At 65.2% G+C, this 55749-nt stretch carries 50 protein-coding genes and 3 tRNA genes (1 of these 53 only partly in view); 21 read left to right on the forward strand and 32 right to left on the reverse strand.

Going from position 1 to position 55749, the window contains the following annotated elements; all coding sequences use genetic code 11:
• Positions 1-439 precede the first annotated feature (439 nt).
• Positions 440-1126 (forward strand): DUF4386 domain-containing protein, encoded by a 687-nt coding sequence (locus ABJO18_RS13965; RefSeq protein ID WP_348515975.1) that lies wholly within the window; start codon positions 440-442, stop codon positions 1124-1126.
• Positions 1127-1487: 361 nt separating this feature from the next.
• On the opposite strand, the gene ABJO18_RS13970 is transcribed toward ABJO18_RS13965, so the two are convergent.
• From ABJO18_RS13970 to ABJO18_RS13990, 5 genes are all read right to left on the reverse strand, one after another.
• Positions 1488-2552 carry an efflux RND transporter periplasmic adaptor subunit gene (locus ABJO18_RS13970; RefSeq protein WP_348508248.1) on the reverse strand — a complete coding sequence of 355 codons (1065 nt, stop codon included), beginning with the start codon at positions 2550-2552 and terminating at the stop codon, positions 1488-1490.
• A gap of 14 nt (positions 2553-2566) precedes the next feature.
• Positions 2567-5650 (reverse strand): efflux RND transporter permease subunit, encoded by a 3084-nt coding sequence (locus ABJO18_RS13975; RefSeq protein ID WP_348508247.1) that lies wholly within the window; start codon positions 5648-5650, stop codon positions 2567-2569.
• A 135-nt stretch (positions 5651-5785) separates the two neighbouring features.
• Complete coding sequence (locus tag ABJO18_RS13980; RefSeq protein ID WP_348509280.1) at positions 5786-6445, reverse strand: CoA transferase subunit B; 660 nt, start codon at positions 6443-6445, stop codon at positions 5786-5788.
• Entirely contained in the window at positions 6445-7149 is a 705-nt protein-coding gene (locus ABJO18_RS13985) for a CoA transferase subunit A (protein WP_348509279.1), read from the reverse strand. Before ABJO18_RS13985 ends, ABJO18_RS13980 begins: the two co-directional genes overlap by 1 nt.
• Before the next feature lie 78 nt (positions 7150-7227).
• Positions 7228-8127 carry a YihY/virulence factor BrkB family protein gene (locus ABJO18_RS13990; protein WP_348509278.1) on the reverse strand — a complete coding sequence of 300 codons (900 nt, stop codon included), beginning with the start codon at positions 8125-8127 and terminating at the stop codon, positions 7228-7230.
• Positions 8128-8214: 87 nt separating this feature from the next.
• On the opposite strand from ABJO18_RS13990, the gene ABJO18_RS13995 reads away from it, so the two are divergent.
• Positions 8215-9207: a WYL domain-containing protein gene (locus tag ABJO18_RS13995; RefSeq protein ID WP_348509277.1), complete on the forward strand. Its 993-nt coding sequence runs from the start codon at positions 8215-8217 to the stop codon at positions 9205-9207.
• A 163-nt stretch (positions 9208-9370) separates the two neighbouring features.
• Here the strand turns inward: ABJO18_RS13995 and ABJO18_RS14000 are convergent, their stop codons facing one another.
• The gene (locus ABJO18_RS14000) at positions 9371-9622 is read right to left on the reverse strand and encodes a hypothetical protein (protein ID WP_348509276.1); all 252 of its coding nucleotides are present in this window, start codon (positions 9620-9622) and stop codon (positions 9371-9373) included.
• A gap of 340 nt (positions 9623-9962) precedes the next feature.
• Here ABJO18_RS14000 and ABJO18_RS14005 point away from each other — a divergent pair, with 340 nt between their 5' ends.
• Complete coding sequence (locus ABJO18_RS14005; protein ID WP_348509275.1) at positions 9963-11183, forward strand: pentapeptide repeat-containing protein; 1221 nt, start codon at positions 9963-9965, stop codon at positions 11181-11183.
• Between the two features lie 4 nt (positions 11184-11187).
• On the opposite strand, the gene ABJO18_RS14010 is transcribed toward ABJO18_RS14005, so the two are convergent.
• Positions 11188-12276, reverse strand: a complete 1089-nt coding sequence (locus ABJO18_RS14010; RefSeq protein WP_348509274.1) for a CaiB/BaiF CoA-transferase family protein — start codon at positions 12274-12276, stop codon at positions 11188-11190.
• A 93-nt stretch (positions 12277-12369) separates the two neighbouring features.
• On the opposite strand from ABJO18_RS14010, the gene ABJO18_RS14015 reads away from it, so the two are divergent.
• Complete coding sequence (locus tag ABJO18_RS14015; RefSeq protein ID WP_348509273.1) at positions 12370-13686, forward strand: diguanylate cyclase; 1317 nt, start codon at positions 12370-12372, stop codon at positions 13684-13686.
• Here the strand turns inward: ABJO18_RS14015 and ABJO18_RS14020 are convergent.
• Positions 13677-13994: a hypothetical protein gene (locus ABJO18_RS14020; protein WP_348509272.1), complete on the reverse strand. Its 318-nt coding sequence runs from the start codon at positions 13992-13994 to the stop codon at positions 13677-13679. The two genes, ABJO18_RS14015 and ABJO18_RS14020, sit on opposite strands and share 10 nt — an antisense overlap.
• A 234-nt stretch (positions 13995-14228) precedes the next feature.
• Here ABJO18_RS14020 and ABJO18_RS14025 point away from each other — a divergent pair, with 234 nt between their 5' ends.
• A complete protein-coding gene (locus ABJO18_RS14025; RefSeq protein WP_348509271.1) occupies positions 14229-14927 on the forward strand; it encodes a helix-turn-helix transcriptional regulator in 699 nt (232 codons plus the stop codon).
• 161 nt (positions 14928-15088) lie between these two features.
• Here ABJO18_RS14025 and mfd read toward each other — a convergent pair whose 3' ends face one another.
• Positions 15089-18589: a transcription-repair coupling factor gene (gene mfd, locus ABJO18_RS14030; protein ID WP_348515976.1), complete on the reverse strand. Its 3501-nt coding sequence runs from the start codon at positions 18587-18589 to the stop codon at positions 15089-15091.
• 21 nt (positions 18590-18610) lie between these two features.
• A complete protein-coding gene (locus ABJO18_RS14035; RefSeq protein ID WP_271186582.1) occupies positions 18611-18904 on the reverse strand; it encodes a succinate dehydrogenase assembly factor 2 in 294 nt (97 codons plus the stop codon).
• Between the two features lie 77 nt (positions 18905-18981).
• Between ABJO18_RS14035 and recG the strand changes: the two genes are divergently transcribed.
• The gene (gene recG, locus ABJO18_RS14040; RefSeq protein WP_348507384.1) at positions 18982-21066 is read left to right on the forward strand and encodes an ATP-dependent DNA helicase RecG; all 2085 of its coding nucleotides are present in this window, start codon (positions 18982-18984) and stop codon (positions 21064-21066) included.
• Here recG and ABJO18_RS14045 read toward each other — a convergent pair.
• A complete protein-coding gene (locus tag ABJO18_RS14045) occupies positions 21053-21715 on the reverse strand; it encodes a DUF502 domain-containing protein (protein ID WP_271186580.1) in 663 nt (220 codons plus the stop codon). The two genes, recG and ABJO18_RS14045, sit on opposite strands and share 14 nt — an antisense overlap.
• Positions 21716-21856: 141 nt before the next feature.
• Here ABJO18_RS14045 and ABJO18_RS14050 point away from each other — a divergent pair, with 141 nt between their 5' ends.
• Complete coding sequence (locus ABJO18_RS14050) at positions 21857-23062, forward strand: DUF3089 domain-containing protein (RefSeq protein WP_348507385.1); 1206 nt, start codon at positions 21857-21859, stop codon at positions 23060-23062.
• On the opposite strand, the gene kdsA is transcribed toward ABJO18_RS14050, so the two are convergent.
• Positions 23059-23907, reverse strand: coding sequence for a 3-deoxy-8-phosphooctulonate synthase (gene kdsA / locus ABJO18_RS14055; protein ID WP_348507386.1), 849 nt, complete (start codon positions 23905-23907; stop codon positions 23059-23061). The two genes, ABJO18_RS14050 and kdsA, sit on opposite strands and share 4 nt — an antisense overlap.
• A gap of 123 nt (positions 23908-24030) precedes the next feature.
• On the opposite strand from kdsA, the gene ABJO18_RS14060 reads away from it, so the two are divergent.
• The gene (locus ABJO18_RS14060; RefSeq protein WP_348507387.1) at positions 24031-25500 is read left to right on the forward strand and encodes a deoxyribodipyrimidine photo-lyase; all 1470 of its coding nucleotides are present in this window, start codon (positions 24031-24033) and stop codon (positions 25498-25500) included.
• Here ABJO18_RS14060 and ABJO18_RS14065 read toward each other — a convergent pair.
• The gene (locus ABJO18_RS14065) at positions 25497-26102 is read right to left on the reverse strand and encodes a DUF6134 family protein (RefSeq protein WP_348507388.1); all 606 of its coding nucleotides are present in this window, start codon (positions 26100-26102) and stop codon (positions 25497-25499) included. The genes ABJO18_RS14060 and ABJO18_RS14065 overlap by 4 nt on opposite strands.
• 114 nt (positions 26103-26216) lie before the next feature.
• On the opposite strand from ABJO18_RS14065, the gene ABJO18_RS14070 reads away from it, so the two are divergent.
• Genes ABJO18_RS14070 through ABJO18_RS14085 form a run of 4 tightly spaced genes read left to right on the forward strand, consistent with a single transcriptional unit; the run spans position 26217 to position 29398 of the window.
• Positions 26217-27221, forward strand: coding sequence for a cysteine synthase A (locus tag ABJO18_RS14070; RefSeq protein ID WP_348507389.1), 1005 nt, complete (start codon positions 26217-26219; stop codon positions 27219-27221).
• The gene (locus tag ABJO18_RS14075) at positions 27218-28042 is read left to right on the forward strand and encodes a sulfurtransferase (RefSeq protein ID WP_348507390.1); all 825 of its coding nucleotides are present in this window, start codon (positions 27218-27220) and stop codon (positions 28040-28042) included. Before ABJO18_RS14070 ends, ABJO18_RS14075 begins: the two co-directional genes overlap by 4 nt.
• A gap of 19 nt (positions 28043-28061) precedes the next feature.
• The gene (gene metC / locus ABJO18_RS14080) at positions 28062-29210 is read left to right on the forward strand and encodes a cystathionine beta-lyase (protein ID WP_348507391.1); all 1149 of its coding nucleotides are present in this window, start codon (positions 28062-28064) and stop codon (positions 29208-29210) included.
• 23 nt (positions 29211-29233) lie between these two features.
• Positions 29234-29398, forward strand: a complete 165-nt coding sequence (locus ABJO18_RS14085; protein ID WP_271186572.1) for a hypothetical protein — start codon at positions 29234-29236, stop codon at positions 29396-29398.
• Positions 29399-29414: 16 nt separating this feature from the next.
• Here the strand turns inward: ABJO18_RS14085 and ABJO18_RS14090 are convergent, their stop codons facing one another.
• Entirely contained in the window at positions 29415-31697 is a 2283-nt protein-coding gene (locus ABJO18_RS14090) for a hypothetical protein (protein WP_348507392.1), read from the reverse strand.
• Positions 31698-31781: 84 nt separating this feature from the next.
• Positions 31782-32129: an EF-hand domain-containing protein gene (locus ABJO18_RS14095; protein ID WP_348507393.1), complete on the reverse strand. Its 348-nt coding sequence runs from the start codon at positions 32127-32129 to the stop codon at positions 31782-31784.
• Between the two features lie 97 nt (positions 32130-32226).
• Between ABJO18_RS14095 and ABJO18_RS14100 the strand changes: the two genes are divergently transcribed.
• From ABJO18_RS14100 to ABJO18_RS14110, 3 genes are all read left to right on the forward strand, one after another.
• The gene (locus tag ABJO18_RS14100) at positions 32227-32409 is read left to right on the forward strand and encodes a hypothetical protein (protein ID WP_348507394.1); all 183 of its coding nucleotides are present in this window, start codon (positions 32227-32229) and stop codon (positions 32407-32409) included.
• Between the two features lie 134 nt (positions 32410-32543).
• Positions 32544-33827: an HlyD family efflux transporter periplasmic adaptor subunit gene (locus ABJO18_RS14105; RefSeq protein ID WP_348507395.1), complete on the forward strand. Its 1284-nt coding sequence runs from the start codon at positions 32544-32546 to the stop codon at positions 33825-33827.
• Positions 33820-34494 (forward strand): ABC transporter ATP-binding protein, encoded by a 675-nt coding sequence (locus ABJO18_RS14110; RefSeq protein WP_348507396.1) that lies wholly within the window; start codon positions 33820-33822, stop codon positions 34492-34494. Before ABJO18_RS14105 ends, ABJO18_RS14110 begins: the two co-directional genes overlap by 8 nt.
• Positions 34495-34697: 203 nt before the next feature.
• Here the strand turns inward: ABJO18_RS14110 and ABJO18_RS14115 are convergent.
• The 10 genes from ABJO18_RS14115 to ABJO18_RS14160 all read right to left on the reverse strand — a co-directional run bounded on the left by ABJO18_RS14115 (position 34698) and on the right by ABJO18_RS14160 (position 40773).
• Positions 34698-34774, reverse strand: a tRNA-Arg gene (locus tag ABJO18_RS14115).
• 14 nt (positions 34775-34788) lie between these two features.
• A complete protein-coding gene (locus ABJO18_RS14120) occupies positions 34789-35094 on the reverse strand; it encodes an ETC complex I subunit (RefSeq protein WP_348507397.1) in 306 nt (101 codons plus the stop codon).
• Positions 35095-35139: 45 nt separating this feature from the next.
• Positions 35140-35216, reverse strand: a tRNA-Pro gene (locus ABJO18_RS14125).
• Positions 35217-35256: 40 nt separating this feature from the next.
• Complete coding sequence (locus ABJO18_RS14130) at positions 35257-35895, reverse strand: DUF192 domain-containing protein (protein WP_348507398.1); 639 nt, start codon at positions 35893-35895, stop codon at positions 35257-35259.
• Positions 35896-35994: 99 nt separating this feature from the next.
• Positions 35995-36519, reverse strand: coding sequence for a cold shock domain-containing protein (locus ABJO18_RS14135; protein ID WP_348507399.1), 525 nt, complete (start codon positions 36517-36519; stop codon positions 35995-35997).
• 337 nt (positions 36520-36856) lie between these two features.
• On the reverse strand, positions 36857-37360 hold the full coding sequence (locus tag ABJO18_RS14140; protein WP_271186565.1) for a 6-carboxytetrahydropterin synthase: 504 nt from the start codon (positions 37358-37360) through the stop codon (positions 36857-36859).
• 110 nt (positions 37361-37470) lie between these two features.
• Positions 37471-37545, reverse strand: a tRNA-Glu gene (locus ABJO18_RS14145).
• A gap of 66 nt (positions 37546-37611) precedes the next feature.
• Complete coding sequence (recJ, locus tag ABJO18_RS14150) at positions 37612-39417, reverse strand: single-stranded-DNA-specific exonuclease RecJ (protein ID WP_348507400.1); 1806 nt, start codon at positions 39415-39417, stop codon at positions 37612-37614.
• 12 nt (positions 39418-39429) lie between these two features.
• Positions 39430-40386 (reverse strand): class II fructose-bisphosphatase, encoded by a 957-nt coding sequence (gene glpX / locus ABJO18_RS14155; RefSeq protein WP_348507401.1) that lies wholly within the window; start codon positions 40384-40386, stop codon positions 39430-39432.
• Between the two features lie 48 nt (positions 40387-40434).
• The gene (locus tag ABJO18_RS14160; protein WP_348507402.1) at positions 40435-40773 is read right to left on the reverse strand and encodes a hypothetical protein; all 339 of its coding nucleotides are present in this window, start codon (positions 40771-40773) and stop codon (positions 40435-40437) included.
• A gap of 83 nt (positions 40774-40856) precedes the next feature.
• Here ABJO18_RS14160 and phaC point away from each other — a divergent pair, with 83 nt between their 5' ends.
• The 3 genes from phaC (at position 40857) to ABJO18_RS14175 (ending at position 44836) form a co-directional block, all read left to right on the forward strand.
• Positions 40857-42734, forward strand: coding sequence for a class I poly(R)-hydroxyalkanoic acid synthase (phaC, locus tag ABJO18_RS14165; RefSeq protein ID WP_348507403.1), 1878 nt, complete (start codon positions 40857-40859; stop codon positions 42732-42734).
• Between the two features lie 119 nt (positions 42735-42853).
• The gene (locus tag ABJO18_RS14170; protein ID WP_348507404.1) at positions 42854-43558 is read left to right on the forward strand and encodes an SET domain-containing protein; all 705 of its coding nucleotides are present in this window, start codon (positions 42854-42856) and stop codon (positions 43556-43558) included.
• A gap of 96 nt (positions 43559-43654) precedes the next feature.
• Complete coding sequence (locus tag ABJO18_RS14175; RefSeq protein WP_348507405.1) at positions 43655-44836, forward strand: GGDEF domain-containing protein; 1182 nt, start codon at positions 43655-43657, stop codon at positions 44834-44836.
• On the opposite strand, the gene ABJO18_RS14180 is transcribed toward ABJO18_RS14175, so the two are convergent.
• The 4 genes from ABJO18_RS14180 to ABJO18_RS14195 all read right to left on the reverse strand — a co-directional run bounded on the left by ABJO18_RS14180 (position 44833) and on the right by ABJO18_RS14195 (position 50024).
• Positions 44833-45342 (reverse strand): DUF6702 family protein, encoded by a 510-nt coding sequence (locus tag ABJO18_RS14180; RefSeq protein WP_348507406.1) that lies wholly within the window; start codon positions 45340-45342, stop codon positions 44833-44835. The genes ABJO18_RS14175 and ABJO18_RS14180 overlap by 4 nt on opposite strands.
• A 15-nt stretch (positions 45343-45357) precedes the next feature.
• Positions 45358-47793, reverse strand: coding sequence for a M1 family metallopeptidase (locus ABJO18_RS14185; protein ID WP_348507407.1), 2436 nt, complete (start codon positions 47791-47793; stop codon positions 45358-45360).
• A gap of 70 nt (positions 47794-47863) precedes the next feature.
• Entirely contained in the window at positions 47864-49186 is a 1323-nt protein-coding gene (locus tag ABJO18_RS14190) for a hypothetical protein (RefSeq protein WP_348507408.1), read from the reverse strand.
• Between the two features lie 67 nt (positions 49187-49253).
• Positions 49254-50024, reverse strand: coding sequence for a hypothetical protein (locus ABJO18_RS14195; protein ID WP_348507409.1), 771 nt, complete (start codon positions 50022-50024; stop codon positions 49254-49256).
• Positions 50025-50294: 270 nt separating this feature from the next.
• Between ABJO18_RS14195 and ABJO18_RS14200 the strand changes: the two genes are divergently transcribed.
• A complete protein-coding gene (locus tag ABJO18_RS14200; protein ID WP_348507410.1) occupies positions 50295-51950 on the forward strand; it encodes an AMP-binding protein in 1656 nt (551 codons plus the stop codon).
• Between the two features lie 4 nt (positions 51951-51954).
• On the opposite strand, the gene ABJO18_RS14205 is transcribed toward ABJO18_RS14200, so the two are convergent.
• The 3 genes from ABJO18_RS14205 to ABJO18_RS14215 all read right to left on the reverse strand — a co-directional run bounded on the left by ABJO18_RS14205 (position 51955) and on the right by ABJO18_RS14215 (position 54550).
• Entirely contained in the window at positions 51955-52614 is a 660-nt protein-coding gene (locus ABJO18_RS14205) for a hypothetical protein (protein WP_348507411.1), read from the reverse strand.
• 62 nt (positions 52615-52676) lie between these two features.
• The gene (lpdA, locus tag ABJO18_RS14210) at positions 52677-54077 is read right to left on the reverse strand and encodes a dihydrolipoyl dehydrogenase (protein ID WP_348507412.1); all 1401 of its coding nucleotides are present in this window, start codon (positions 54075-54077) and stop codon (positions 52677-52679) included.
• A 101-nt stretch (positions 54078-54178) separates the two neighbouring features.
• On the reverse strand, positions 54179-54550 hold the full coding sequence (locus tag ABJO18_RS14215) for a cupin domain-containing protein (RefSeq protein ID WP_348507413.1): 372 nt from the start codon (positions 54548-54550) through the stop codon (positions 54179-54181).
• A gap of 74 nt (positions 54551-54624) precedes the next feature.
• Between ABJO18_RS14215 and ABJO18_RS14220 the strand changes: the two genes are divergently transcribed.
• Together ABJO18_RS14220 and ABJO18_RS14225 are read left to right on the forward strand one after the other, a co-directional pair.
• Positions 54625-55035 (forward strand): ACT domain-containing protein, encoded by a 411-nt coding sequence (locus tag ABJO18_RS14220; RefSeq protein WP_348507414.1) that lies wholly within the window; start codon positions 54625-54627, stop codon positions 55033-55035.
• 55 nt (positions 55036-55090) lie between these two features.
• On the forward strand, positions 55091-55749 hold the 5' portion of the coding sequence (locus tag ABJO18_RS14225) for a 2OG-Fe(II) oxygenase (protein ID WP_348507415.1). Its footprint extends 16 nt past the window's final position; only the first 659 of its 675 coding nucleotides appear in the window; the start codon lies at positions 55091-55093; its stop codon lies beyond the right edge, outside the window.

Consider the following 55749-nt stretch of genomic DNA (forward strand, 5'->3'; position numbering starts at 1 on the left):
CGCCCTCATCACCCGCCTCGCCATGAGCCTCCTGCAGCGCATCGACGACCCCAAAACATCCATACGAAGACGCATGAAACGTTGCGCCTGGGAAAACGACTACCTCCTCAACGCCATCGCCCATATGCGATAGCCCTGCCCTGGGAGAGGGAGGAATGGGTTCAGCGCTTACCGCACTTTCTTCCCCTCACCGTTTTCCCCGGCCCTGTGCCGGGGCCTGGCATGCGCAGCCTGATTTCACCGGCTCAGGAGCGCGTACCCGCAGATATCCCCGGGCCCCGGCACAGGGCCGGGGGAAGCGGGTCGGTGTTTCCGGGCGGGCTTTCCTGCCCGATTTCGCCAATCGACATGGCCGATTTTCAAATCGGCCAGACGGCAGGCACGCCCCGGTCAAGGCTGGACGCTGACAGTGTCCAACCCCTTGAACCGGAGCGTATTGATGACCCTTCGACTATCCGACGGCAGACTGGCCGGCCTGCTGTATCTCCTGCTCGTCCTGACCGGGATTTTCAGCCTGATCTATGTGCCATCGCAGGTGATCGACATGAACGATCCCGAGCGGATGCTGGCGCTGATCGGTGACAATCGCAGCCTGTTTGCCGCCGGCATCTGCGTCGGACTGGCCGCCTATGTGATCTATCTCGCCCTGCCGGTCGTGCTCTACCGCATCCTGGCGCCCCATGGTGCGACCGCTGCGCGGCTGATGGTGCTGTTTGCCCTGGCGAGTGTGCCGATGACCTTCCTGGCACTGGGCGAGAAGCTGGCTTTGCTCGATCTGGCGGGCGTCGACGGCGCCCTGGCTGCCGATGCGGGCGCGCAGGCGCTGGCGCGGATGGAGACCTATTTCCGCTACACGAATCTCGCCTCGATCTTCTGGGGGCTGTGGCTCTTCCCGCTGGGCTGGCTGGGCTGGCGCTCGGGCCTGCTGCCGCACGTTCTCGGCTTCCTGTTGATGATCAGCTGTATCGGTTTCCTGGTCGAGTTTGCCGGCCCGCTCTTCATGAGCGGCTATTCCGGCAGCCTCCTCAGCACGATTGCCGGCACGCCGTCCTCCTTCGCCGAGATCGGCACCTGCCTGTGGCTGTTGATCATGGGCGAACCGAAGGCGTGGCGGAATAGACCCTAGCGCTCTGCTGACGCGGCGGCGCTCCCCTTCTCCCTCGGGGAGAAGGTGCCGCCGCAGGGGCGGATGAGGGGGAAAGCCGGGTGCTGGCGTTTCAATCGCGAAGGCCGGTGTCTTCCCCCTCTCCCTCGATCCCTCTCCCTAGGGAGAGGGAGGAAAGGGTTCAGCGCTTGCCGTTCTTTCTTCCCCACATCGTGGGGAAGTGGCCCCTTCTTCGCCTTGGCGAAGGAGGGGTCGAAGGGGTGGCGCGCAGCGCCAGAAAGCAGCAGAGCCAGGCTCCACCATTCCGCCGCTGACGCGGCGGCCCCTCCCCCGTTTCACGGGTCCCCCTCCCCATGAAATGGGGAGGAAATGGACAGGCCCCCTAAGCGTCCTCGCCGAGTTCCTGGACCGGGCGGCCGTCGCTCAACGTCTCCGCGCCGGAGACGACGACGCGCTGGCCGGCTTCCACATCGCCGTCGATGGCGACATAGCCGCCTTCGCGCACGCCCGCCACCACAGCGACCTGATGAGCGATGTGTTCGTCATCGACGACGAAGACATGGCTGCCGCTGGAGCGCAGCACCACCGCGTCATAGGGCGCAGCGGCCTGCAGACGCGGGGTTTCGGCCGGGAAAGCCGCGCGGGCGGCCGAGCCGACAATCCAGTCGGAACCGGTCAGATCGATCCGTACCTCGAAGGTACGCGAGACGGCGTCGCCGACCGGGATGATCGCGCGGATCGGGGCGCGCTGGCTGGTGCCGTTGGCGAGCGACAGCGTGACCTCCTGGCCCACTTCCAGGAAGGGCGCGATGGCGACCGGCACCTGGGCGACGGCCTCCTTGTGTTCGATATCCACCAGACGGACGATCTCGCGTCCCGGCGCGGAGATTTCCCCGGCCTGGATCAGGCGTTCCGCGACCCGGCCCGGAAACGGTGCAACGATCTGCGTGCGCTCCAGTTCCAGCTCGGCGCGCATCACGGCAGCCCGGGCCTCGCGCAGGTCCTGGTCGGCCAGATCGCGGGCCAGTTCGACCTCGCGCAGCCGGTTGGCCGGCACGGTGCCGTTGGCGGCGAGGCCTTCATAACGGTCGGCTTCCGCATTCTGGTAACTGGCGTTCGAGTTTGCACGGGCCAGGCGGGCGCGGGCCTCGTCGAGCTGGATGCGGGCCTGGCGGTCGTCCAGCTGGGCGATCAGCCCGCCGGTCTCGATCATGTCGCCCGGTTCGGCCACGAAGGTGACCCGGCCGGAGGCTTCCGCGGCGATGCGGGCATCATTGCGCGCCATGACGCTGGCCGGTGTCATCACCGTGCGGGCCATGTCGCGCTCGACGATCTCGGCAGTGCGCACCACGGCCGGCGGCGGACCGTCCTGGGCCAGCACCGCGGCGGGTGCGGTGACCAGGAGCGCGGCGGAGCCGGCAGCGAGGCAGATGAAGGATCGCAACATGTCGGGGCTCCGGTTTATTCGGCCGGCATCGTAGCCGGATCTGCCACCGTGCGGGACTGGCGCAATTCGCCCAGGCGCAGGAGGCAGGGAATGAGAACGAGGGTGAAGACGAGGCTGACGCTCATACCGCCCACAATCGCGGCTGCCAGTCCGCGATAGATGGTCGAGCCGACGCCGGGCACCAGCAGCAGGGGCAGCATGCCCAGGAGGCTGGTCATGGTCGACATGAAGATCGGCCGCAGGCGCACGCGCAGGGCCTGGTCGACCGCTTCGCGCCGGGCCAGGCCTTCGCGCTCGCCCTGGCGGGTCTGGTCGACCAGCAGGATGGCGTTGTTGATCACCAGGCCCAAAAGGATGACGAAGCCCATCATGGTGAGAAGATCGAGCGGCTGGGAGACGAACAGGTTCAGCACCTGCAGCATCACCACACCGCCCACCCCGGCCAGCGGGATGGAGACCAGCACCAGCAGCGCGTCGCGCAGCGAGCGGAACATGCCGGCCAGGATCAGGAAGAGGATCACCATCGCCATGCCCATATTCATCAGCATGGTGTTGATGGCCCGGTTCAGGCTGTCGGCGCTGCCGCCATAGACGATCGAGCCGTCGGCCGGCAGTTCGGCGCGCATGGCCGGTTCGATCTCGGTACGCACGGTCTCCAGGATCTCTTCCAGCGAGACGTTTTCCGGCTGGTTGATATTGATGGTGACGGTGCGGCGGCGGTTGAGACGCTGGATGGCGCCCGCCCCCACTTCCTCGCGGATTTCCACCAGATCGCCCAGCGGCACGACGGCACCGGACGGGGTCGCCACCGGCATGCCGGTCAGCTCGTCCGGCGTCTCCCACGGGGTGGAGCGCAGGATCATGTTCATGCGCGTCTCGCCGTCGAAATACTCGCCGATGAACTGGCCGTCGCCCAGCATGGCGATCATGCCCGCCACATTGCGGCGCGCCCATCCGGCCTCCTGGATACGCCGGTCGTCCGGCACCAGGGTCAGGCGCGGCTGGGTCGCCTGGGGCGGCGGATTGGCATTGATGTTCACGCCCGGAAAGCGCTCGCGCAGCATGGTCAGGCCGACCTGGGTCGCCCGGGCCCGCGCCTCGGCATCGGCGGACTGGATATTCACCTGGATATTGCCGCCCTGGGAAAAGCCGCCGAACAGATCGCCCTGCTGGGCAAAACCGAACACGTCGGGAATGCCGGTGATGATCTCCTCGCGGACAATGCGCTCCAGCTCGCCGACCTGTGACTGGTCCTGCACGCGGATACCGGCCGTCGCCCCGGTGCCGCCGGGGAAAGTGCCGAAATAATAGTTTCGCAGCGCCGGTTCCCGCTCGCCGCTCATATAGGGCTCTAGGCGTTCGATGACGGTGGCGGCGACCTCGTCCTCGATCCAGTCGAGATTGGAGCCCGGCGGGAAGATCAGGAAAGCGTCCACCGCATCGCGCTTCACCGGCGGCAGATAGTCCAGATCCGGCCGCAGGAACCAGGTCAGGGCCAGCGGGATGGCGATCAGCGTGCCGGCCAGCGCCAGGCGCCGGCGCGGACTGTCGCTCAGCATCATCACGCCCGAGGCGATCCGGTTGAGCATGGGCTGGCGCGTCCGGGTCGCGCGGTCGCGCACCCAGTATTTCGCCGCCACCGGCAGGATGGTCACGGCAACGATCATCGACACGGCGACGCCCACCGCGATGGTGATGGCGAGATCGGCGAAGATCTGGCCCTCGGCATTGCGGGTGAAGATGATCGGCAGGAAGATGGCAACGGTCGTGGTCGTGGAGGCCAGCAGCGCGCCCCACACCTCGCCGGCACCGCGTTCGGACGCGGTGTGCGCATCCTCGCCGCCCTCGCGCCGCCGGATGACGTTCTCCAGCACAATGATCGCCGCATCCATCACCATGCCGGTGGCAAAGGCCAGGCCCGCCAGCGAGATCACGTTGAGCGAGCGGCCCAGCAGGAAGAGCACGATCAGGGTGGAGAGCAGCGAGACCGGGATGGCGAGCGAGATGATCAGCGTCGCCCGCGCCCGGCGCAGGAAGAGCCAGAGCCCGAAAATCGCCAGCGCCACCCCCAGAAGCAGATTGGTGCGCAAGAGGTCGATGGCGCGCATGATGAAGACTGAGGCATCAAAGGACGGCGCCATCACCAGCTGGCGTTCAGCGAGCAGCGTCTCGTTGATCGTCGCGACTTCCGCCTTCACCGCGTCCAGCGCGGCGAGCACATTGGCACCCTGCTGGCGGCGCACCTCGATGCCCATCGCCGGATTGCCGTTCTGATAGGTGAAGTTCGTGCGCTCGCCATAGGTCACCTCGACCGTGGCAACATCGGACAGGCGCACCGGCGTTCCGTCGCGCCAGACAATCACCAGATCGCCCATCTCGGACGGTTCGAATTCACCCTCGAAACGCATCTGGTAGGAGCGGCGGCCGATCTCGGCATTGCCGCCGGACACGTCCTGGTTATTGGCGATGGCGCCGGAAATCTGCGGCAGGGTCACGCCCAGCGCTGCGGCGCGGTAGGGATCGACCGTGATCAGTAATTCCTCGGGCCGCTGGCCCCAGCCGATATTGACGCTGGCCACGCCCCGGATCGCCTCGAGGCGCGGCACCACCGTGTCCTCGATGAAGCTGGTATAGTCGTGGATCTCCATCGGATTGCCCGGCAAGGCCTGGACGAAGAACCAGATCAGGCTCTGCTGGGCGTCGCCGCCGAACCCGCCGACATTGGGACCCACCGCATCGCGCGGCAGCGGCGGCAATTGCGACAGGCGATTCGATATCTCGATCGCCGTCTGCGTCATGTCGGTTTCAAGCGCGAAGGTGAGGTTGATGAAGGCCGCGCCCTCATTGGTGAAGACGCGCATCTCCTCCAGCCCGGGCAGTCCGGTGAGGAGCTGTTCCTGCGGCTCGACGATTTCCGATTCCATTTCCAGCGGCGAGGCCGAGCGCCAGAACGTGGCGATATTGACCTGCGGACGCTCGGTGTCCGGGAAGAGCTGAACAGGCAGGCGTGTGAAGGCAAGAATGCCCATCAGCACGATCAGGGCAATTCCGACGCACACGGCGGCCGGATTGCTCAATGACAATCGGGTGAGCGGCATGTTTTCCTCCCTCGCCCGGCTTTCATAGCACTGCGGTGCGGGGGCAGGATTAAACCTTGCTAAGGCGGCTCACGCTTTGGTGAGCCGCCTTGCAGGTCAGTAAGTTAGCACTGATTACTTTTGCGTCAGGTCAGGTCAGGCTGTCGCGTGCTCTTTCAGCTGCGGTGAGACCGTGTAGCTGGCTTCGGTCTTCGACTTGATCTCGTCCAGCGTGACGTCGGGGGCCAGCTCGATCAGTTCGAGATGATCGCCCTTCACGTCGAACACGCCCAGCGTGGTGATGATGCGGTCGACACAGGCCTGGCCGGTCAGCGGCAGGGTGCAGGCCTTCAGCAGCTTGGGCTCGCCGGCCTTGTTGGCGTGGTCCATGATCACCACGACGCGCTTGACGCCGGCGACCAGGTCCATGGCACCGCCCATCCCCTTCACCAGCTTGCCCGGGATCATCCAGTTGGCGATATCGCCCGTCTCAGACACTTCCATCGCGCCCAGGATCGAGATGTCGATATGGCCGCCGCGGATCATCGCGAAACTGTCGGCGGAGGAGAAATACGAGGTGCGGCGCAGCTCGGTGATGGTCTGCTTGCCGGCATTGATCAGGTCGGGATCGACCTCGTCCTCGTAAGGGAAAGGACCCATGCCCAGCATGCCGTTCTCCGACTGCAGTGTGACGTCGATATCGTCGGCAATATGGTTGGCGACCAGGGTCGGGATGCCGATGCCGAGATTGACGTAGAAACCGTCTTCCAGTTCCTGGGCGGCGCGGGCCGCCATTTCATCGCGTGTCCAGGCCATTATGCGCTCTCCCTTTCGCGGATCGTGCGCTGTTCGATGCGCTTTTCGAATTCGCCCTTGAACAGGCGCTGCACGAAGATGCCGGGCGTGTGGATATGGTCCGGATCGAGCGCGCCCAGTTCGACGATTTCCTCGACCTCGGCGATGGTCACCTTGCCGGCCGTCGCCATCATCGGGTTGAAATTGCGGGCGGTCTTGCGGAAGACCAGATTGCCTTCCGGGTCGGCCTTCCAGGCTTTCACGATGGAGACATCGGCGGTCAGGCCGGTTTCCATGATGTAGGTCTCGCCGTTGAATTCGCGGTGTTCCTTGCCTTCCGCGATCATCGTGCCGACGCCGGTCTTGGTGAAGAAGCCCGGAATGCCGGCACCGCCGGCGCGGATGCGCTCGGCCAGCGTGCCCTGCGGATTGAATTCCAGCTCCAGCTCGCCGGACAGGAATTGCCGCTCGAATTCCTTGTTCTCGCCGACATAGGACGAGACCATCTTCTTGATCTGCTTGGCGTCGAGCAGGACGCCCAGACCGAAACCGTCGACCCCGCAATTGTTCGAGATCACGGTGAGATCCTTCACGCCGGCTGCGTGCAGGGCCGCAATGGCGTTTTCCGGGATGCCGCACAGGCCGAACCCGCCCGCCATCAACGTCATGCCATCGAAGACGAGGCCGTCCAGGGCCGCCTTGGCGTCAGGATATACCTTTTTCATGCAGACCTCTGCGTCAAAGTTGATAACTGGTTCATGTTTATATCGCGGGCGCAGCAGAAATCCAGCCGCCTCGCCTGCCTAGCCTGCGATCCGGTCCCGGCGCGTGCCGTAACGGGCGTCGATCTCGATCGCCAGCGCGCCGCCGAAGAATACCGCATAGGCCGACCAATAAATCCACAGAAGGAAGACGACAAGGGCGCCCAGTGACCCGTAGACGCCAAAATCGATCACCTGGCCGACATAGAGCGAAAAACCTTTCGACAGCCCCAGCCAGAGACCGGTCGACACCAGGGCCGCGACGGTCGAGGCCCGCCAGCTGACAGCTTCGGAGCGGCGGCGCATCGTCATGCGGTAGAGCAGTTCCAGCGCCACGAACATCACCAGGGCGGCGGCCGTCCACTCATTCACCAGCCCGCCGAAATCGAGCGGTTCCAGCCCGAGAAGCACGAACACCTTGCGCAGAAGGACCGGGATGGCCAACACGGCCAGATTGGCCAGGGTCAGCATCATCCCGCCGATCAGCACGGAGCCCATCGCCAGGATGTTGAAATGGATCACATTGCGGATGTCCTGGTCTTCCGCGAGATGGTTGAGCCCGGCGATCACCGCCTTCACCCCGCGCGAGGCGGCAAACAGGGCGATGGCCAGAGCAATGGCACCGTTTACCGACAGCGCCGAGATCGGCGCCACGGCAAGCCGTGCCATCTGGTTCAGCACGAAATCCTGGGCGCCCTGCGGCATGATGCCGGCAAAGCGCGCGATCTGCGCTTCCACATCGGAGACGTCATTGGTCAGGCCGTAGATCGACATCGCCAGCGCCATGGCAGGAAACAGGGCCAGCATGCCGAAATAGGAGGCGCCGCCGGCGAACAGCATCACGTCGCGCGCCATCGACCGGCTCACGGCCTTGATGATGATCATCAGCACGTCGATCACCGGATGCGAGTCCGGTATGTGTTTGCGAATGGACTTGAACATTGCCTGCCAAACGGGCCCTCTGCCGCACGAAAACGGAATCAGTCGTGTCCAGGCTGCCCCGCTTGCCCGTGAAACTAGGATAACCCGATGGCGTTTTCCAAGGCCGTGGAACTGTTGCAGCTGGCGCGCATGGCCAGCGGCTATGCCGGCGTCTCGCTGAACGAGATCGAGGCGGAGTTCGATTGTGTGCGCCGCACCGCCCAGCGGATGACCGACGCGCTGGTGCGCGTCTTCCCCGACACCGAGGATTATGTCGATGCCGAGGGCCACAAGCGCTGGCGCGTGCCGCGCCGCCGGGTGGCGGAATTCTTTGCGCCGACGGCCGACGAGGTCGCCGCGCTGGAACTGGCCGGCACGACGCTGGACCGCCAGGGCCTGACCCGCGAGGCCGGACAGCTGCGCACGCTGCGCGAAACCATCAAGATCCTGATGCCCGACAAGCGGCGTCCGGGGCTGGAAGCCGATGAGGAGGCGCTGCTGGAAGCCATGGGCCATGCCGCCCGTCCCGGCCCGCAACCGGCCTCGGATCCCCGCATCGACAGCGCCATTGCCGAGGCGCTGAAAGGCCCCTTCGTGCTGGAGATCGCCTATCGCGGACGTCAGGACAGCGCGGCCAAGACCCGCCGGGTGGAACCCTATGGCCTGCTGCTGGGCGCGCGGCGCTATCTGGTCGGCCGCGACCGGGCGCGCGGCGACACGGTGATGCGTCACTACCGGGTGGAAGATATCGAAAGCGCCGTGGTGACGGAGGACTGGTTTGCCCGCGACGAGGCCTTCGACCTGGAAGCCTATGCCAACCGCTCCTTCGGCGTGTTCCAGAACGAGGCCGAGTTCGGCGATGTCGTCTGGAAATTCACCCCCGCCGCCGCGCCCCACGCCCTGCGCTACCGTTTCCACCCGCTGCAATCGACCGAAACGCTCGAGGACGGTTCGGTGATCGTGCGCTTTCGCGCCAGCGGCCTGCTGGAAATGTGCTGGCACCTCTATGCCTGGGGCGACCAGGTCGAGGTGCTGGAGCCGAAAGCGCTGGCCGACATGGTCGCCGGCCATCGCCGCGGGGACTTTCCGGGACTGCCGTAGGGCGTTAGCGCCTCCGGCACCGGGATATCCCCCTCATCCGCCCTGCGGGCACCTTCTCCCCGCGGGAGAAGGGGTTTTCTTTCATCGCACGCTCCGCCCGAACTCCCTCTCCCTGGGGAGAGGGCTGGGGAGCGGGGGAAAGCACCGCTGGGAAAAATGGGTCTCACCGAACCGCGATGCGGACCATTTCGGCCGGCTGCCAGGACGGCATGGCGTGGCCGTCGGCCGAGCTCATGGCGAGCTGGTAGCCCTTGTTGAGATAGCGGCACACCGAGCGCAGGTCTTCCACGTGCAGGCAGTCGATCTCGTCGCCGGGACGCTGCATGCGGAAGAAACCGTCGCGGAAACGGTGCGGGACCATGTTGCGCAGAACGCCGCCTGCACCTTCGACATAGGCATTGATCGCGATGGCCATTGGGGCTCTCCATCCGTGTTCATCTTCGATGGAGATCACTCTGACAGGCCGCCAGGACAAAACCTGTCACCCCTCTTTTGCCCTGCTGAAATAAAGAAGCGCCGACTGTTGGGGGCAGCCGGCGCTTCGGTTCTATCTAAGCGATATCGAGACCAGAAAACGAGCGAGGGACTACAGGGTGTTCGCCGGTCTCGAGACGGACATTGCCAAAGGCCCGCTGAACCCGACATGAACGCCATTCATCATTCATGTCCGTCGCGCCCGGCAGCGCCGCTTGCCAGCATGGAAGGGCTTGGGTATCGCAGTTGCACAAAATGTCTCAGGCCGCACGGACGAACCTTTGACCGCACATGCATCCCGCAGCTGGGACCGGGCCGGCATCGAAAACGCACTCCGGTCGCACACCGCTTACCTGAAAGGCGATCCGGGCGGACAGCGTGCCGTCTTCCGCGGCGGCTCCCTGGCCGGCCAGGATTTCAGCGGCTGCGATCTCACCGATGCGGACTTTTCCGATAGCGACCTCTCCGACGCACGATTGGACGGGGCGGACTGCCGCGGCGCCCGTTTCCAGGGGGCCGTGATGCGCGAAGCCAGCCTGGTCGGCGCCCGGCTCGACGGTGCCGATCTGCGCGGCTGCGATCTCACGGGGGCCCGGCTTGTCGCGGCGCGCTGTGCCGGCGCGGATTTCCGCGAACGTCCCCTGCCCGGCCCTGACGGCAAGCCGGCCACGGTGCAGGCCAGCACGCTCGACGATGCGGACTTTTCCGGGGCCTCGCTGGCCGGGGCCCGGCTGGGCGGCGTTTCGGCGCGCGGGGCCCGGTTCGAGGATGCCAATCTGTCGGGTGCCCGCCTGTGCCGCGCTGACCTGGACGGCGCACGTTTCGCGCTCGCGCTGGTCGCCGGAGCGGATTTTTCCAGTGCTTCGCTGAAAGCCGCCGATCTGCGCGGCTGCGACATGGACAATGCCCGGCTCGACATGGCGACGACGCGCGACATGCAGACCGGCGCCCATCCCGACCGTCCCATCCCGGAACCGGCCGGCGTGCTGACAGCGCGTGAGGCCGAGACGCGGCTGACCGAACATATCCAGCAGGTGCGCGGCAGCGCCAGTGGCCAGCCGGTCGATTTCACCGGCCTCGACCTGCGTCCTGCCGGCTCGCTCGCCGGGCGGGCCCTGACCGCGCTGCGCGCACCGCGGGCCTGTCTGGCCGGGCTGGACCTTAGCGGCTGCGAACTGCAGGGCGCCCGCCTCGCCGGAGCCGATCTGCGCGGCTGCAAACTTGCCGGTGCCGATCTGCGCGGCGCCGATCTCAGCGGCGCCTGGCTCACCCATGCCGATCTGACCGGTGCCCGCCTGACCCCGCTCACCCTGGGCGGCGGACGCGTCCTGCCCGTCCAGCTGGACAAGGCACAATGCCGCTACAGCGACTGGCGCGGCGCCGATCTAGACCAGGCACGCCTTGCCGGCACCGATCTCGCCTATGCGCGGATGTCCGGTGCACGGCTGTCGCCCGATGCGCTGGCCGGCGCCCTGGGCACCGACCGCCTGCTGGATCGGTAGCTGGCTATACTCCCCAATCCGACAGGATTGCCTCACGATCGGCGCCGGGCACAGGCGCCGGTCCCTGGATGGCGCCGGGTGTACGCGAGAAGCGCGGCGCCGGGGCCGGCTGGCGCACCCCGCCCGGCTCGGCATAGCTGCCGCGCTCGCGCATGTGGGGATGGGCGGCGGATTCCTCGTAGTTAAGGACCGGCGCAAAACACACATCCGTGCCTTCCAGCAGTTCGCACCATTCATCGCGGGTCTTCTGGCGGAAGAGACCGGCAAAGACCGGCCTGGCCGCCTCCCAGTTGCGGCCCGACCAGTCCGCCGGCAGAACCTGGGCATCGACACCCAGTTTTTCGCACAGGAGCGCGTAGAATTCCGGCTCCAGCGGGCCGATCGAGACATGGCCGCCATCGGCGCATTCATAGACGGTGTAGAAATGCGCCGCGCCGTCGAGCAGGTTGCGGCCGCGCTCCGGCGACCACAGGCCGACCGCTGCCAGCTGGTGCTGCGAGGCCATCAGCGAGACGGCGCCGTCGACAATGGCAGCATCCACCACCTGCCCCTCCCCGTGGGTGCGGGCATGGTGCAGCGCGGCCAGCACGCCGAAGGCGAGATACATCGCCCCGCCGCCGAAATCACCGACCAGGTTGAGCGGAATGGCCGGCTTTTCCTGGCTGCCGATGGCGCCGAGCGCGCCGGACAGGGCGACATAATTGATGTCATGGCCGGCAGCATGGGCGAGCGGTCCATACTGGCCCCAGCCTGTCATGCGGCCATAGACGAGGGCCGGATTGGCCGCCAGGGCCACGTCGGGGCCAAGGCCCAGACGTTCCATCACGCCGGGGCGATAGCCCTCCAGCAGGATGTCCGCCTTGCCGATGAGATCGCGGCACAGGGCCAGCTCGGCCTCGTCCTTCAGATCCAGCGCAATCGAGCGCCGGCCACGGCCCAGAACATCGGCATATCCCCCGCCCAGCGCGCCTTTCCGGTCGACGCGGATCACGTCTGCGCCCATATCCGAGAGCATCATGGCGCAGAAGGGTGCCGGACCCAGTCCGACAAACTCAATTACCTTAACGCCTTTTAGAGGTCCTTGGGGTTTCATGTCGCCAACCTTTGATTCGTTTGTTCCAGAAGCGTGGCACTTGTGACAAACTCGCGAAATACGGCATCGGCGCTCAAATCGGCAGGGGGACGAATGGGACGCTCGCTCGACGTCCTTATATTCGGACTATCCGGCCGCGTGGACGGACTGGCGGAGCAATTGGGCCGGCTGGCCCTGAACTGCCGCATCGTCCGGGCCGACAGCCCGCCTGCCCGGCGGCACCATTACTGGGCCGGCGGCGTGATCCTCGCCGAATGTGAAAACGATATCGATGACGGGCTGCGCGCCTTTGCGCGCTTTTCCGACCAGGCCCTGCCCGTGCTTGTGGTGGGACCGGCCGGTCTTGCCCCGCGCGATACGGTGGATGCCTGGCTGCGCGATCCGGCACCGGCGGTTCAGATCGCGGCGCGCCTGCGTGCCCTCTTCCGCCTGCACTCGATGGAAATCGTCGCCGCCCGCCGCGCCGAGGTCACCGCGCTCTACGGTCGCGGCCGCCCGCAGGTGGAGCGCCAGGACACGCCGCCCAGCGTGCTCTATGTCGGCGATGCCTCGCCGCGCTTCATGGGGCTGCAGCATGTGCTGGAACAGGCCGGCGCCGACGTCGTCGCCGCCTTCTCCTCCTATTCCGCCTTCGACTATCTGCACGAACGCCCCTTCGACGCCGTGGTGCTGAACGCCACCGGCAAGCGCGAGATCGCCTTCACCATCTCCTCGGCCATGCGCCGCAATGCCCGGCTCTATCACACGCCGGTCGTGCTGCTGGCCGACCGCGTCGACGCCCAGACCTCTGACGAGGCCTTCGCGCGCGGCGTGTCCGATATTCTCGAGCCCTCCGCGGGCGATGCCGAGCTGCGCGAGCGTATCCTCACCCTGACCGAGGAGCGCAAGCGCCGGCGCCACGCCAAGGCGGCGCTGGATGCCTGCCGCGATCCGCGGACACTGGATATCGAGACCGGCCTGTTCAATTCCGGTTTCCTGGTGTCACACATCCAGGACCTCTTGAACGTCTCGGCCCGCGACGAGCTGAGCTTTGCACTGATTGCGCTGCAGATCATGCTGCCGGAGGGCCGCGAACGTCCGGACGATACCTCCGCCGAGAAGGCGCGCCGCCAGTTTGCCGCGATGCTGCGTCACCTGCTGCGCACCGAGGACGCTGCCGCGCGCTTCTCCGGCGATGTCTTCATGGCCGTTCTGCCCTTCACCGACGCGCCGGGGATTGACTGTGTCGCCGCCCGGATCGCCGCGATCGCGGAATGCACGGCCTTTGAAAGCGAGGATCCGCTGCATCCTTTCCGTCTGACCGTGCGGGCTGCGCCCGTTCCGGTCCGCACCGGCGAGACGGCGGAAGCCCTGGTCGAGCGGGCGATGCGGGCCCTGCAGAGTCCGGCCCAGATCGTCGCTCAGGCCTGAGGCTTGCCGCCGACCGGCCCGTCGCGCACCAGAAGCACCATCCCGCCACCCATCAGGACAAGGCTGACAAAGAAACATCCGCCGGCCGCGAGCAGCAGGCCGGCCGCGCCGCCGAGCGAGTATTCGCGCCCGGCCTGCGCCAGGATCAGGAAGCCCAGCGGGATCCCCAGCATGGCGAGTTTCAACAGCATGCCGCCGGCACCGCGCAGCACCGCGCGTATCCGCAGCATGACCAGCAGAAACAGCATGAAGCTCAGCCCGGTCAGGATCTGAAAGGCCGGTGTGAGAATTTCCTTCGAGGCGTCCATGGCACATCTCCCCGCTTGATGATGCCCGCAGGCTCGCCGGAATCAGCGTGGCGGTCTCTCCCCCGTTCCGGGGGGCTGGCCGGGGGCGGTCCTGGCCACGAAAGCCGGCAAGACAAGAAATTCCTGCGCTTTCCCGGATAGTCCTTGTTATTCTTCTTCCAGTCGGTTCGGGACTTTCCAAGACTTCCGGAACGAGCCGCGCAGATGCGCTGCGGCCAGACCGTGAGGAAGACCATGAAATTCGGTGATTATCTGCGCCAGAAGCGCGAAGACAGGGGCTGGACCCAGCCCGAGGCCGCCGCAAAGGCGCGCATCGAACAATCCTATCTGTCCAAGCTGGAAACCGGACGATCCTACCCGTCCGACGACGTCTTCGAACGCCTGGTCGAGGTGTTCGGCATCGATACGGCCGAGCTCAGCGAAAGCGTCTCGGCGGCCGAACTCGATCGCTTGCGCGAAATCCGTGAAGTGCGCGCTGCGGTATTGGCCGGACAGGCCGGGCGCCTGCGCCTGACGCGCGGCTGGCTGCTGGCCGGCCTGGCCTTCCTGATGCTGGGTGGCGGCGCGCTGGGCCTGTCCCGCATCGACCTGTCACAGGACAGCCATCTCTACTACTACCGCTCGGAAGGCGTGCTGGCCGTCGATGAGAGCCCGCGCCTGTTCAACGACACTCGCCACACCCTGTCCGCCGAGGATCCCCGCGATGACGAGATCCGGGCCCTGCGCGAGCGGATCGACCAGGTCGATGTGGTGACCGACCGCAATCGCGGCAGCGGCTACTACGAGGAGGTGGAGAACGGCCGGCGCTATTTCGACCTCTATGAGGACGAGGTCGTCACCCTGCCCAACCCGCTGCGCTGGTTCCTGGTGCCCGGGCTGATGCTCCTGCTGGGCAGTCTGGGCTGCTTCTTCATCAGCTTCCGCTGGCGGTAAGCGCCCGGCTCCCCAAGAATCTCGAGACCAACCTGACCAAAACACTTTCCCCGGACCCGTTCCGGGGTCTGGCGGCGCTTCAGGCGCAGGCTCAACCGGGCCCCGGCACAAGGCCGGGGAAAGTAGATCGAGCCCGGGAAAACAGAGTGAGCTGAGCAGGCTCAGGCCGTTCCGGCCTGGGCCTGTTTCGCCCGGGCGGCGATGTCGGCAAGCGGCGCCATGGCCCGCTCGATGGCGCGCAGACGATCCTCCGGTGCATCCCATTCGGCGCGCAGGACCAGCTTGTGGTCCGGGCGCACCTTGAAGAGAGCCGGGTTCTTCGAGATGTGCTCGATCAACGCCGGTGGATCGACGAATTTGTCGCCGCGGAAATGGATGACCGCGCCCTTGGGGCCGGCATCCACCTTCTCGACGCCGGCATGCTTGCACAGCGATTTCACTGCGACGACACGCATCAGCGTCTCGACCTCGCCCGGCAGCGGGCCGAAACGGTCGATCAGCTCGGCGGCAAAGGCCTCGCGCTCGGTCTTGGTGTCCAGCGAGGACAGGCGGCGATAGAGCTGCAGGCGCACATCCAGATCGGGGACGTAGTGGTCCGGGATCAGGACGGCGGCGCCGGCATTGATCTGCGGCGACCATTCGCCCTCATCCTCGGCATCGCCGCCACCGCGCAGCGAGGCGACCGCTTCTTCCAGCATGGACTGGTAGAGCTCGACGCCGACATCCTTGATATGGCCCGACTGTTCCTCGCCCAGCAGATTGCCGCCACCGCGCAGATCGAGATCGTGCGAGGCCAGGGTGAAGCCGGCGCCCAGACTGTCGAGCGACTGCATGACTTTCAGCCGCTTGTCGGCGCCATCGGTGATCTTCTGGCGCATCGGCGTGGTGAGATAGGCGTAGGCGCGCGTCTTGGAGCGCCCCACGCGGCCGCGCAGCTGGTAGAGCTGGGACAGGCCGAACCGGTCGGCCCGGTGCACGATCAGCGTGTTGGCGGTCGGGATATCGATGCCGGATTCCACGATCGTCGTGGACAGGAGCACGTCATAGCGGCCCTCATAGAAGGCCGTCATGATGTCTTCCAGCTGGCTCGCCGCCATCTGGCCATGCGCCGCGACGAAGGACACTTCCGGCACGCTTTCGCGCAGGAAGGTCGCGGTCTCGTCGAGATCGGTGATGCGCGGCACCACGAAGAAGGCCTGGCCCCCGCGATATTTCTCGCGCAACAGCGCCTCGCGCACCGAGACCGGATCGAAGGGCGCGACATAGGTGCGCACGGCCAGACGGTCGACCGGCGGCGTGGCGATGATGGACAGATCGCGGATCCCGGTCAGCGCCAGCTGCAGCGTCCGCGGGATCGGCGTCGCGGTGAGCGTGAGCACATGTACATCGGTGCGCAGCTCTTTCAGGCGCTCCTTGTGCTTCACCCCGAAATGCTGCTCCTCGTCGACGATCAGCAGGCCGAGATCGGAGAATTTCACCGTCTTGGCGAGCAGTGCGTGCGTGCCGACGACGATCTCCACCTTGCCATCGGCCAGTTCGTCGCGCGTGGCCTTGGCTTCCTTGGCACCGACCAGGCGCGACAATTGCCGCACTTTCACCGGCCAGTTGCGGAAGCGTTCCGAGAAAGTCTTGTAGTGCTGGCGGGCCAGCAGGGTCGTGGGGGCCACGACGGCCACCTGGCGGCCGGACATGGCGACGACAAAGGCGGCGCGCAGCGCCACCTCGGTCTTGCCGAAGCCGACATCGCCGCAGATCAGCCGGTCCATGGGCCGGCCGCGCGCCAGATCGCCGAACACGTCCTCGACCGCATTGAGCTGGTCGTCGGTCTCGGCATAGGGAAAAGCCGCGCAGAACTCGTCGAAAATACCGCTGGCCGGTTCGATCGGATCGGCCTTGCGGGCCATGCGCTCGGCCGCGATCTTGATGAGCTGGTCGGCCATGTCGCGCAGGCGCTTCTTGGCCTTGGCCTTGCGCGCCTGCCAGGCGACACCGCCCAGCTTGTCCAGCTGCGCCGTCTCGCTCTCGGCGCCATAGCGCGAGAGAAGTTCTATATTCTCGACCGGCAGGTAGAGCTTGGCCGCGCCGGCATATTCCAGCTCGATGCAATCGTGCGGCGCGTCCTGTACCGGCAGGGTTTTCAGGCCGATGAAACGGCCCAGACCGTGATCGGCATGGATCACCAGATCGCCCGGCGACAGCGAGCCCGCCTCGACAATGATGTCTGCTGACTTGCGTCGCCGCCGCGGCCGCGCCAGACGGTCGCCGAGGATGTCCTGTTCGGAGATGACGGCGAGTTCGTCGGTCTCGAAACCGCGTTCCAGCGGCAGGACGACACGCGCCACGGCGGCGGCCGGCAGGCTCGTCACGTCGGCCCAGCTCTCGCAGGCGCGAATGCCGGAAATCCCGTGATCGCCCAGCACGCTGGCCAGGCGTTCCGATGCGCCGCCGGACCAGGAGGCCAGCACGACGCGCTTGCCGGCCTTGGTGAGGTCACGCACATGGCCGGCCGCTGCGTCGAATACATTGACGTTCTGGGCCGTGCGTTCGGCGGTGAAGGCGCGGCCCTGCTTGCCGCCGGCATCGATGGTCTGCGGGCCCGGCTCGCGGAAGGCGGTAAAGCGGCGCACCGCCCGGCCCTGCAGGGCCTTGGTCCAGTCGCCTTCGGCGAAATACAGCGCTTCCGGTTTCAGCGCCCGGTAGGTCGGCGCCGACAGGCTGCTCTCATGCCGGCTCTCATCGACCGTGGTGCGCGCCTCGTAATAGTCGGCGACCTGTTTGAGCCGCTCGTCCAGCGCATCCTGGGCCAGATGGTCGATACCGATCAGCGTATTGTCCGGCAGATAGTCGAACGGTGTGGCGAGGTGTTCGTAGAACAGCGGCAGCCAGTGCTCGACACCGGCCGGGCGCGCGCCGGCGCTGACCTGTTCATAGACCGGGTCGTCCTTGATCGCGCCGAAGGTCTTGATGAAGCCGGAACGGAAGCGCGACACCGTCTCCTCGTCCAGCAGGACCTCGCTGACCGGGGTGAAGGATATGCCGTCCATCTGGCGGGTCGAGCGCTGGGTTTCCGGATCGAAACCGCGGATCGATTCCAGCGTGTCGCCGAAGAAGTCGAGGCGGACCGGTTCCGGCGCGCCGGGCGGGTAGACGTCGATCACACCGCCGCGCACGGCATAATCGCCCGGCTCCATCACCGTGGCCGTGCGGGCATAGCCGTTGACCGCGAAATGGTGCTTGAGCTCTTCGACATCGACGCTGGCACCGGGGCGGATCGCAATGCCCGCGCCGGTGAGCACCTCGACGGGCGCACAGCGCTGGGTCATCGCATTGATCGTGGTGACCAGGAAAACCGGCTTGCCGCCCAGCCCGCCGGCCAGACGGGCCAGTGTCGCCGCCCGGCGCGCGGCCACACGCGGTGACGGCGAGATGCGGTCATAGGGCTGGCAGTCCCAGGCCGGCAGGCGCAGGATTTCCGCGTCGGGGGCGAAGAAGTCGAGGGCGGAGGCAAAGGCTGCCGCGCGGGAATCGTCGCGTGCGATAAAGACGCTCAGCCCGCCATGCAGACGGCCGGCATCGGCCAGCATCAGCGCATCCAGGCCCTCCGGCGCACCGCAGACAGTGGCCGGGCCCTGGGCGCGGGCGATCATCTCGATATCGGACATGTCTGCGCTGCCTCGCGAATATCAGGCTTTCGGCCCGTCGCCGAAGGCTGCGTCCGCATCGACGCGGAACGCCTTGAGCCGGTCCATCACCGGCGTGTCGAATTCGGCCGGAACGGGCTCGCGCCCGATGATCCAGCCGTACACATCCTGATCAGACTGGTCGAGCAGGGCCTCGAACGCGTCGAGTCCGGCCTTGTCCAGGCTGTCGATATTGTCGTCGCAGAAGCGGCCGAGGATCAGGTCGGCTTCCTTGAAGCCGCGGCGCCAGGCGCGGATCCGCAATTTCTTGCGTTGGGTGTCGAGCGTATCGGTCATGATGGGCGCATATAGTCCCGTTGAAAGGCCGCGTCGACCGGTGGCAGCCGCGCAACTTGCCGATAAAGTAGATAAGGATGCGCCCAGAGATTCTCTTCCCCCTGTTCCAGGACGTCACCGCCCTGCCCGGTATCGGCCCCCGGCTGGCCACGCTGGTCGCCAAGGTGGCGGGGCCGCGGGTGAAGGATGTGGTGTTTCTCAAACCGGCCAGCATCGTCGACCGGTCGCGCCAGGTCAGTGTGATCGATGCGCCGGAAGACCAGATCGTCACCCTCACCGCCACGGTCGAGGAACATGTGCCCGGCCGCCGCCAGGGCCAGCCCTACAAGGTGCGCATGTATGACGGGACGGGTTTCCTGCATCTCGTCTTCTTCCATGCCCGCCCCGACTATCTGCAGCGCATCCTGCCCGTGGGCGAGAGCCGCATCGTCTCGGGACGTTGCGAGCGCTATGGCTCGGAAATCCAGATGCTGCATCCCGATCTGGTGATGACAGAGGAAGAAGCCGCCGGCACGCCGCTGATCGAGCCGGTCTATCCGCTCACCGCCGGGCTTGTCGGCAAGACGATGCGCAAGGCCGTGTCCGGTGCGGTGGCGATGGTGCCCGCCCTGCCCGAATGGCTGCCGCCGGATATGTGCGGCGAGAAGGGCTGGCCGGATTTCCGCCAGGCCGTGCGCATGTTGCACGCGCCGGAATCCGCAGCCGATCTGGACCCGTCGCATCCGGCACGCGCGCGGCTGGCCTTTGACGAAGTGTTTGCCCGCCAGCTCGCCCTGCAGCTGGTGCGGGCACGCCGCAAGGCCCAGTCCGGCCGGGCGCTCAAGGGAACAGGCGAGAAGGTCCGCGCCATCCTCGACAATGCGCCTTTCGCGCCGACCGGCGCCCAGACACGGGCCTTCGAGGCGATCCGTGCCGACATGGAGTCCGGCGAGCGGATGACCCGGCTGCTGCACGGCGATGTCGGCGCCGGCAAGACGTTCGTCGCGGCCCTCGCTGCGGCCCAGGCCGCCGAGGCCGGCACGCAGGCCGCGATCATGGCGCCGACGGAAATCCTGGCAAGGCAACACGCCAAGACCCTGGCGCAGCTGCTTGAACCGGCGGGGCTTTCCGTGATCGCCCTGACCGGCCGGGACAAGGGCGCCGCGCGCAAGGAGATCCTGGAACGCATGGCCGCCGGCACGGTGGATGTCGTCTGCGGTACTCACGCGCTCTTCCAGGAGGGCATTGAATTCGCCGATCTCGGCCTGGTCGTGATCGACGAACAGCACCGTTTCGGCGTCTCCGACCGGATGCGGCTGACGGCCAAGGGGCACAAGCCGGATACGCTGGTGATGACCGCCACCCCGATCCCGCGCACCCTGTCGCTCGCCGTCTATGGCGATCTCGACGTGTCGCGTCTGGACGAGAAGCCGGCTGGTCGCATCCCGCCGGAAACGCGGCTGGTGTCGATGGAGCGGCTGGACGAGGTGGTGGAGGGCGTGCGCCGGGCCATCGGCCGCGGCGACCGGGTCTACTGGGTGTGTCCGCTGGTCGAGGAATCCGAACAGTCCGAACTCTCCGCCGCCGAGGATCGCTGGCGGCATTTGCGGGCCGCGCTGGGGGATCAGCGCGTCGGCCTGCTGCACGGCCGCATGAAAGCGGCCGAGAAAGAAGCCACCGCCAACGCGTTCCGCAATGGCGAAATGGATGTGCTCGTCGCGACCACCGTGATCGAGGTCGGCGTGGATGCGCCCGACGCCACGGTGATGATCATCGAACACGCCGAACGCTTCGGCCTGGCGCAATTGCACCAGCTGCGCGGACGCGTCGGCCGGGGCGACAAGCCCTCCTCCTGCCTGCTCCTGTACAAGGGCCCGCTGGGCGAGACGGCCCGCTCACGCCTGGAGACCATGCGCGAGACCGATGACGGTTTCCGCATCGCCGAGGAGGACTGGCGTCTGCGCGGCGCCGGCGATCCGCTGGGCCTGCGCCAGAGCGGTCTGCCGGACTTCCGTCTCGCCGACATGGAAGCGCATGGCGAATTGATCGCCGAAGCGAATGACCAGGCCCGCCTGCTGGTCCATCAGGACCCTGAACTGACAGGCGCTCGCGGCGAGGCCCTGCGGGTCCTGCTCTACCTGTTCGAACAGGACCAGGGCGTGCGCATGCTCAGGTCCGGGTGAACATTTCCGGCGGCAGGGTGGCGCGCACATCGCGCGGCAGCTTGTCCGGCGTGACCATGCCGAAGGAAATGATCAGCTTGGCCGCCTCCTCCACAGACATGTCGATCGGGATGGTGTTCTTCTTGGGCGTGTAGAGCAGGAAGCCGGAGGTCGGGTTGGGCGTTGTGGGCACGAACAGGCCGACCACATCGTCGGAAATCTTTTCCTTCAGATTATTGTCGCCATTGGCCGAGACGAAGGCGACCACATAGAGCCCTTTCATCGGATACTCGATCAGCACGACTTCCTTGAAGGAATTGCTCTTTCCGGAAAAAACCGTCTCCATGATCTGCTTCAGCGCGCCATAGACATTGCGCACAAGCGGCACGCCGGCGACGATCCGGTCGCCCAGATTGATCAGCGTCCGGCCGAACACATTTGCGGCGAAGGCGCCGAGCAGGGTGAGGATCACCACCGCGATCAGCACGCCGAGCCCGGGCAGGGTGAAGTCGCCCGGCAGATAGTTTTCCGGATTGTAGCGCGCCGGTATCAGCGGCTTGACGACATTGTCGACGAAGCCGACGAATGCGACGATCAGGTAAAGCGTCACACCCAACGGGGTTGCGATAACGATCCCGGTGAGGAAACTGTTGCGAAGCCAGCGAAACATGGCACTCCCGTGTCCGGACGGCGCAAGGCGCGTGAAAAGAGCTGATTCCCCCGCAGCAAGGGTAGTCTACGTTATGGATTCCGGTGCGCCAATCTCGGCACGCGACGTCTTCCGGCAAGTCTGCAGGGAGACCGTGACCGCATGAAGGCCAATCCTGTCTCGATCGCTCGCTGGATGATGCTGGCCGGCGCGGCCGGCTTCCTGGTCCTGCTCGCACTGACCAGCTGGGCCCTGCGCGACCAGATCTATCAGACCTTCCAGGACCCCGGCGAACCCTTCCAGACCTATACCCCGCCGCGCGGCGCCAATTATGCCAGCGCCGAGGCCTGGTTTGCCCGCGGCACCTTTACCGGGGAGGACGAGCCGGCGGTGTTCTTCGTCCATCCCACGACCTATCCGGGCGGTTCGAACTGGAATGCCGAGCTGGACAAGGAACGCGCCGTCGAGGCGGTGACGCGGACCATGCTGCCCAATTATGCGGCCCCCTTCGCCAATTCCGGCGTGCTCTTTGCGCCGAAATACCGCCAGGCGGCGCTCTATACCTTCATGAACAACCGCGAGGATTCCATCCTGGCGCGGCAGTTTGCCTATGGCGATGTCGAACGTGCCTTCGACGCCTTCCTGATGCAGGTGGGCGATGACCGGCCGATCCTGCTCGCCGGTGTCGGCCAGGGCGGTTTCCACGTGCTGGGCCTGCTGATCGAGCGGATCGCACCCGATCCGGAACTGCGTGAGCGGCTGATCGCCGCCTATATCCTCGAATCGCCGGTGCCGCTGGACCTGTTCAACAATGTGCTCGCCGATATCCCGCCCTGCGAGACACCCGAGGATGTGCGCTGCGTGCTGGCCTATTCCTATGCCCGCCCGGGCGAGGAGGATCGCATCCGCATCCTCACCGAACGCTCGATGACCTGGACGCCGCGCGGCGGTCTGGACTTTGTCGACGGGCGCGGCCTCCTGTGCGTCAATCCGATCCTGTCGGCGCGCACGGCGGAATATGCCTCGGCGCGCCTGCATCGTGGCGGCGTGGCCGCCGAAGGCCTGCCGCCGGACTCAACGCCAGCGCCCGTGCCCGGACAGACCGGCGCCCAGTGCGGCGATGGCATCCTGTTCGTGGAAGAGCCGGACTATGCCGATCTGCGTCGCCCCAACCGCATGGCCGAGGAATACCGGGTCCCGCCCTTCAACCTCTTCTACGAGGATCTGCGGCTGGATGCGGCTCGGCGCAGCCTGAACCTCTCCACCATCCTGCAGGAGGAACGCCGCTGGGCACCGGCACTGGACGGGATTGAGGAAGTCGAGGATGCGCCCGTTGTGCCCATCCCCGACAGACGGGAATTCCGCTAGAGGCCTTTGGCGAGAGCGTCGAACTCGAGCAGGCGTGCGGCCAGGGCTTCGAATTCGCTCAGCGGCACCATGTTGGGGCCGTCCGACGGCGCATTGTCCGGATCCGGATGGGTTTCCATGAAGACGGCGGCGACGCCCACAGCCACGGCCGCACGGGCCAGGGTCGGCACGAATTCGCGCTGACCGCCGGAGGTCGTGCCCTGCCCGCCGGGCTGTTGCACGGAATGGGTCGCATCGAACACGACGGGTGCGCCGAAGCTGGCCATGATCGGCAGTGAACGCATGTCGGAGACGAGCGTGTTGTAGCCGAAGCTGGCGCCGCGTTCGCAGGCCATAACATTCGGATTGCCGGCGTCGGCCACCTTGGCGATGACATTCTTCATGTCCCAGGGCGCCAGGAACTGGCCCTTCTTCACATTCACCGGCTTGCCGGTCTCGGCGGCTGCGATCAGCAGGTCGGTCTGGCGGCACAGGAAAGCCGGGATCTGGATCACGTCGACGGCCTGGGCGGCGAGCTTCGCCTGCTCGGCCGTGTGCACATCGGTCAGCACCGGCAGGCCGGACTTCTCACGGATCTCGGCAAACACCGGCAGCGAGGCTTCCAGCCCCATGCCGCGCGCGCTCGAGAGCGAGGTGCGGTTCGCCTTGTCGTAGGACGTCTTGTAGATCAGGCCGACATCGAGACGGTCGGCGATCTCGCGCAATTGCTGGGAGACTTCCAGCCCGTGTTCGCGGCTTTCCAGCTGGCACGGACCGGCGATGAAGGTGAGCTTGCGGTCATTGCCGATCTCGATCGGATCTCGACCGGGACGGGGGATGGAAATCACGGAATTGACCTGGCTCATTCACGGCCTCCTTCGGGCCTCGTTCTGCTGCCGGCCTGCAGCCGGCGCTGGTGTCGCTCGCCTGATCCGATATCGGGTCGGCGGCGTATTCAGACAAGGCCCTTATCGATCCACAGGACACTCATGGCAACTGCAACCGCCACCGCACCTGCACTCGTCTGGTTCCGGCGCGATCTGCGCCTTGCCGATAATCCGGCACTGCATGCGGCGGTCCAGAGCGGCCGGCCGCTCCTGTTTGTCTATATCCGCGAAGAGGATACGGCGCTGCGCCTGTCGCCGGGCGCCGCAGCCGACTGGTGGCTGCACCACTCGCTGACCGCCCTCGCCGCCGACATCGAACGCCTGGGCGGAACGCTCAGCCTGCGCCAGGGTGCGGCGGCCGATCTCATCCCGCAGATCGTACGCGAGGCCGGCGTGCGCGAGGTTTTCTGGAACCGGGTCGACTGGCCCTGGATCGACGCCCGCGACCGCGATATCGCCGAAGCCTTGCAGGCCGCGGATGTCCGGCCGCGCGCCTTCCGCGCCACGACCCTGATCGACCCGGCCAGCGTGCTGAACGGCTCCGGCAAACCCTATAAGGTGTTCAGCGCCTTCTGGCGGGCCGCACAGAAGGACTTCTCGCCCCGCGCGCCCCTGCCCGCACCGGACCGGCTGAGGCCCGCGGACGCAATTGCCAGCGATGCGCTGGCGGACTGGGGCCTGCTGCCGGTGAAGCCCGACTGGGCGGCCGGTTTCCATGACCGCTGGACGCCCGGCGAAGCCGCGGCCCGCAAACAGCTCGAAACCTTCCTCGGCGAGACGCTGCCCGACTACAAGACCCATCGTGACCGGCCCGACCTGTTCGGCACCTCACGCCTGTCGCCGCATCTGGGCTGGGGCGAGATTTCCGCCCGCTCGGTCTGGCACCGGGTTCAGCTGCACGCGGAGCGCGGCCAGTCCTTCGGGGCGGCCGAGAAATATCTCGCGGAAATCGGCTGGCGCGATTTCGCCTATTATCTCGTCCATCATTTCGGCGATCTGCGGGAAAAGAATTTCGATCCGCGCTTCGATCACTTTCCCTGGCGCGACAATTCCGACGGGCTGAAGGCCTGGCAGCGTGGCCGGACCGGTATTCCGATGGTCGATGCGGCGATGCGCGAGCTCTGGAAGACGGGCTGGATGCATAATCGTCCGCGCATGATCACCGCCTCCTATCTGATCAAGCATATCGGCTGTCACTGGCGTGACGGCATGGCCTGGTTCGAGGACACGCTGGTCGATGCCGATCCGGTGGTGAATGCCGCAAGCTGGCAATGGGTGGCCGGCTCCGGCGCCGATGCAGCGCCCTATTTCCGTGTTTTCAATCCCGCGACGCAGGGCGAGAAATTCGACCCGGACGGTCATTATGTCCGCCGCTGGGTGCCCGAACTCGCCGGACTTTCAACGCGCGACATCCACGCGCCATGGGAGACGTCAGCCGGTCAGCTGGCATCGCAGGGCGTGGAGCTGGGACGCACCTATCCGCGCCCCGTGGTCGATCTGAAAGCCGGCCGCGAGGCTGCCCTTGCGGCCTTCGAGCATATGAAATCGCAGTTTGCTGAAGAGGACGCCTAAACGTCCTGCAGGACGTAGCGGATTGTCTGGCCGCGCGCCTCAAAGGCACACCCGACCCAGCGCCCTTCGGCATCATACCAGAGATCGACCGTCAGCGTGCCGGTCATGCGGATGTGGCGCGCCTCGATCTCGCCGGACGCCGTCTCGATCGTTTCCAGCCCCAGATCCTCGATCTCCACGGGCATGGGAGCGCCGGTTTCGGTATTCAGGATGCGCGTAAGCGCCGGGTCATAGCCCAGCCAGTGGCTGGACGGTATCAGGTCGGCAAGGCCGGCATCGCTGCCGCGTTCGACATCCACTGCGACCCGGTCGCCATCCTTCAGTGTCTCGGCTTCCAGCGAGACCAGCTGTCCGTCGCGCCAGACTTCCTCGGCGGCATGTTCATACCGAAACACGGTGATCGGGCCGAGGCCCGCCCGAAGTTCGATATCGATATCGACCAGAAGCGCGCCATCCTGCCCCTTGTCGAAACGCACTTCATGGCGGCCGAAGGCCTGACCATTGCGCAGCACGTCGAACACGATATCGGCGGGCGGTTCAGCGGGAACGGACGCCGGCGAGGCGAAGGCGGTGTAGAGGAGGGTCAGGACGAGCGTTTTCATACCCTGTCTACGCGCGAAGGTGCGATCCGGATCCCCGGATTTGCGTTTTATGGCTGGAGACTCGACAAGACCGTGCCTATATCGCCCGAACCGTCCGCAAACTGGAGAACGCCCGTGACCCCCGCCAAGTCTGTCGTCGACCTGATCGGAAACACGCCGCTGATCCGGCTCAATGCCGCTTCGGAGGCCACCGGCTGCGAGATTCTGGGCAAGGCGGAATTCCTCAATCCCGGCGGGTCGATCAAGGACCGCGCCGCCCTGGGCATTATCCGCGCCGCGGAGGCTTCAGGCGCGCTGAAACCCGGCGGTACGATCGTGGAAGGCACGGCCGGCAATACCGGGATCGGCCTGGCCATGGTCGGTGCGGCGCTGGGCTACAGGGTGGTGATCGTCTTCCCGCGCACCCAGTCGAAGGAAAAGAAGGACGCGATCCGGCTTCTCGGCGCCGAGCTGATCGAGGTCGATGCCGTCCCCTATTCCAACCCCAATCATTATGCCCGCTATTCCGGCACGCTGGCCGAGGAACTGGCCAGGAGCGAACCCAATGGCGCGATCTGGGCCAACCAGTTCGACAACACCGCCAATCGCGACTTCCACGCGGCCACCACGGCACAGGAAATCTGGGAGCAGACGGACGGCAAGGTGGACGGCTTCATCTGTGCTGTCGGTTCCGGCGGCACGCTGGGCGGCCTGTCGGCCGGGCTGAAGGCGAAAAATCCCGAGGTGCAGATCGGGATCGCGGATCCCGGCGGTGCGGCGCTCTACGGCTATTTCGCCCATGGCGAGCTGAAGGCCGAAGGCACGTCGATCACCGAAGGCATCGGCCAGAGCCGCATCACGGCCAACCTCGTCGATACGAAGGTCGACCGGGCCTATCGCATCTCCGACGAGGAAGCCCTGCCCCTGATCTTCGATCTGATCACGCAGGAAGGCCTGTGCCTGGGCGGATCGTCGGGGGTCAACATCGCCGGCGCCATCCGCATGGCGCGCGATATGGGCCCCGGCCACACCATCGTGACCGTGTTGTGCGATCACGGCTCGCGCTACCAGTCCAAGCTCTACAATCCGGATTTCCTGCGCGAGAAGGGCCTGCCGGTGCCGGCCTGGATGGAGGCATGACCGACCCGGTTATCTCCGTTGCCGAGGCGCTCACCCGGCACGGCGCTGCCGGAACCGTCTTTCTTGATGCGACCTGGACCTTCGAGGGCGGGCCGCAGCCGCGCGTGACGGGTTGTATTCCCGGTGCCCGGCTGATCGATATCGACACGGTGAAGGACGAAACCTCGTCCCTGCCCCACATGCTGCCGCCGCCGGATGTATTCGAACGCCATGCGCGCGCCCTGGGCATCAACCGGGACAGCGAACTGATCGTCTATGACCGCATGGGCCTGTTCAGTGCAGCGCGTGTCTGGTGGATGTTCCGGGCGATGGGACATGAGGCCGTGCGTGTGCTGGACGGTGGCCTTCCGCTCTGGTTGACGGCGGGCGGACCGGTCGAGAACGGCCCGGCCGATGACTGGCCTCAGGGCGATTTCACCGCCGACCTCCAACCCCACCGTCTCGCCGGGCGGGAGCACGTGCTCGATGCGGTCACATCCGGCACGCACCAGATTCTCGATGCGCGGCCAGCCGCCCGCTTTGCCGGAAGCGCGGCGGAACCGCGTCCCGGCATGCGCAGCGGACATATGCCCGGCGCGTTGAGCCTGCCCTTCATCCAGCTGCTGAACGAGCGGGGAGAACTGGCCGGCCAGGCCGATCACTTCCGCGCCGCCGGCCTGCACGACGACAGGCCCGTCATTACCACTTGCGGCTCCGGGGTGACGGCCTGCATCCTTGCGCTCGGACTTGAAAGACTGGGCCGTACGGCCGCCGTCTATGATGGCTCGTGGGCCGAATGGGGCTCGCGCGACGATACACCGATTGAAACCGGCCAAGACTGACAACAGATTGAGGGACTTGATGAAGGACGAAACCCGGCTCACCCGGCTTGGACGGCCGCATGACGAACGCGGACAGGTCAATCCGTCCGTCGCCCGCGGCTCGACCATGCTCGCGCCCTCGGCAGCCGAGCTCTACGACTTCCCGCCGGGGCGCGTGCATTACGGCCGGGTCGGTCTGGAGACCCATCAGGCCCTGCGCGGCGCGCTGACCGAGCTGCAGGGCGGTGCCGGCTGCGCCCTCACCTCCTCCGGCCTGATGGCCAACACGCTGTCGATCCTGGCCTCGGTCGAGGCGGGCGGAACCGTGCTGGCGGCCGACTGCATCTACGGGCCGGTGCGCAACTTCCTTTTGACCACAATGCCGAAATTCGGCGTGAAGACGGAATTCTTCGCGCCCCGCATGGGAGCCGAGATCGCCGATCTCATCACGGACGAGACCCAGGCCATCCTGCTGGAATCGCCCGGCTCCCTGACGATGGAGATGCAGGACATTTCCGCCATAGCCAAAGTGGCGCGCGAGAAGGGCGTCATCACCATTATCGACGACACCTGGAGCGCCGGGCTGACCCTGAAGCCGCTGCAGCTGGGCGTCGACTATGCCGCCCAGGCGCTGACCAAATATGTCGGCGGGCATTCCGATCTTCTGCTGGGCGCCGTGGTGGCGCGCGACGAGGCGCTGTTCGCGCGGCTGCAGGCGACCGAGCGCAGCTTCGGCTTCCACACCGCGCCCGATGATGTCTATCTCGCCCTGCGCGGCCTGCGCTCGATGGCGGTGCGGATGGAGCGCAGCTTTGCCTCCTCCATGGCCATCGCCGACTGGTTGAAGACCCGTCCCGAGACCGGCCGCATCCTGCACCCGGCCCATGCAGACCATCCCGACAACGCCCTGTTCCAGCGCGACTTTACCGGCGGCTGCGGTCTGTTCTCGGTCGAGTTTCCCGGCTGGGATATCCCGAAAAGCGAGCGCTTCCTCGATGCGCTCGGCGTGTTCGGCATGGGCTTTTCCTGGGGCGGATACGAGAGTCTGGCGATCCATTGCGACCCCCAGCTCAAGCGCACCAAAACCGCGCACCGCCATGACGGCGCCCTGATCCGCTTCGCCATCGGCCTGGAAGCGCCGGAAGATCTCATCGCCGATCTGGAACGGGGCTTCGCTGCCGTCTCCTGATCCAGCATGAAAGGGACGTAGACATGTGGCTTTTTCTTCTGTGGTGGCTGGTCGACGATCACATCGCCGCCGCGCTCGATGCACCCGGTGTCGGCGAACTGCCGATCTGGGTCCCCCTGATCATCGGCATCGCCTTCTCGGTGACTTTCTCCGCCAATGGCGGCGGCAAGGGGCGTTGCCGGGACTGAAAATCGACCACTCATCCTAGCTCCCGCGCAACACGGTTGCCGGACTCGTGCGTGAGATCAGCACAAAGCAGATCAACGCGACCAGCAAGACCGGAAGGACACACACTGCCGACGCTTGGCCCATGGCCAGGATGCGGGTCATGGGATCGATCCGGGATAAACCGCCCCAGCTCGACCAGGCACCGTTTATGAAGACTGTCAGGATCGAGGTGCTGACGATACTAGCCACGGCCGACAGGAAAACGGGAAGGAAAATTCCCGGTGCCAACCGGGATGGCCGGGCACCCAATGCCAGCCGGATGGCGATTTGACTGCGCGCCGCTGCGAAGGTCTGCAGGGACAACGCCACGGCAACGAGCAGGAAAACAATCATCAGGACAAGAGAGGCGAGGTTGAGAATGCTCGCCACCCGCCGCTCGCGTTCATAGGCGCGCTGTCCAAGCTCGCCGATCGACAGGATCTGCGAATCCAGTCCGGAAAGAGTTGACGCGTCAAATACATCCGAAGGCACGAGACCGGGTTTCAGGCGCACAAGAAAGCTTAGATATGGATCGCCCTGGGGGTTGAAGGTGGTCGCAAGGTCCACTCCGGTCAGGTGCACCACGGGGTCGCCGTGACTTGCCAGTTTCCCGCGCCGGACCGGCTCGATAACGGCCACGATGCGGCAGGTTTCCACGCGATCCGCCAGTACGAGATTGCGTCCGATCTGCGACCTGTAGCCAAGGGAAGATATCTGATCCGCCGCCGTCGTCTCCAGCACGGCCTCGCAATGCCGCGCTGCACCCCACAGACGTTCTGGCACCGCGCCGGCCACGACGTCTGCGTCGACGAATTGCGGCCAGCTCATTCCTCCTGTCAGAACACTGACCTGGACGAGCGCCCCGCCTTCCAGTGCAACAGGCATGTTCAGACTGCTGTCCAGGAACGGGTACCAGTTCAACACGGTATACCCGTCGACAAACGCAGAGCGCTCAGCGCTTGCGACAAGCCGCCCGATCACAGCCCTGTCATAGCTGCTCATGCGCCATGTCCGGCTGTCCTCAAGACTGAGCACCGCCCCCCGGCGCGCCTCCAGGGAGAATTGTGCCGCAACAAAGCCGAGAGAGGCCGATCCCGTTGACAGGACGGCCAGACCGATGACCAGCGCAAAGGCGGTGTTCCGCCGTCTCGCCTGACCCGATAGAGCCAGCCGGGCCGGCGCTTCAGTCGCCAGCGGCGTCAGGGAGAGACCGGCAAACAGCAATATCAGCACCAGCCCGGACCCGAATGCTGCTGCAATCGGCTGAAGGAGTTTCGTGGGATCCGGCTTGTTCAACGCGCCTAGGACAGGTTCCCCGAACACGACCGAAAGGCTGAAAGCCCCCAACGCAAGAATCGCGCCTGCCAGACCGAGCAACAGGAGTATCCTGAACGCGAGGCGTTTCGGCGCCGCGCCCAGCATCACGCGAATCCCGAGCTTTTGCCTGTTTGTCGCAATCGAACCGGACGTCAGAAGGCCGATCGCCAAGGCTGTACCGCACAGTGCTGACAGCCCGCAAAACAGCGCGACGGCCAGTTCGAGCCCCTGCCCCGTGACAATGAAGTTAGCATCGCCGAGGCCCGGTGCTGCGCTGATCCTCAGTCCCGTAACGGGTTCGAGGCGGGCGGCCAGGAAGGGAAAGCCCACGTCATCCGCGAGAACTGGGGCAAGCTGCCCCTCCACCTCGGCCGGAGAAGACGTTCGGATGTAGATGACGCCGTCCCGTTCCGGGCTGAAGGCGCGTGAAAGCAGGATGGCTTCATACTGCAGGTGCGAACCGGCAGGCGGATCGGCAACCACACCGAGAACGGGATAATAAAGACCGGCAATCTCCACTTCTGCAGGCATGGCGCCTGTTTGTGGCCTCAACCGACCTGCCCCCGATCGAGTAAGCCAGACGCCGCTCTCATCGGACGCCAGGCCGAGCCCGAAAAAGTCGGGAAACCGGGTCGAGCTGGCAATGGTCCTCAGCTGGACGGCACTTTCGGAAGCGCCCACACGGTGCACATGTCCGCTTTCGGCGATCAGCAACGCGTCCTCAACACCCGATATGTCGGAGCGGATACGTTCCAGGGCCTGGGCGCTGAACTGATAGACTCTGAAATCCGGAAGCGTCGTCGAACCCGCAAACTCCGGAGCGAAGCCCGCAGTCAGGCGGTACGTCCTGAGCGCTGCCGGATAGCCCCTATCACCGGTCAAATCCGTCCAGGCACTTGAAAGCAGGACAGCCGAGACACTCAACCCGCCAAGCAGGGTGAATAGACCTGCCATCGCGAGCATGGCGGATTGTAGACGGAACGGCATTGGTCAAGATATTGGCATCAGCGAGCACGCGGGACGACCGGCGTGAAGCGCCAGCGACCGTCATCCTCCTTCCCGACTCTGCGCCTCAAGCTCCAACCCCTTCGCAACATACTCAGGCAAGGTGACTTCGGAGTCAGCATTCACATCGAACATCGCAAACCAGGCGTCGGCTGCCGCTTCGCCGGTCAAAGCCTCGCCCGTGTTGGCATTACTGAAGGACATGGGTATTCCAGCCAGTTCATCTCTCAGAACGGCCCCATCCCCGTTTTTGTCAAGAACACCAAATATATGTTCCATTTGAGCTTCGATCTCTTCCGCGGCCTCCGGCTCATCGTCCGGCGGGTTCGAGCACGCAGCTATGGCAATGCCAAGAAGCAGGGGAAGAGCAACTTTCCAAGCGGCATCCATTTTTTGACCTCAGGTTGTTCTCGTGTTAGGTGCATTACGTCGGGATGCCACCTTAAACCGCGCCAGCGAATAAGTTGGCCAACTGAAGGAAATCGTAATGATCAAACGAAAATATGCAACCTTAGCGTTGATCACCGCAAGCTTGCTGTCTTTTGGTACAGCATCAGCCTATGCCGGTGTCGTATGTCGGCAGACGCAGGTATGCAGCACCACCGGCGGGGTTCAGCACTGCATTTATGGCGTGGTGTGCTGGGAAGAGCAAAACCAAACCATCGAGTAAACCCATTTGCGTTCCTTTCTTGTGATGCGGCTCGAACAACGAGACCGCATCACCTTTTCCCAAGTATTTGTGCCTTGCGATTTCCAGCCGACGCATTACTTTTGGTTGTCTTGAATAAATGACGACTGGCAAGCTTGTCCAATTTCGTGATGACCCCGACCCGTTCCTTGCCCACAGATCGGCGAACACGCGCATTTCCTTGGGTCCTCGCGACAGGCGGTGCCGTCGCCGCCCTGCTCATCATGGTCATATTCCTGATCTGGCGAGCAGGCGTGTTCGTCCCGACGCTCGATGTCGATCGCGTTGTTTTGGGCGATGCCCAAAGCGGACTCTTTGCGCCGGAAGTCACGGTGCCGGGCGTCGTTGTGGACATGGCCACTACGGCCGCGCCATCGCCGGAAGACGGGTCGGTTTTGCAAATCCATTTCCGCAATGGCGATCAGGTGGCGGCCGGGGAAGTCGTCCTGATGCTCCGCAATTCTGCTCTGGAACGCGAAGTTGCTGACAATCTGGTCCGGCTGGGCCGGGAGGCGCTCGCCATCGAGGCGCAAATCGCCGATCTCGATCGCCGGGTAAACGACGCCAGGTCGCAGTTACGGGACATCGCATTCCGCAAACGCCAAGCCGTCATGGAGCTGGAACGGAATCTTGTCCTCGAACAACGCGGCTTCGCCTCCCCCGCCCGCATGGAGCGCCTGAGAGACGAAGTGGCCTTCTTCACGGAAGAAGAAATCAACGCCGACGAGGTCCTGGAAAACACCCGGCAGGACGCAAACCGGCGTTCCGAACGCCTGAATGCGGCGCAGGCGCGCCTTGAACGGCTGTCGCAGAGCATCGCTGATCGGCTGGACGGGCTGACCATACGCGCGCCCGCCGACGGCCAGATATCCGGGCTGACCCTGAGTGTGGGCGAGCCCGTCTCGTCGGGTGAGGTTCTGTTCACCGTCACCCGCGGCCGCCCGGACAGGATATCGGCCCAGGTCATGGAAAGCGCGGCCCAAGACCTGTTTGTTGGGCTGGAGGCCAGGCTGCGCACGCCCCACTCGGGCGATTTGAGTATTGAAGCCATCGACCCCCAGGCCCGCGACGGGGCCGTGGAGGTCCGGCTGTCATTCCTGTCAGAGGTCCCCGACGATCTCCGCGCCGGTCAGATGGTGCAGATCGCCATCCAGACGGACGAGCCCCGGACCGCCGTCAGCGTGCCGTTCGGCGAGCTTGTCGGACCCGATATGATCTGGGTGTACGACGAGCCGAACGGAACCGCGACACCCAGACCCGTCCGGCTGGGCCAGCGCGCGGGCGCCCGGGTCGAAGTGCTCGACGGCTTGTCCGGAAACGAAACGATCCTTGTAAGCGCGCCGCGCCCGATCGATGGTTTTCGCTCCGTGCGTATCCGGGGTGCGCAAAGCAATGAGTGACGCACTCACACTGATCGCGGTCACAAAGCGCTTCCGGACCCGAAAAGTAGAAACCACGGCGCTTGACCAGGTCACCATGAGTATTCCCCGGGGCGAGTTCCTGTCGATTGTGGGGCCCTCGGGATCTGGCAAGTCCACACTCATTGCCATCATGGGGTTGCTGGAAAAGCCGAGCGAGGGACAGGTGGCTTTCTTTGGCGAAGACGTCACCCGGGCTGGGTCCGGACGGCTTGCAGATTTGCGGCGCCATCATGTCGGGTTCGTGTTTCAGTCATTTCATCTCATGAGCGACGAAACTGTCGTAGAAAACGTCATGGCCGGCCTCGACGGGATTGAGCGTTCGAGACGTCTTCGCCGGGAGCGGGCAATGGAAGCGCTCAATGCGCTTGGCATTGAGCACAGGGCGGATCACTTGCCCGCTCAACTGTCCGGCGGCCAGCAGCAACGTGCCGCGATCGCTCGCGCCATGGTTCGCGAACCACGCCTTTTGATATGCGACGAACCGACGGGAAACCTGGACCCGGAGTCCGCTGGCATCGTCATGGGCCATATCGACGCCATCCGGGAGCGCGGCGCCACGGTCGTGCTGGTTACACACGATCATGTCATTGCCGGGCGGGCCGACCGGACCATCGCCCTCGAACACGGACGTATAAAACAGCCTTGAGCGCGTTCCATATGAGCATCGACCCCGGCACCGCAAGCGGCGACAGACTCGGGTCGTGCGGAGCGGGGACAAAGGAGAGATGGCGCCGGCTGATGGGCCGGCCTCAAACCCCGCAGCCCTGAGCGCGTTCCATGTGAGCATCGACCCCGGCACCGCAAGCGGCGACAGGCTCGGGTCGAGCGGAGCGGGAACAGAGGAAAAAGTGGCGCCCCCGGCAGGACTCGAACCTGCAACCATCCGCTTAGAAGGCGGGCGCTCTATCCGGTTGAGCTACGGAGGCCAGACAGGTCCGGTCTAGTGCGACCAGGGCTGTTTGCGATCGGCGGAGAAATTGTCGGCGTAGGACTTCTCGTACCGCTTGGGTTCGTGCGGCTCGACGACCTGGAAAGGGATGCCCTGGCGCTTGGCGTAGGCCACGGCGTCTTCCTGGCTGTCGAACTTCAGGCGGATCTGGCTGCGCATGTCCGAGCTGGACGTCCAGCCCATCAGCGGATCCGGCCTTTTCGCCATCTCCGGCGAAAACTCGAGCACCCACTTCTTCGTCTTGCCGCGGCCCGACTGCATCGCATTGCGGGCCGGACGATAGATCCTCGCGAACATGCGCGTCTCCCATTTCAACCGCATGGACCGGCGAAAACCGGTCAATGGTCGGGGCGGCAGGATTCGAACCTGCGACCCTCTGGTCCCAAACCAGATGCGCTACCAGGCTGCGCCACACCCCGAATATTGCCCTTATGTAAGCGCCCTCGCCTTTAGGCAAGCCTACTGCGCGTCTTCGGGCGTATCCTGTGCAGGCGTATCCGTATCCGGCTCGCCGGCAGTCCCGGCATCCATGTCTTCAGCCGTTTCTTCAGCGGTTTCTTCCGGGGCCGGCGCCGCATCGTCCGCACCCTCGTCCACATTGCCGAAAAAGGCGTGACGGACCGTATCGCCGGGGCGGATACCGAGTTCGAATGTGCGGCCCGCAGCCAGTTCCAGAACGCCGGAAACCACGGCATCCGATGCCAGGCTGCGGCGCGAGCCGGCCTGGGCATGACCGACAATCTTCACGATTTCGCCGTCCGGCGCGATGAAGACGAGGTCGAGATCGATCAGCGTGTTTTCCATCCACATCGCCGTGCGGCGGGGCGGAGAATAGTGGAACAGCATGCCGGCATCGGGATCCAGCGTCTCGCGCCACATCAGGCCGCGTTCCAGCTGTTCCGGCGTGGTCGCCAGCTCGGCCGTGAAGACATGCCGGCCATCGGCGCTGTCGATGACGACCGGCTCGGGCCCGCCAAACGTGATGGCGGACACTTCCGCGGTGGGGTCGGAAACGGTGGCGTCGGGCGTTGCGGCCGCCGGTTCGGCGTCCTGCGCCCAGGCCGGCGCTGAGACGCCGACCAGAAGGGAAAGGATCAAGCTGCGCATGTGCCGGAAGCTAGCGGGCGTCTGCGCGTTGCGCAACGCCGGACAGACGCCGCGAGCCCGTCATCAACAGCCGGAGCGGGTCTGCCCGGATCAAGCGCCCTGGGCAGGCCGGATTTCCGCGGCCAGAGCGCCCTTGGGGCCCTCGATGCAGCGCACTTCCAGCGTATCGCCCGGCGCCACGTCTTCCAGACCGGCGCGGCGCAGGGTGGCGGCATGCAGGAAGACATCGCCCTCCACTTCCGCGCAATTGACGAAGCCATAGCCGCGCAACGGATCGAACCATTTCACCACGGCCTGGCAGAAAGGCGCGCTGGATACGGCATAGGGATGGAAACGCCGCGGCCGCACCTCGGCCTGCGTGTCGCCGCCGCTCATCTCGACCAGTTCTATGGCCTGCCGCCCCTTGTCGCCGCGGACGGCCTTGCAGACCACTTTGGCGTTCGGTAGGGCCGGACCCTGCCCGAAACGGCGCAGACAGCTGGCGTGGAGCAGGATGTCGCCCTCGCCGTCAACCGCGTCAATGAACCCGTACCCGCGCGCGGGATCGTACCACTTAACGCGGCCCTCCAGTTGAAGCACTTCGGTGTCTTCAAAAACATCGTGAGCCAGAACCATGATATCGCTCGCTTAAACAACCCTCGAGTGAAGATTTGTACACAAATTCATGACCGAAGAGAAGACGAATCGGCCGATTGGTTGCGTTTTGCGACTTCGACATCTAGTCGCTGCGAGCGGTTCTCAACGAAATTAACGCAATATGTTGGGGTTGAACTGATTTTCAATCACAACCTGATGCGGATTTCCTGTCTTTCTCGTAAGGTTCATTTTTCTCCTGAGAGGCGAGTTTCTTCGCGCGAATCCGGTTCGGGAATTCGCGCCACGCGTAAAAACCGCCGATCCGGCGATCGGCGGTGGCAGAAAATCGTGGAAAACTCGAAACTTTCCCGGCGTCTCAGCCGAGTTCTTCGTGCAGCCGGTCGCTTTCGGCGAGACGCGCGACGGCGCGCGTAGAGCGATAGATGGCGCTGTTCGAACCGTGTTCGGAACATTCCACCGATTCCACCCAGCAGCGCCCGCCCGTGGCCTCCCGGACGATCTCGTCCGCCTTGTGGAAGGTCATCTCGGCCATCCGCTCGCAGCTCGTCCCCGGCACCACCCGGACGCGGGCAATGCCGCGCTCGCCCAGCGCTTCCAGCGCCGGCCGCTCCGGGTCGTCTTCTGCGACAAGAAGCGAGTGATCGAACATCTCGTGCAGCCAGTCGCGGATCTTGCCGAAACCGCCCTTGCCGAAGTCGAGCACCCAGCCGCGCTTGTCGAGCTGTTCGGCGGCAAACACGAAGCGGAAGCCGAAGGAGTAGCCGTGCAGGAGGCTGCAATCGCTGTCCGCCGCCCATTGCCGCGAGCAACAGGACAGGCCGCGCTCATTGCCATAGGTCTTGGTGGAAAGATGGGCCATTGCCTCACGCTCCCGACATCGCATCCGTGATCAGGGGACAAACCTGCCCCACCCTCGCCGGCATACCCAGCGATCCTACCACGTCTGCACATGAGAAGGAGGAGATCGCGTGGCAGGCCCTAGGGGAATCGAACCCCTCTTTCCAGGTTGAAAACCTGGCGTCCTAACCGATAGACGAAGGGCCCGCGGCGATGAGGGCCGTCGTATAGAAAAGCCTGAGACCGCTTGCAAGCGGGAATTTCGCAAAAACGTCAGTCTTGCGCAGTTGCCAGGTCGTCCAGTTGCAGCTGCACCCGCTTGCGGCCCTGCCAGGCATCGCACTTCACCCGGCCGACTGCATGCCAGAGCCCCTCGCCCGCGCTCAGCAGTGCCTCACCCAGCGGGGTGTCGGCCGTGCGGAAACTGATCCCCTGCACACTGGAACCGCTGAGATCCTGCAGCGAAAAGCGCACATGATCGGTGCCCACCCGCTTGGCAAAACTGACCCGTACCCGGGACAGCGCAAAGCGCGGTTCGGGATTGCCCTGACCGAAGGGGCCGGCGCGCTCAAGCAGCTCCGCCAGTTCCACCGTCACGCCGGAGGCCGCCAGCACACCATCGGCTTTGAGCGCCATGGCATCGCCGGCCTCTGCCAGCTCCGGCGCGAGACGTTCGTCCAGATAGGCGACCAGCGCATTGATCCGGTCGGCTTCCACTGTGAGGCCACCAGCCATGGCATGGCCGCCCCCGGCCAGCAGCAGCCCCTCATGGCGCGCCGCGGCGATGGCGCCGCCGAGATTGACGCCCGGCACCGAGCGCCCGGATCCCTTGCCGATGGCGACCTCGCCCTGGCGATCGATACCGATGACGATGACGGGTTTGGAAAACCGGTCCTTCAGGCGGCCGGCAACAACGCCGATGACACCAGGGTGCCAGCCCTCACCCGACGCCACCAGAATCGCCCTGTCCGCGCCCTGTCGCTCCAGCTGGGCCAGGGCCTCCTCCTGCACTGCCGTCTCGATCGTGCGGCGTTCGGCATTGAGCGCGTCGAGCTCGGCAGCGATCCGTGCGGCCTTCGCCGGATCGTCGGTGGTCAGCAGATGAGCGCCCAGGTCGGAACGGCCGACCCGGCCGCCGGCATTGATTCGCGGCCCGATCAGGAAGCCTGCATGATAGACGCTGGCCTCACCGTCGATACCGGCCGCATCGGCCAGGGCCTTGATACCCGGCTGCTGCCACTGGCTCATCACGCGCAGCCCCTGCGCCACCAGCGCGCGGTTGAGCCCCTCCAGGGCCACGACATCGCAGATCGTGCCCAGGGCAGCGAGATCCATCCATTGCATGATGTCCGGCTCGCCGGCCTCCCCGAAGGCACCGCGCCGGCGTCCCTCGCGATTAAGCGCCGCCAGCAGGACAAAGGTGACCCCGGCCGCCGCCAGATGGCCACACCCGGAGGTGTCGTCCGGCCGGTTCGGATTGACCAGCGCCGCGGCCGGCGGGAAATCGTCATCCATCAGGTGATGGTCGATCACGACAATATCGAGCCCGATCCCCGCACCATGCCGCAGGGCCTCATGCGCCGCGGCCCCGCAATCCAGCGTCACCACCAGTTCGGCGCCGCGCTCGCGCAGGGTCTCGAAGGCCTTGGCAGACGGTCCGTAGCCTTCCTCGATCCGGTCGGGAATGTAGATATCGGCATCCTGGCCCACATGGCGCAGCCAGCGCACCAGCTGGGCGGCGGACGTCGCACCGTCGACATCATAGTCGGCAAAGACCGCGATGCGCCGCCCCGCCGCGACGGCATCCCAGATCAGCCCCGCGGCCTTGTCCATGTCGGCGAGTGCGGAAGGGTCGGGAAACACATCGCGCAGACGCGGCGAGAGATACTGTCCGGCCGCTTCCGGCGGCACGCCGCGCGCAGCAATGACCCGGGCCAGGGCGTCGGGCAGGCCGTGCTGGCGGGCAATCGTGGTCACGGCCGTCTCGTCGGCCTCGCGCAAGCGCCATTTGCGCCCGCTCAGCGAGTTCTCAACGCCCAGAAGCGCGTCAGTGTGCCGTGTCGTGGCGTCCGTGACCATCCTGTGTCCGTGCTAGCCCAGCGGCCGTGCCGACCGGATGCGGCGTACGGAATGGTCGGCCGAGTCGAGCAGGAGTGTGTGCGTGTGAACCTGACCGGCGGACTTGCGGACACCGTCGACCAGGTCGCCATCAGTGACGCCGGTGGCGACGAAGAGGCAATGGCTCGCCGCCAGCTCGGCGACATCATACTTGCGGTCGAGGTCGGTCACGCCAACGCGCGCTGCCCGGGCGCGCTCGTCATCATTGCGGAAGAACAGGCGGGCCTGCATCTGGCCGCCGATGCACCGCAGGGCCGAGGCCGCCAGCACGCCTTCGGGCGCCCCGCCCTGACCGATGTACATATCGACACCGACGCCGAGACCGGCAGCGCCCATCGCGCCGGCCACATCGCCGTCCGGGATCAGACGGACACGGCCGCCGACCGACTTCACGCCGTCGATAATGTGCTGGTGACGTTCGCGTTCCAGGACGCAGACCGTGATGTCGGACGGGGCGACACCCTTGGCCTTGGCCAGGTTCTTCACATTCTCGGCCGCACTGGCGTCCAGGTCGATAACGCCGGAGGGCAGGCCCGGACCGACAGCGATCTTGTCCATATAGGTGTCCGGCGCGTGCAGCAGGCCGCCGCGCAGCGCAAAGGAGACCACAGCCAGCGCATTGGCCTGGCCCTTGGCCGTCAGCGAGGTGCCTTCGAGCGGGTCGAGTGCGATGTCGATCTCCGGCCCCTCGCCGGTCCCGACCTCTTCGCCGATATAGAGCATGGGCGCTTCGTCGCGCTCGCCCTCGCCGATCACGATCCGGCCCTTCATCGGCATGGCATTGAGACCATTGCGCAGGGCGTCGACGGCGGCCTGGTCAGCGGATTCTTTCTCGCCGCGGCCGATCCAGTCAGAGGCCGCAACGGCCGCGGATTCGGCTGCACGCACGGCCTGCAGTGCCAGATTGGTCAGGGCACGGGTATCGCTCATTTACAAAGTCTCCGGTCATCGCCCGGCACGGACCGGGGCGGTCTTGATCTAACGCTGCGGGGTTTGCGGCGGCGTCGTGCGCGCCTGCCCCTCATTGACAAAATCGGATGCGCTGGACGGCGTGTCCTGCCCTTCGCGGTCTTCCGCCTCGGCATTCAGCGCATCACGGCGCTCCAGCAGCCGGCGGGTCTGGGCGTCCATTTCCGCACCTTCTCCGCGCGGAAGCGTGCGATCAGGCACAGTGCGCGGTGCAGCACGATCTTCCACACCGGCTTCCAGGCGCTCCTCGACCCAGTCGGGATGCGTGGCTTCCACAGCCGGCATATCGACCGCTGCGCAGCCTCCCAGAAGGGCGGCAAGCCCTGCGGTCGTAACAAAGCGATGCATGACAACTCCTCGCGCTGGACGCGCGACGCGCTTTCTATACGCTGATCGGTGTCAGAGTCACCTGCCGAAGACAAGGACAATCAATGCCGGGCAAGACGGAAAACGACGCGCAAGACCGCGACTCCAACCCCTGGGCCGGCATGACCGCAGCGGAATGGGAGGCGCTCGACGAGGTGTCGCGCAATCTCATTCAGGCTTCGCTGAAGTCGCAGAAGCTCATGTCCGAAGCGATGCAGAAGGCGCTGGAAGGCGAAGCCGTGCTGCCCAAGGCCGATCCGTTCAACGCTGCGCCCGAATTCGGCGAGGTGTGGAATCACATCGTGCACCAGCCCGAGCTGATGATGCAGGCCCAGGCCGATCTGATGAAGGGCTATCTCGATCTGTGGTCGAACACGACCAGGCACTTCATGGCTGGCGAAGACGATGCCGGCAGCGCGCCGGTCATCGAGCCGGAAAAGGGCGACAAGCGCTGGAAGAGCGAGGACTGGTCCACCAATCCGGTATTCAATGCCATCAAGCAGTCCTATCTGCTCAACCAGCATTTCCTGATGGGGCTGGTCCGTAATGTCGACGGTGTCGATGAGCGCACCCGGCGCAAGGTGGAATTCCTGACGCGGCAGATGACCGACGCCCTGTCACCGACCAATTTCGCCCTGACCAATCCGGATGTGATCCGCGAGACCATGATCTCGCGCGGCGAGAACCTGACGCGCGGCCTGCAGAACCTGATGAATGATCTGGAATCCGGCCATGGACGGCTGGCCCTGCGCCAGACCGATACCGCAGGCTTCCAGGTCGGCAAGGACCTCGCCACGGCGCCCGGTCAGGTGATCTTCCAGAATGATGTGATGGAGCTGATCCAGTACGCCCCGGCGACGGAGACGGTGAAGCAGCGGCCGCTGCTGATCGCGCCGCCCTGGATCAACAAGTTCTACATCATGGATCTGCGGGAAAAGAACTCGATGATCCGCTGGCTCACCGAGCAGGGTTTCACGGTCTTCCTGATTTCCTGGGTCAATCCGGGTCCGGAACTCAAGGACAAGACCTTCTCCGACTACATGCATGAAGGCCTGTTTGCGGCGCTTCACGCCATCGAGGCGGCCACGGGCGAAACATCGGTGAATGCCGTGGGCTATTGCGTCGGCGGCACCCTGCTGGCCAGCGCCCTCGCCTGGCTGGAAGCAGAAGGCCAGGCCGACCGGATCGCGTCGGCGACCTTTTTCGCCGCCCAGACGGATTTCGAGCAGGCCGGCGACCTCCTCCTGTTCATCGACGAGTACTGGCTCAAGGAGATCGAGCGCATCATGGACGCCCAGGGCGGCGTGCTGGACGGGCGCTCCATGGCCGACACTTTCAACCTCTTGCGCTCGAACGATCTGATCTGGTCCTTCGTGGTCAACAACTACCTGCTCGGCCGCCAGCCGCAGGCTTTCGATCTGCTGTTCTGGAATTCCGACCAGACCCGCATGCCCAAGGCGCTGCACCTGTGGTATCTGGACAATCTCTACCGCAATAACCGCCTGTCGCGCGGCGAGCTGGAGCTTGACGGTCACACGCTCGATCTCGGCGCGGTGAAGACACCGGTCTACATGCAGGCCTCGCGCGAGGACCATATCGCGCCCTACCCGTCCGTCTATCGCGGTGCCAAGCGCTTCGGCGGACCGGTCCGTTTCATGCTGGCAGGATCGGGGCATATCGCCGGCGTGATCAATCATCCCGCCGCCGGCAAATACCAGCACTGGACCAATGACAAACTGCCCAAGACCGTCGAGGCCTGGATCAAGGGCGCCAAGGAGCATCCCGGCTCGTGGTGGGCGGACTGGCGCGACTGGCTCTATGAACGCTCCGGCGATGACGTGCCCGCCAGAACGCCAGGCGACGGCAAGCTGAAACCGATCTGTCCGGCCCCGGGCCGCAATGTGCTCGTGCGCAGCGACGCGCCGCAAAAGACCGAGGCCTGACACGGCCTGCATTCCCGCCCGGGGTGAGCGCGCGTTTACGCAAACCCTGGGTTTTTCTTGCGCTGCAGCGTATCCTGGCTAGCCTCGACCGCGTACTGCCGCATAACCGGGAGATCGCCGTGCAGGATGCCGCTGCCAGCCGCGAACGCCACATGCTCGGCTTCTTCGTCGATGCCGGTGGCAAGCGGCGTTTCGACCGCTTTCACCTGCTTGCCCATGGCGACCGGTGGGACGGCGAGATCCTGCGCCTGACACCGGGCCGTTCCGACGCCGTCCCGATCGCTGTCACCGGCCGTGTCAACGGCGCGGAACTGGAACTCGATCTCGACCGCCGCGACCGCCGGCCCGCCGAGGCGCTGCGCGTCCGCGCGGAAACACCGGACATCGATGCCGGCTATATCGGCACGCTGGACATGCAGCAGCCGGGGGATGTCCGCACACGCACGGCCTATGTCCTGGAAGAGGCGCCCGCCGTCCGGCTGGACCCCAGCCCTACGCATGGCTGGGGCACTGTCGCGGTCGCACCATTGACCCAGGGCGCCGAAGTCCTGCCGATCCGCGGCCCGTTCAGTGCTGTGCAGACCCCTTACTCCTTCCGCACCTCCGACGGCCGCCATGTCGAGCCGACCGGCTATGGTCATTTCGTGAACCATGCCTGCGAGCCGAGCTGCGAGATCGTCTACCGGCCGGACGGGCGGCCGGTGCTTGTCGCGCGCCGCGACCTGCCGGCCGGAACCGAAATCACCTTCGACTACACGGCCACCGAGGGCAAACTGGCCAACAGCTTTGCCTGTCTTTGCCCCGCTGACGCGCATAAAATCTGAACAAAATCCTGAGATTGCAGCGCTCGGGCCTTGCCCCCGCCGCACCGCACTGCAAAGACTGCGGCCACACCGTTAACGCCGCGACGAGGACAGGACATGCTCGACACCCGATCGCTTGTCAGCGCCCTTGCGCTCATCCTGACGATCGGGATCCTGCTGCACTTCGTGAACTGGCGCATCCACCGCACCAGCGAGGGTGCGAAGTTCTGGTGTATCGGGCTGAGCGTCCAGACCGTCGGCCTTTTCCTGTCGGCCGCCTTCAATATCGGCCCGGACACCGACCCGGCCTTTCTCTTCTTCATGAACATGATGGTCAGTTCCGGCCATATCCTGATGCTGTTCGGAACCGCCTCCTTTGCCGAACGCCCCTTCCGGCCGTACGTCTATGCCGGCCTCGCCGGTATCATGGCCCTGGGCTATGGCTGGTTCTGCCTGGTCGACACGAATGTCATCGGCCGTGTCCTGACGCTCGCGAGCATCCTGATCGCGACCAACATGCTCAGCCTCACCCGGCTGTGGGCGATCGCACGGCGCGACGGACCGGCCGGCGCCGTGGTGCTCGGCGCCGCCATGGTTGCCACGATCCTGGTCTCGGCCGCCCTGTTCGCCCTGCAGCTGGCCAATGGCGGGGCGGTCCAGAATGTCTATGACGGTGACAACCCGCTCCTGCCCGTCGCCGTGATGACGCTGATCGCCTTCGAAACGACGACGATCTTCGGCTATCTGCTGCTGAGCGCCGGCTATTCCCAGGCCCGGCTTAGCGAGATGGCGCTGACCGACCCGCTGACGGGCCTGGCCAATCGGCGGGCCTTCGACCGGGAAATCGTCCGCCGTCTGGCAACGGCAACCGCGCCGGACCGCCAGATCGCAATGATCCTGTTCGATATCGACCGGTTCAAGCAGGTCAATGACACGCATGGCCATGATGTCGGCGACCGGGTTCTGCAGCATCTTGCCACAATCGCCCGCTCGGTCTCGCGGCGGCGCGATGTACTCGCCCGGATCGGCGGCGAGGAATTCGCGATTATCGTCGATGAACGCGACAGCGAGGCCCTGGAGCCCCTGGCGGGCCGCTTGCGTTCCGCCGTGGAGGCCGCGCCGGCGCGGGTTGAAGGCGTGCACATCCCGGTCACGGTCTCGGCAGGCTGCGCCCGCGCGGTCTGCCGCGATGCGGCCGATGTGGAAAAACTGTTCCGCGCCGCCGACACGGCGCTCTACAGCGCCAAATCAAACGGGCGAAACCGGGTGGAGATGGCCGCTTCCGCCGGACAAGCCTAGCGCTCGAAGCGGACACGCACCGGCGCGCGACGCCCGGGCCCCTGCATCGCCGTGCGGACATGGGACTGGAAGCGCAGATTGGTCATCATCACCTGGTCGTCGAAGGCTTCGGCCAGGAGGTCATTGTCAACGATGAAGCTTCCGGTTTCCGACGGCTGCGGCGCGATGAAATAGATCCAGGCAAACTCGCCATCGACCTCGGCGCCGACATAGTTCAGCTCGAACAGGGCGCCCTCACCGTCCGCCATCCGGAAACGCTCGCCGGCATAGGCGCCGACCGTTTCCAGCCCGGCTTCGGTCTCGAGGAATTGCGCCGCATCCTGTTCGCCGCGATCGAGCGCGGTCAGGAGGTCATGGGCGAAGAGCCGGTGCACGATCTCCATCTCCCCGGTGCGCGGATTGACGGCAATCTCGGTGACACCGGCATGGACGCGATGGGCGCTGGCCGGTGCTGCAACAAGCAGAACACCGGCCAGGCTCGTCAGAAGTGTGCGAAGCCGCAGCATTCGCGCAGGTCCTTCCTATTGCGGACGCGTACGGATCGAGTCGCGCGTCACGCGCTGATCCATGTCGTCCATCATCGTGTCGTTGTCCGAGGACGAACGATAGACTTCCAGCCGGGTCGGCTCGATACGCGGCGGGAAGAAATTGTCGGACCGGTCCGCATCGGCGGTTTCGTGCAGCGGATCGAGTTCCACCGACACGACCTCACGATCGGTCATGTAGGTCCAGGTGACATTCTCCGGATTATAGCGCCAGACCTCAGCCGGGATCCGCACGATCTCGCTGCCGCCATCCGCGAAGGTGAATTCGAGGATGATCGGCATCACCACACCGCCCTGGTTGGTGAAGTCGAGATAGTAGATGCGCTCGTCACTGTCGACGATCGTGGCTTCCCAGTCCTCCAGCTCCTCGCGGAAGCTGTCATAGGCCTCACGTTCGCGATTGGTGACCGTGTGGGCGTCATTGCGCGAGTAGAAGTCGACCACTTCCGGATTGCGCGCTTCGTAGTAGGCGATGCCCGCTTCGCGATTGCCGGCCTGGGTGAGGCTCTCCGGAGCGGCATCATCCTCGGCGCGCTCGCGGGCATTCTCGATCTCCGGATTTTCCGTGTTGAAGGTGCCCTCGATCACCCGGTCGAGCGAGATGTCGACATGGTCGGTCGAGTAGAACCAGCCACGCCAGAACCAATCGAGATCGACACCGGAGACCTCTTCCATCGTGCGGAAGAAGTCATACGGGGTCGGCCGGCGGAAACGCCAGCGGTTGGCATAGGTGCGGAAGGCCTCGTCGAACAGTTCGCGGCCCAGAATCGTCTCACGCAGCACCACCAGCGCCGTCGCCGGCTTGCCATAGGCATTGCTGCCGAACTGCAGCACCGAGTCCGACTGGGTCATGATCGGCATCTGGTTGGTCGACACCATGTAGTCCGCGATCAGGTCCGGATCGCCGCGGCGGGACGGGAAGTCCTCTTCCCACTGACGCTCGGCCTGGAATTGCAGGAAGGTGTTGATGCCCTCATCCATCCAGGTCCACTGACGCTCGTCGGAATTGACCGTCATCGGGAAATAGATGTGGCCGATCTCGTGGATGATCACGCCGATCAGTCCGCGCTTGGCGCTGCGCGAATAGGTCAGATTGCCGTCATCATCGACCACCGGGCGGCCATAGGTGCCGCCATTGAAGGTGATCATCGGATACTCCATCCCGCCCTGCGGGCCGGCGATCGATTGCGCCACCGGATAGGGATAGGGGAAGGAGAAGGAGGAGTAGACGTCCAGCGTGTGCTCGACGGCGCGGGTCGAGAAGGCCGACCACAGCGGCTCGCTCTCATTGGGGTAGAAGGACATCGCCATGACCAGCTCGGGCGCCACGCCCTCACCGTCCTGTTCGACCCCCACCGCATCCCAGATGAATTTGCGCGAACCGGCCCAGGCGAAATCGCGGACATTCTCGGCGCGGAATTCCCAGGTGGCTTCGGACCGCGTGCCCCGGCGCTCATTGGCGCGGGCTTCGGACGGCGTCACGATGAAGACCGGCTCTTCGGAGGTCCGGGCCTCTTCCAGACGATCACGCTGGGCCTGGTTGAGCACCTCTTCGGGGTTCTGCAGCACACCGGTCGCGGAGACGATGAAGTCCTGCGGCACGGTGATGGACACGTCGTAATCGCCGAATTCCAGGGTGAACTCGCCGCGGCCCAGGAAAGCCTTGTTGTGCCAGCCTTCATAGTCCGAGAAGGCCGCCGCACGCGGGAACCATTGCGCGATCTGGTAGATGCAGTCGCCGCCGGTATCCTCGGTTTCCTCGAAGCATTCCCAGCCGGCGCGGCCGCCGATCACGCCGGTCTCGATCAGGCGATAATCCCACTCGATGTTCAGCACCACGCTCTCGCCGGTCTCCAGCGTGTCGTCGAGATCGATCCGCATCAGCGTGTCGACGATGGTAAAATCGACCGGATTGCCGTCGGCATCGGTCACGGCCGTGATGTTGTGACCATAGCCGTCATCGGCGATCTGCTGGCGCCGGCGCACGGCAGAGGCCGAAATCCCTTCCGGATTGGAACCGCCGACCCGGCCGGACGAACGGCCGCCATCGCCGACTGTCTCGGTCATCACGGCGATGGAGTCGGGGCGGAAACGGTTCTGGTCGAGCTGGAACCACAGGAAATCCAGCGGGTCCGGCGCGTTATTGGTGTAGGTGACCGTCTCGGAGCCGTAGAGATGCTTCTCGTCCTCATCGAGACGGATATCGATGTCGTAATCGACGTCCTGCTGCCAGTAGTCCGGCCCCGGCGCGCCGGTGGCGCGGCGTTCGCGGTTCGGCGAGGGCCAATCCTCGTCCTCGAGCTGGCGGAAGGCATCGCGCCAGTTGTTCGTGGTCTGCTGAATCGGCTGAGCGGCCGCAACGTTGAACGTCGCGGCCGCTGTCGCCATGGCAATAAGACTGAAGCTACGCATATCCCAGGTTCCCCATACCCCTAAAACGGGCTCTCTTCGGGGACTCATGTAGCGTCTGCCCGGGACCGCGTCACCCCGCGGTTACGGTTTTGTCATCTTCCGGACTGATTGCCGCAGCCGGAGCCGCATGACCGTTCTCCCGGCCCAGCGACATCAGCCAGGCGCCCAGGCCGATGAACATCAGGAAAAGACCGACCAGAGCCCCCAGTCCCGGAACGGCACCCAGCGCGGCAGAAACCGCCAGCACCAGCATCAGGGACAGAAGACGCATACCCATGCCCAGGGGCTGTTCCGGCTTGCGGTTGAAGATCAGATCGCCGACTGCCAGCGCGCCCAGTGCCAGGCACAGCAGCAGGAAGGGCCAGAACAGCAGCCACATGATCGGGATCAGCAGCACACCGATCACGGTGATCGCCAGCAGCACGGTCATGATGATCAGGAAGACCGGCGACAGGGCGAAGCTGATGAAGCCCAGGAATCCGGAGACCAGCGGCTTGCGGCGGAAGGTCCGCGCTACCCGCGCGGTGCCGCGCGGCGTCATCAGCACGGCCAGTGCGCCCAGCAGAAGGGCCGCACCCGGCACGGCCAGCCCCAGGAAGGCGAAGGGCGCACCGATGATTTCCCAGGGACCGTCGATATCGATGTCTATATCGTCCCAGTGCTTGGCGCCGAAATTGAACGGTTCGTACTCATAATCGACCGTGCCGATCTGGGCGCCGGAAGCGACAACCGGTTGGGACGGACCGCGCACGGTGATCTCGCCGGTCACCCGGGCCGAGTCGAGGATATAGACTTCCTCGGCCAGGATCTCGATATCGCCGTCGATCAGGCCGGACAGGGTGACCTCGGAGCCCTCGATATCGGTGAAACCGCGCACCGTACCGGCGATCTCGATCTCGCCGCCGCCGATCTCCAGACCGTCAGCAAAGACCGCGTCGCTTTGCACACCGACATACCCGCCGGCCAGTTGCACGGCGCCGCCGACCGTGGCGTCGATCTCGACATTGCCGCCAGCCGCGGCGAGTTCACCGGCGATATTGCCGCCGACACGGACATCGCCGCCGGCCGCGCTGACATCGCCGGCGACATTGGCGTCGACCTCGACATCGCCACCGGCGATCTCGATATCTCCACCGACCGAGCCGCGGATAAGAACGTCGCCACCGAAGAAATGGATCGAACCGGTAACGTCGGCATCGATCCGGCCATCGCCGGCTATCGCGGAAATATCGCCCTGGACATTGCCGCGGACCGTCATGTCGCCGCCGAGGAAGACGACGTCATTGCCGCTGCCGTCGATCTCGACTTCGCCGCCGATCACCTGGGCGCCTGCGGCGCCCGTCATTGCGGTGATGGCCAGCCCCAGGGCCATGATTGTGTGCTTGATGTTCATAACTCTCTCCCTGCGCCCCCCGGCAGTCAGGTCGGTTGTTGAAAATGAATTCCGGTCCCCACCGGTTTCAGTTGTCGATCAGGTCTTCGCAGTCGCGGCGGTCGCGCGGGGTAAAGACAAGGTCATCCACACGGGCGCCCGACTCGACCTCCGGCTCATGCTCGGCGAAGACTTCGAACCGGCCATCGATGCGGGCCGTCGACGCGATGGTCACGCGGATACCGCAGACCTGGCCGCCATCATGAACGCGCGCACCGATCTCGATATCGCCCTGATCGTCATAGTCGCGATTGCGGCGCATCTCGTTGATTGCAACAAGTTCGAGCGGGCCATGGATCTCGCCATTGATCGTCATCGAACCGGCATGCGCCGACAGGCCGTGCTGGAAGGTCGCATCGACCTCCATGTCACCGGACGCCAGGCTGGCCGGGCCGGCAATATGGCCGTGCACCGTCAGATCGCCTGCCGCGATCGAGAGCTCGTCACCGGCTTCGCCGTTCCAGCTCACATCGCCGCCGGCAATGGAAACTTCGCCATCGACCTTGCCGGTGAAGTTCACGTCACCCGCCGCGATGGAGACTTCACCGCCGACTTCGAGACCGTCGGCATCGACATCGCCGGAGACCAGGCTGAGATCGCCGCCCAGACGGCCGCGCAGGTTCAGATCGCCGCTCAGGCGGCTGTAATCGCCGTCCCGGTCGAGCACGATATAGCCGTCCGCGGACCGGTGCTGGCGCATCATCTTGGCGCCGTCGCCTTCGTCGGCGACGACAATAACGCAGCCCGACGTCATCAGTGCGGTGGTCAGGGCCGTGGCAGCAAGCCAGAGCTTGGTCATTCAACTCTCCCATAACGTCCCGGACCTCCTGCCACCTGGCGTTTTGGAAATCCGGGTCTACGCTCCCCAGCGTTGATTCAGACCATACATTATCGAAAAACGATATCAAGGGGTTTTTTCCGTTTTTCGATAAATATTTTTTGAATTACGAGATGCCGACGCCATAAAGCCGGGCCGCACGCAGCCCCCCTCTTCCCTACGCTTCAAGGCCCGCTAAAATCGGCGGCAATACACCGCGCCTGCACGTATGGGCGTATACGGGAGGATTACATGGCAGACACTCCGGCCGCCGGGCTCACCCCGGATACCGGTACGCAGGGCGTATCCGGACAGGTCTACAAGGGCGCCCATCTCGATCCGGCGCGCATTCGCAAGCCGGTCTTCAAGTCGCTGATCGAATCCAGAAACCGGTATGGCGGCAAGAAACTCGCCGCCGTCGATGCCGACGGCCGGGAGCTCACCTATAACGATCTGGTGAAAGCCTCCTTCGCGCTGGGCCATGCCCTCAAGGCCGGGACCGAAAAGGGCGAAGCTGTCGGCGTGCTCCTGCCCACGGGCGCGGGCGCCATCATCTCCTTCTTCGCGATCTCGGCCTATGGCCGGATCCCGGCCATGCTCAACTTCACCGCAGGCGAACGGGCGCTGAAGGCGGCCTGCAAGGCCTGCAAGGCCAAGCGTATCGTCACTGCGCACCGCTTCATCGAGCTGGGCGAGCTGCAGGAGCTGGAAGCCGAGCTGAAGAAGGATCACGAGCTGATCTATCTGGAGGATGTGCGCGAGAACCTGTCGCTTAGCGACAAGCTCGCCGCGGCCGTCGGCATGGTGATGCCGTCCCTGGTGCGCGCCCATCCCGATCCGGACAGCGCCGCCGTCTATCTCTTCACCTCGGGCACGGAAGGCGATCCCAAGGGCGTCGTGCTCAGCCATGCCAACCTGCTGGCGAATGTCGAGCAGGTGCGCGACCACATCAAGATCTACCCGACCGATCTGGTGTTCAATCCGCTGCCGACCTTCCACTGTTTCGGACTGACCGGCGGCGTGCTGGTACCGCTCGGTCTCGGCGTGCCGGCGATCTGCCACCCCACGCCGCTGCAGGCCAAGACCATCGTCAAGCGGATCGCCGAGACGAAGGCGACCATCCTGTTCGCCACCGACACCTTCATGAACCAGTATGCCCGCGCCGCCGATCCGGACGATCTGTCATCGCTGCGCTTTGCGGTGTGCGGTGCGGAACGGGTGAAGGACGAGACACGCTCGGCCCTGCGCCGGCGGTTCAATGTCGAGATCGTCGAGGGCTACGGCCTCACCGAGGCGGCGCCTGTCCTGTCGGTCAACCAGCCGGAAAATAACCGCCCGGGCACGGTCGGCCAGCTTCTGCCAGGCTGCGAGGCGCGCCTGGTGCCGGTCGAGGGGATCGATGACGGTGGTCAGCTGCATATTCGCGGTCCCAATATCATGAAGGGCTATATCCGCCCCTCCGCGCCGCTGCAGCTGGAGGCGCCCGAGGGCGGCTGGCACGATACCGGCGATATCGTCTCGATCGACGAGGACGGTTTCATCCGCATCCGCGGCCGGGTGAAGCGCTTTGCCAAGCTGGGCGGGGAGATGGTCTCCCTCGCCGTGGTGGAAAACTGCGCCACCTCGCTCTGGCCGGACAGCATGCACGCCGCCGCCGCCATTCCGGACAAGCGCAAGGGCGAACAGGTCATCCTGATCACCGATTATGACAAGGCCGACCGGGCCGACCTGGTGGCCTTCGCGCGCAATCACGGCATTTCCGAGCTGGCGATCCCGCGCAAGATCATCCACGTCGAATCGATCCCGGTGCTGGGCACCGGCAAGACCGATTACGGCACCGTCCAGAAGACGGTGGAGGCGTTGATGGCCGACGAGCTGAAGCCGGCGGCCACCGAACCCGCAGAATAGCCGGTCAGAGATCCTCGCAATCGCGGCGGCCGAGGGCTTCCCACTCGAAGCCTTCGCCGTCGGGACGCGTGTGGGAGATCACCAGGAAACCGCCTCCCAGCCGGGCGCCGGCCCGCAGCTCGACTTCCGCGGCGCAGATCAGGCCGCCCTGCCCCAGACGTCCGGAAATCTCGACCCGGCCATCGCCATCGTCGCGGCCATGACCGCGCACGGTCACCGGTCCGTCGACATCGGCGCGCAACACCATGTGCCCGCCATCCATCTCCAGCGATCCGTGCAGATGACCGTCCAGCGTGACCCGGCCGGCGGCGATTTCGGTATTGCCGGCAATGCGCGCATCGATATCGGCCGTGCCGGCCGAGAATTCGGCATCGCCGCCCACCTCGCCAGTGAACCGCACCCGCCCGCCGGACGCTTCCAGATCACGGCCGACGATCATGTTCGAGCGCACGGTCGCGCCGGACAGCTCCAGATCCCGGCCGACGCGGCCATCGGCACCGACGAACATGCCGGAGAATTCGGCATCGCCGGGCACATCCACATTGCGCGAGGCCACGAGGCCGGCGGCATCGACCGAGCGGTCCTCCCCCCTGCCGTGGACATCATAGGTACAGGCCGACAGAGCCGTTGCAGCCGCGGCGCAGAACAGGAAAGACTTCAGCATGGCATCCTCACGAAATCGGTTTTCGATCTCATGATGCCCGGCAGGCGGGTTTTGGATGCAGATCAGATGTGCAGGGCCCGCCCATACGCGTCCAGCACGCTTTCATGCATCATTTCCGACAGGGTCGGGTGCGGGAAGACCGTGTGCATCAGCTCGGCCTCGGTGGTCTCCAGCTGACGCGCCACGGCATAGCCCTGGATCAGCTCGGTAACCTCGGCGCCGACCATATGGGCGCCCAGCAGCTCGCCGGTCTTCGCGTCGAACACGGTCTTCACCAGGCCCTGATCGTCACCCAGCGCGATCGCCTTGCCATTGCCCACGAAGGGGAAGCGGCCGACCTTCACCTCGTGCCCGGCCTCCTTCGCCTTCGCTTCGGTCAGGCCGACCGAGGCGATCTGCGGATGGCAATAGGTGCAGCCCGGGATATTGCCGGTCTCGAAGGCGTGCACGTCCTGGCCGGCAATCTTCTCCACGCAGACCACGCCCTCATGCGAAGCCTTGTGGGCCAGCCAGGGCGGGCCGGCGACATCGCCGATGGCATAGAGGCCCTTCACATTGGTACGGCCGAAACCGTCATTCACGACATGGCCCTTCTCGATCTTCACGCCGAGCTCTTCCAGGCCGAGATTCTCGACATTGCCGACAATGCCGATGGCCAGGATGACCTTTTCGACCTCGATCGTCTCGGTCTTGCCCTTCGACGTCTTCACGCTGACCTTCGCCATCTTGCCCGAGGTGTCGAGCTTTTCGACCTGGGCGCCGGTCATCAGCGTCATGCCCTGCTTCTTGAAGCTCTTGGCGGCGAAGGCGGAGATCTCCTCGTCCTCGACGGGCAGCACGCGATCCATCATCTCGACGACCGTCACATCGGCGCCCATCGTGTTGTAGAAGCTGGCAAACTCGATACCGATCGCGCCGGAACCGATGACGAGGACGGATTTCGGCATGCTCTCCGGCACCATGGCCTCGCGATAGGTCCAGATCTTGTCGCCATCCGGCTCCAGTCCGGCCTGCGGCACAGTGCGCGCCCGGGCGCCCGTCGCCAGGATGACGTGCTTGGCGGTATAGCTGTCCTTGCCGACGACGACCTTGGGAGCCTCGCCGCCCTTGGCCAGTTTCGCTTCGCCTTCGATCACCTGGATCTTGTGCTTTTTCATCAGCATGCCAACACCGCCGGAGAGGCGCCCGGCAACATCGCGCGAGCGCTTGACGATCGCCTTGACGTCATAGCCGATCTTCTCGGCCGACAGGCCGAAATCCTTGGCATGCTGCATGAGGTGATAGACTTCCGAGGTCCGCAGCAGCGCCTTGGTGGGGATACAGCCCCAGTTGAGACAGATCCCGCCCAGATGCGCGCGCTCGACAACCGCCGTCCTGAAGCCCAGCTGGGAAGCCCGGATCGCGGCGACATAGCCACCAGGTCCGCCGCCGATCACGATCACGTCGAATGCGTTGGAGCTCATGCGGAGACCTCATTTGTTTGCATGCGAAATAAATTCCGGGCCGGGAGTCGCGATATAACGGCTGCTCACCTTGCGATCAATGGCAGAGCCGGGCAGATCGGCTAGAGATCCGTAATAACCTGGGTCAGGTCGCTATCCGGATTGTCGCCGGTATTCACCACACCGGCGCGCTCGATCAGCATCATGTGGACTTTCTCGGTCTGTGCGACCGGCCGGTGCCGCACGCCCTTGGGGATCACACACATCTCACCCGGTCCCAGAATGACCGGATCGGCATTCTCGATCTCGATCTTCAGGATGCCGCGCGTGACGAGAAAAAACTCGTCCTCTTCCAGATGTGCATGCCAGTCGAACGACCCTTCGGCCTTCGCCAGCTTGATCTCGTAATTGTCCAGCTTCGCCACCCGGCGCGGCGCCCAGGCATCCTTGAACTGGCTGTGTTTTTCCGCCAACGAGATGACTTCAACAGACATGGCATCCTCCGACCGCCTATATGGCGATGATGTATCAGCCATACCATGATCTGCGCTGAACACAGGAGTCCGCGATGCACGGCGAGACCGATCTTGAAACCCTGCTTAAAGGCATGTCTGCCCGCCTGCACCCGGGTGTGTGGGCGTTTGCGACCCTGCCGCCCGGCACGCCGGAACCGGCCGGCCTCTCGCCCCTGATGCGCTATGTCGAGGATGAGGGTGTCACGCTCATTCTCGACGCCGCTGCGGCCGCCGATGCCGGCCTGAAAACCGTCTTTCCCTGCCGCCGCATCACCCTGCACATCCATTCCGCCCTCGAAGCCGTCGGCTTCATGGCGGCCATCGCGCAGGCGCTGGCCGGAGCCGGGATTAGCTGCAATCCCGTGGCCGGCTATTTCCACGACCATCTCTTCGTACCCGCCGACCGCGCCGGCGACGCCATGGCCGTTCTGGAACGGCTCGCCGCCGGCTCCGATTTCGATTGACCGCCCGGCCACCCGGCCCTATCAGCGCGCATCTTCTTCGACAGGTGACACGGCATTGAGCCTTCCTGCCCTGGGCCTGACCGGCCTGCCCGCCTTCAACGCCGACACGCTGTGCGACGATCTCGCCGGACAGGGCTGGTCGGTGTGCCGCCTTGCCGATGCGGACATGCTGGGCGCACTGGCGCAGGAAGCCGAAATTCTCTGGCAGGAGTCCGAAATGACCGCCGCCGGTATCGGCCGCGGCGAGGATCACGAGCTTGTCCGCCAGGTCCGGCGCGACAAGACGAAATGGCTCGACGGCTCCAGCACGGCCCAGACGGCCTATTTCGCCTTTGCCGAAGCGCTGCGCCGCGAGGTGAATTACCGCCTCATGCTGGGCCTGTTCGCCTTCGAGGCGCACTATGCGGTCTATGAGCCCGGCGGCTTCTACAAGCGCCATCTGGACAGTTTCCGCGGCGCCCGCAACCGCGTCCTCTCCACGGTGCTTTATCTCAATCGCGACTGGGATGCGGCCGATGGCGGACAGTTGCGTATCTATGCGCCCGACAGCGAACAGGTGCTGGACGAGGTGCGCCCGGAATTCGGCACGCTGGCCGTCTTCCTGTCCGAGGACATCCCGCACGAGGTGATCCCGGCCCGGCGCGAGCGCTTTTCCATCGCCGGCTGGCACCGCTGCAACGATCGCGGTCTCGCACCGGCTCTGCAGACCCGCGC

Source organism: Maricaulis sp. (genome assembly GCF_039978735.1).
Lineage (GTDB): Bacteria > Pseudomonadota > Alphaproteobacteria > Caulobacterales > Maricaulaceae > Maricaulis.

Excerpts from the sequence above, each read along its gene's own strand:
- ABJO18_RS14085 (WP_271186572.1), top strand. The coding sequence starts at position 29,234 with ATGTGGCTTTTTCTTCTGTGGTGGCTGGTCGACGATCACATCGCCGCC.
- recG (WP_348507384.1), top strand. The coding sequence starts at position 18,982 with ATGCGCCCAGAGATTCTCTTCCCCCTGTTCCAGGACGTCACCGCCCTG.
- ABJO18_RS14205 (WP_348507411.1), bottom strand. The coding sequence starts at position 52,614 with ATGCTGAAGTCTTTCCTGTTCTGCGCCGCGGCTGCAACGGCTCTGTCG.
- ABJO18_RS14200 (WP_348507410.1), top strand. The coding sequence starts at position 50,295 with ATGGCAGACACTCCGGCCGCCGGGCTCACCCCGGATACCGGTACGCAG.
- ABJO18_RS14100 (WP_348507394.1), top strand. The coding sequence starts at position 32,227 with ATGATCAAACGAAAATATGCAACCTTAGCGTTGATCACCGCAAGCTTG.
- glpX (WP_348507401.1), bottom strand. The coding sequence starts at position 40,386 with ATGAGCGATACCCGTGCCCTGACCAATCTGGCACTGCAGGCCGTGCGT.
- ABJO18_RS14065 (WP_348507388.1), bottom strand. The coding sequence starts at position 26,102 with ATGAAAACGCTCGTCCTGACCCTCCTCTACACCGCCTTCGCCTCGCCG.
- ABJO18_RS14045 (WP_271186580.1), bottom strand. The coding sequence starts at position 21,715 with ATGTTTCGCTGGCTTCGCAACAGTTTCCTCACCGGGATCGTTATCGCA.
- ABJO18_RS14035 (WP_271186582.1), bottom strand. The coding sequence starts at position 18,904 with ATGACCGATACGCTCGACACCCAACGCAAGAAATTGCGGATCCGCGCC.
- ABJO18_RS14090 (WP_348507392.1), bottom strand. The coding sequence starts at position 31,697 with ATGCTCGCGATGGCAGGTCTATTCACCCTGCTTGGCGGGTTGAGTGTC.
- ABJO18_RS14060 (WP_348507387.1), top strand. The coding sequence starts at position 24,031 with ATGGCAACTGCAACCGCCACCGCACCTGCACTCGTCTGGTTCCGGCGC.
- phaC (WP_348507403.1), top strand. The coding sequence starts at position 40,857 with ATGCCGGGCAAGACGGAAAACGACGCGCAAGACCGCGACTCCAACCCC.
- ABJO18_RS14220 (WP_348507414.1), top strand. The coding sequence starts at position 54,625 with ATGCACGGCGAGACCGATCTTGAAACCCTGCTTAAAGGCATGTCTGCC.
- ABJO18_RS14025 (WP_348509271.1), top strand. The coding sequence starts at position 14,229 with ATGAAATTCGGTGATTATCTGCGCCAGAAGCGCGAAGACAGGGGCTGG.
- ABJO18_RS14110 (WP_348507396.1), top strand. The coding sequence starts at position 33,820 with ATGAGTGACGCACTCACACTGATCGCGGTCACAAAGCGCTTCCGGACC.
- ABJO18_RS14215 (WP_348507413.1), bottom strand. The coding sequence starts at position 54,550 with ATGTCTGTTGAAGTCATCTCGTTGGCGGAAAAACACAGCCAGTTCAAG.
- ABJO18_RS14190 (WP_348507408.1), bottom strand. The coding sequence starts at position 49,186 with ATGAACATCAAGCACACAATCATGGCCCTGGGGCTGGCCATCACCGCA.
- lpdA (WP_348507412.1), bottom strand. The coding sequence starts at position 54,077 with ATGAGCTCCAACGCATTCGACGTGATCGTGATCGGCGGCGGACCTGGT.
- ABJO18_RS13980 (WP_348509280.1), bottom strand. The coding sequence starts at position 6,445 with ATGGCCTGGACACGCGATGAAATGGCGGCCCGCGCCGCCCAGGAACTG.
- ABJO18_RS14185 (WP_348507407.1), bottom strand. The coding sequence starts at position 47,793 with ATGCGTAGCTTCAGTCTTATTGCCATGGCGACAGCGGCCGCGACGTTC.
- ABJO18_RS14180 (WP_348507406.1), bottom strand. The coding sequence starts at position 45,342 with ATGCTGCGGCTTCGCACACTTCTGACGAGCCTGGCCGGTGTTCTGCTT.
- ABJO18_RS14000 (WP_348509276.1), bottom strand. The coding sequence starts at position 9,622 with ATGGCCATCGCGATCAATGCCTATGTCGAAGGTGCAGGCGGCGTTCTG.
- ABJO18_RS13990 (WP_348509278.1), bottom strand. The coding sequence starts at position 8,127 with ATGTTCAAGTCCATTCGCAAACACATACCGGACTCGCATCCGGTGATC.
- ABJO18_RS14195 (WP_348507409.1), bottom strand. The coding sequence starts at position 50,024 with ATGACCAAGCTCTGGCTTGCTGCCACGGCCCTGACCACCGCACTGATG.
- ABJO18_RS14140 (WP_271186565.1), bottom strand. The coding sequence starts at position 37,360 with ATGGCCCATCTTTCCACCAAGACCTATGGCAATGAGCGCGGCCTGTCC.
- recJ (WP_348507400.1), bottom strand. The coding sequence starts at position 39,417 with ATGGTCACGGACGCCACGACACGGCACACTGACGCGCTTCTGGGCGTT.
- ABJO18_RS14050 (WP_348507385.1), top strand. The coding sequence starts at position 21,857 with ATGAAGGCCAATCCTGTCTCGATCGCTCGCTGGATGATGCTGGCCGGC.
- ABJO18_RS14015 (WP_348509273.1), top strand. The coding sequence starts at position 12,370 with ATGGGACGCTCGCTCGACGTCCTTATATTCGGACTATCCGGCCGCGTG.
- ABJO18_RS14020 (WP_348509272.1), bottom strand. The coding sequence starts at position 13,994 with ATGGACGCCTCGAAGGAAATTCTCACACCGGCCTTTCAGATCCTGACC.
- ABJO18_RS13985 (WP_348509279.1), bottom strand. The coding sequence starts at position 7,149 with ATGAAAAAGGTATATCCTGACGCCAAGGCGGCCCTGGACGGCCTCGTC.
- ABJO18_RS14160 (WP_348507402.1), bottom strand. The coding sequence starts at position 40,773 with ATGCATCGCTTTGTTACGACCGCAGGGCTTGCCGCCCTTCTGGGAGGC.
- ABJO18_RS13965 (WP_348515975.1), top strand. The coding sequence starts at position 440 with ATGACCCTTCGACTATCCGACGGCAGACTGGCCGGCCTGCTGTATCTC.
- kdsA (WP_348507386.1), bottom strand. The coding sequence starts at position 23,907 with ATGAGCCAGGTCAATTCCGTGATTTCCATCCCCCGTCCCGGTCGAGAT.
- mfd (WP_348515976.1), bottom strand. The coding sequence starts at position 18,589 with ATGTCCGATATCGAGATGATCGCCCGCGCCCAGGGCCCGGCCACTGTC.
- ABJO18_RS14135 (WP_348507399.1), bottom strand. The coding sequence starts at position 36,519 with ATGGTTCTGGCTCACGATGTTTTTGAAGACACCGAAGTGCTTCAACTG.
- ABJO18_RS13995 (WP_348509277.1), top strand. The coding sequence starts at position 8,215 with ATGGCGTTTTCCAAGGCCGTGGAACTGTTGCAGCTGGCGCGCATGGCC.
- ABJO18_RS13975 (WP_348508247.1), bottom strand. The coding sequence starts at position 5,650 with ATGCCGCTCACCCGATTGTCATTGAGCAATCCGGCCGCCGTGTGCGTC.
- metC (WP_348507391.1), top strand. The coding sequence starts at position 28,062 with ATGAAGGACGAAACCCGGCTCACCCGGCTTGGACGGCCGCATGACGAA.
- ABJO18_RS14010 (WP_348509274.1), bottom strand. The coding sequence starts at position 12,276 with ATGAAACCCCAAGGACCTCTAAAAGGCGTTAAGGTAATTGAGTTTGTC.
- ABJO18_RS14175 (WP_348507405.1), top strand. The coding sequence starts at position 43,655 with ATGCTCGACACCCGATCGCTTGTCAGCGCCCTTGCGCTCATCCTGACG.
- ABJO18_RS13970 (WP_348508248.1), bottom strand. The coding sequence starts at position 2,552 with ATGTTGCGATCCTTCATCTGCCTCGCTGCCGGCTCCGCCGCGCTCCTG.
- ABJO18_RS14075 (WP_348507390.1), top strand. The coding sequence starts at position 27,218 with ATGACCGACCCGGTTATCTCCGTTGCCGAGGCGCTCACCCGGCACGGC.
- ABJO18_RS14095 (WP_348507393.1), bottom strand. The coding sequence starts at position 32,129 with ATGGATGCCGCTTGGAAAGTTGCTCTTCCCCTGCTTCTTGGCATTGCC.
- ABJO18_RS14120 (WP_348507397.1), bottom strand. The coding sequence starts at position 35,094 with ATGTTCGCGAGGATCTATCGTCCGGCCCGCAATGCGATGCAGTCGGGC.